The sequence below is a fragment of the Paenibacillus antibioticophila genome, assembly GCF_000455265.1.
Classification (GTDB): domain Bacteria; phylum Bacillota; class Bacilli; order Paenibacillales; family Paenibacillaceae; genus Fontibacillus; species Fontibacillus antibioticophila.
On record NZ_HG005139.1, the window covers coordinates 857,354 to 898,528 of the forward strand.

A 41,175-nucleotide genomic window follows, 5' to 3' on the forward strand; every position below is an offset into this window, starting at 1 on the left:
TCGATCCGGAGAAGACGACACCATATGAATTCTACCAATTCTGGGCGAACACCGATGACCGCGATGTCGTTAAATACTTGAAGTACTTTACGTTCCTTGGTAAAGAGGAGATCGAGGCTCTTGCAGAAAAGGTACAAACTGAGCCGCATAAACGTGAAGCTCAAATCACGCTGGCGGAAGAAATGACCAGATTCGTGCATGGCGAGGAAATGCTGGAGCAAGCGAAGAGAATTACGGCAGCCCTGTTCAGCGGTGACATCAAGTCGTTGACTGCGGATGAAATTGAACAAGGCTTCAAGGAAATGCCTACTTTTGAAGCTGGCAAAGAAGCCAAGAATATCGTTGACTGGCTTGTTGATATCGGCATTGAGCCATCGAAACGCCAAGCGCGCGAGGATATTACAAACGGCGCCATCTCATTGAATGGCGACCGCATAAGTGAGCTTGAATTCGAGGTTAGCGCGGAACAAGCGATCGAAGGGCGATTCATCATTATCCGCAAAGGCAAGAAGAAATATCATTTGGTGAAATTGGCTTAGAGGCTGAGACTGAGGCTGAGCACACCAACTACAAAGCATCAAAGTGAGCGATTAAAGGCAAAGCATACCTCCTTTTTTAGTGGGAGGAATATGCTTTGCCTTTTTTTACTTCAAATTTTGCTATTTCAAACCGAAAATTAAATAGAAGGGAATTAAATTCAGAGTAAATTGGAGGGACCATGGACAAGATGATGTCAGCCAGTCAGAAGAGGAACAAGAACATAAAGAAAAGGGGGAGAATAGCGACGGTGGTTGCAGCTGTGGTGCTAACTGCGACGGTAATCCTGCCTGGCCGGGAAGTCTATGCTAAACATGATGTACAAGGCAGTATAGAGCAGCATACGCGCGAGGCGATTGTGCAGAAGATGAGGGAATATGCACCAATACAGCCTGATGCAGAGTACTTATGGGAAGAGGCATATGAGGAACGGCCAAGCATAACGGCACCTTATACAGCGGGTAAGCTAAAGGATACATATATTTTAGAAGGAATCAAAGCGGTGAATCTAGCCCGGTACTTAGCCGGTCTTCCCGATGATGTACAGCCGGATTACACACTAAGCAAACAGCAGCAGGCGGCCGCTTTGTTAAATGCCGTAAACGGGCAGCTTAGCCATTACCCTTCCCGGCCAGGCGGAATGAACGAGGATTTATACAATCTAGGAGCAAACGCAGCTAAAAATAGCAATATCGCATATGGGGCTGATACTTTTAGAGAAGCCGTCTTTGATCTTTATATGGCGGATTCCGGCGAGAGCAACATAGATCGAGTAGGACACCGCCGCTGGATTCTGAATCCACGTATGAAGAAAACGATGTTTGGCGCCGTAGTCGGTCAGTCGGGCACGATGGAAGTGCCATACTCTAATATGTACTCATTCGATGCCTCTCGTGCGGCCGGTGAAGTGGTTTATGATCAGATTGCCTGGCCGTCGGCGGGACAGTTCCCGCTAGAAGTATGGCATGATAAGGATCCATGGTCGGTCTCGCTGAATCCGGATATTTATGATAATCAGCGGACGAGTGGAATTAAGGTAAAGATGACGCGTAAAGCAGACGGCAAGGTATGGAGCCTGGATTCAAGCGATCAGAATAAGGGTGGCAAGTATTTTAAGGTAGACACCGGATATTATGCGATCCCGTTCTGTATTATTTTCCGGCCTGATTCTAGCATTAAATATAATCCAGAGGATCAATTTCATATAGAGATTACGGGACTTTACAGCAAGGCGAATGGCCAATCGGTTTCGATCGCTTATGATACGCAGTTCTTCGCAGCCGAGCAGCAAGAATCTGAACCACAGGACAATGCGCAAACTCATCCGCAAAATGAATTCTCCGATGCAACGGTTAGCTCATGGGCGCGAGAATACTATATGAATCTGAAAAGCAATGCCCTGCTTGACGGTGTGGCAGATAGCAATCATTCCCGCCAAATCAGCCGGCAGGAGTTCACCACAATCGGTTTTAACCTGTATCAATATCTGACAAACTATGAAATGCAGGAAGTGGCAAGCCCGTTCTCCGATATCGCTCAACCGAAAATCTCCCATGCGGCCAAGCTTGGAATTATTCAAGGCACTTCAGCGGGATTATTCTCTCCTGACAAGCAGTTAACCCGGCAGGAGGCTGTAGTTGTGTTGATGAACCTGTACAAGAAGCTCGGGGGGAATACTGCGGGAGTAAACACTTCAAACGCAATCTTTGCCGATGATGCTCAAATAGCATCCTGGGCGAAAGTCGATGCCTATGCTGCATTTAACCTTGGACTTATACAGGGGACAGGCGCTAACCAATTCCAGCCTAAGGCCAATCTGACGAAGGAACAGGCTTATGTCATGCTGGCGAAGCTGATGGAGAAGTACTAGATAAGTTGAACTAAATGATCCGCCCTATGGCTCTCCAAAATATGCAGCCGCTAGGTGCGGCCCTCTGGAATGCTCTTTGCGGGATGGGCATAGAGCTTCATTCTGACCCAGACCATATTTACAAGCAGAAGGGCTCCGGCTACAATGAACAGTCCTTCGATGCCTATGAATCCGGCGAGGAATCCGCCGATCATCGCACCGAGCATATTCCCGAGCGCCATCGTGCTGCTGTTAAAGGCATAGGCGCGGCTTTCCATGCCATCCGGGGTATAGAACCGAATCAAGGCGTTCACGCTCGGAAGCAGTCCTCCCATAAAGACGCCCATCACAAAGCGAACAAGGATCAACTGCCAGACCGATTCTACAAAAGCCTGCGGAATGATACTGGCGGCGGCTCCAATCAGACAGACCGTCAGTACCCGATGAGCCCCGAATTTGTCGCTCACCCTTCCAAGCACAGGAGAGGTGACCATATTGGACATCCCTGCGACTGCAGAGACGAAGCCGGCCCAGAAAGCCACGTCTGTCGGTACGCCATGCAGCTTCTCAACGTAAATCGGCAGGAGGGACATGGGGCTGACCAGAGCAAACTGGAGCAGCAGCGTTACCATAAATAGTGCAAGTAGCTGAGGGGTTTTACTCAGCTCAGTGAAGCCTTGCAGCACAGAGACCTGCGGCATTTGCGCCGCTTCCTTCCGGTCAAAATCCTCATGCACGAAAAACAGAGTGAGCATCGAGGCCAGGAACAACAAAACTCCGGTCACAAAAAAAATAGGCCTGAAGCCGATCCATTCTGCCAATAGTCCGCCAATCAGCGGACCTAGAATTGTGCCGGCGACATTACCGGATTGCATCGTTCCCATGGCCAGGCCCATCTTTTCCTTCGGTGCGGTGCCTGAAATCAGCGACACGGCTGCAGGGTTGAAGCCGGAGATGGTTCCGTTCAGGAGCCGAAGGGCCAGCAAGTGCCAAGGATGCGTCGCAAAGCCCATAAGGGCGATGACCAGGGCCATCCCGAAGCCGGAGCGCAGCACCATAACCTTGCGGCCATATTTATCGGCAAGCTTGCCCCACAGCGGCTGGAAGATGAAGGAGGTGGCGAAATTGGCTGCGAAGATCATCCCTGCCCAGATCCCGATGGCATGCTCTCCCTGCACATTCAGATCCCTTGCAAGGAACAAGGAGAGGAAGGGGGTAACCATCGTCATTCCCGCATTGACAAAGAACAAACCGAACCAGAGCACAATGAGGTTAACCTTCCATGACTTCTTCAATGTGCTTCACTTCCTTTCTGCGTCATCCGGTTCGAAGTAAACAAGTTATTCCAGTATACCACAGTTAAACACTCTCCTCAGGCTGTCCAGCAGCATTGTCGATATGTTGTCATGGGATGGACATGAATGAAGAGTCTGTGAGAATCACGGCGCGAATGTTGAGACTTGCTCTTAAAAAGGGCATAATAAAGCTTAATGAATTAAGTGAACAGGAGGCCTGATTTAGTGGCTTATAATGACCGGTTTATCCGCGCCTGCTTCAAGCAGGAGGTGGATCGGCTCCCGGTATGGTACATGCGCCAAGCTGGGAGATACGATCCTGAATATCGGCAAATCAAGGAAAAATATACCTTGCTTGAAATTTGCCGGCAGCCAGAGCTGGCGGCCGAAGTTACCCTAATGCCGGTGCGCAAGCTTGGGGTTGATGCAGCGATTTTGTATTCTGATATCATGAATCCGGTTGCATCGATCGGTGTGGACTTTGATATTGTCAAAAATATTGGCCCGGTTATCGCCAATCCGATCTCTTCACGGCAGGACATTGAACGGCTGAAGCCCATTGATGTGCACAGGGATCTGCAGCATATTTTGGATACCATTTCCATCCTGGACCGGGAGCTTGATGTCCCGTTAATTACCTTTGCAGGCGCGCCATTTACGATAGCAAGCTATTTGATTGAGGGGCGTCCCTCCAAAAGCTATATCAAGACAAAAACCTTGATGTACAGTGATCCCGGACTTTGGGACATGCTAATGAACAAGCTGGGAGATATGGTGATCACCTATTTAAAAGCGCATGTCGATAGCGGCGGAAAGGCTATTCAACTGTTTGACAGTTGGGTTGGCGCGCTCGCGCCTAAAGATTTTGAACGATATGTGGAGCCGGTAATTACCCGTATTTTTGCCGAACTTTCCGATTTGAATGTACCGAAAATTTATTTCCCTGGTGTTAGCTCCGGAGAGCTTCTTCCGCAGCTGACCTCTCTGCAGGCAGAGGTGATTGGACTGGATTGGCGCGTGTCGATTCGGGAAGGACGCAGACGAACAGAAGGCAAATATGCCATTCAGGGTAATCTGGATCCTTACCTCCTGACGGCTCCTATGGATGTCATCAAGCAGCATGCAAAAGAAATCATCGATATGGGTCTGGAGACATCGGGATTTATTTTCAATCTCGGACACGGGTTGTTTCCTGAAGCATCGCTAGAGAAGCTGCAGGAGCTCACAGCTTATGTGCACGACTATTCCGCTGAAGTGCTTGCCAAGCGGAAAGCTTAGACGAACTTATAGAGAACTTATTAATTGAAGAGGTGAACAGAATTCGTTATGACAACAATCGGCGTATTGGTGATGTCTTACGGCACACCGGAAAGCATGGACCAAATTGAGGCTTATTACACTCACATTCGTCGGGGTCATCCCCCGACAGAGGATCAGCTCAAGGAGCTGACCGATCGCTATGAAGCGATCGTCGGAGGCGTATTTCCGCTTCGGGCCAACACAGACAATCAGGTAGCTGCACTACAGGAAACACTGAATCGAATGAATCCTTATCAGGACAAGCGTTTTGTATGCTATCAAGGGCTGAAGCACGCTTCTCCGTTCATCGAGGATGGCGTTGCTGAGATGGCGAAGGATGGAATCAAGGAGGCGGTTGGCATTGTGCTGGCTCCGCATTACTCTGTGATGAGCATCGGGGGCTACATTAAACGTGCTGAGGCTAAAGCTGGCGAACACGGAATCGCCATGAAATTTGTGAAGAGCTACCATCTTCATCCGCAGCTTATAGAGGCCTTGGCCAAGCGCGTATCGGCCAAGCTGGAGCAGTTCGTCGAAGCAGGTGCCCTGCGTGACAAGGTGCGGGTGCTGTTCAGCGCTCACAGCCTGCCGGCTGAAATTCTCGAGATGGGAGACCCCTATCAGGATCAGCTGCTGGAGACATCCAGGGCTGTTGCAGAGAAGGCTGGAGTCACGTCCTGGCAGTTCACCTGGCAAAGCGCAGGCCGGACGGCAGAGCCTTGGCTTGGGCCGGATATTCTGGATACGCTGCGGGATTTGAGTCAGGAACAGATCGAGGATGTGCTGGTCGCTCCGGTTGGCTTCGTGTCGGATCATCTGGAGGTCCTGTATGATCTGGATATCGAGGCCAAGGCCATCGCCAAGGAGCTGGATATGAGATTGGAGCGCATCGATTCGTTAAATACGGATCCGCTCTATATGGAGACGCTTAGCGATTGTATTATTTCAACATTTAAATCCTGAAGATGATTTGAATGAACCCTTTGCTTTTGGCAGAGGGTTCTATTTATTTCCGGATAGCTGATATAATAAGATCAGATTTCGAATTGTAATGATTTCATGGAGCAATTTTTTAGTTGAAGGAGTATAAGGATGTATCCACCGCGTTCTGAGAAAAACAAGAAGAAGCAAGCGAGTAAGAAAAGAAGGCAGCGACGAATATGGGTTTGGATTAATCTCGGTCTCATTTTTATGATTATTGTGCTGGCCTCTTATTTGTTTACGATGGATCGGCCTGCTGAGAATGGGGCAACACAACCGGATCATTCGGTGCAGGAGCCAGGCGAATCAGTTCCTCCGGAGCTTGTTGCGGAGCCGGATGGAGAGACCGGGGAGAAGGACGCTTCCGAGGGGAAGGAATCCGAAAATGATCTTTCCGGGGAGTCCCATCAGGAAGTCGATGCTTCGGAAGAGAATCCGGACTTGGAGTCAGGTACAAGTGAACAGGAGCGAGTGGTGATTTCCTTTGGCGGGGATACATTGTTTTCCGGGAAGGTCGAGAACAAGCTTAAGCAAGCAGGCTATGACTATCCCTACAAGCATGTCAAGGACCTGTTCCTTCAGGATGATCTGACCGTACTCAATCTGGAAACCCCGGTAACGGAGGGGGGAACTCCTGAGGAAGAGAAGACTTTTGTCTTCAAATCGTCGCCTAAGGCCCTTCCGGAAATGGTTCGGGCAGGGGTAGAGGCAGTGAATTTGGCGAACAATCACATTTTGGATCAAGGTGTGGAAGGGCTGTTGGATACGCTTGAGCATCTTTCAGAGGCTGGCGTGCTTCATGTCGGTGCTGGCAAGAACAGTAAAGAGGCATTTGCACCTGTCTATGTTGAACGAAATGGCATCCGGATTGCACTATGCGGGTTCTCGCGGGTGATTCCGAGAAAAGAATGGGCAGCGGGTAAAGGGCCTGGAGTCGCCGCTACCTACGATTCTACACAAGCGGTGAAGACGATTGAGGAAGCGCGTGATCAGGCTGACCTTGTGCTTGTGGTTGTTCATTGGGGGAAAGAGCGGACCGTTGAGCTTGAGAAGCATCAGACTGAACTGGCTCACGCGTATATTGATGCAGGTGCGGATCTGGTCATCGGGGGACACCCCCATGTTCTCCAAGGGCTGGAGTCTTATAAGGGGAAATGGATCGCCTACAGTACAGGGAATTTTATTTTTACAAAATCGAAGGATCCCAACACCTGGGAGACCGCTGTGTTTCAGGCATCCTGCAGCAAGGCTGGAGACTGTGAGCTGAAGCTGGTTCCTTACAGAACAGAGGTAGGACAGCCGGTGCCGATGAATGAAGCGGAGCGTACTCAGCTCTGGAGCGAGCTAGAAGCGATTTCTCCGGGAGTAAGAATAAAAGAATCGGGAGAGGTACACACAGGGGGCGGATAGAGATGCCGATACAATGCGTGGCACATCGGGGCTGCTCAGGAGCGGCCCCTGAGAATACGATGGCGGCGATCGAATTAGCTCTGTCGGATTCAAATGTGACCTGGATCGAGGTGGATGTCCAGTTATCCAGAGACGGGATTCCCTTTCTGATTCATGATTACACCTTGAACCGTACGACCAATGGCCGTGGGCCTGTGAAGGATTATACCTGGGAGCAATTGCTTGCGTTGGATGCGGGCAGCTGGAAATCAAAACGGTACGCGGGAGAGCGCCTGATTTCCCTGGATGACTGTCTGGAGGCTATTCAAGGCCGATTGAAGGCCAATATCGAATTGAAGACGCATGGGAATAAGTATCCCGGACTGGAAGACAAGGTTATTGAGGTTATAAAAAAGCATCGCATGGAACATGAAGTAGTGCTGACCAGCTTTGATTTGCGTTCGCTGTCCAAAGTCAAGGAGAATGCCAGGTCGCTGCGAACCGGACTGATTATTGATCAACTGCCAAAGGATTTGTTTTTGCGGCTGCAAATGCTGCAGTGCTCCTTTCTTTCGATCAATTACAAAAGGCTCACCGCGGAGCTGGCAGCCAAAGCGGCAAGACGCGGCCTGGATGTGATGGCATGGACGGTGGATCAGGTGAAGGTTATGCGCCGTCTTGCAGGTCTGCATCCGGACTTGCTCATTTGTACGAATCGTCCGGAGCTATGGCCATCGGCATTTAAAGCTCCGAATTTAGTTAACGGGAGGAACAGATAATGGGCAACAAGATGATCTCGAATATATATTGTGTGGGGCGGAATTACCGTGCGCACGCGGAGGAGCTCGGCAATGCAGTGCCTAAGGAGCCGATGATCTTTATGAAGCCGACCCATGCTGCCGTGTCGATGCATGAGGGTGGATTAGAGCTTCCCGGAAACCGGGGAGAGATTCACTTTGAGACTGAGCTTGTGCTGCGGATTGCCCGGGATTATAAACCGGGTATGAACGTGGACGAGCTCGTCGATGTGATGGCATTCGGAATTGACTTTACACTTCGGGATGTGCAGAGCGAGCTCAAGAAGCAGGGGCATCCCTGGACGGCGGCCAAGGGCTTTCGGAATTCGGCGCCCTTAACGCCATATGTTGCGTTCCCCGGTACGGAGGAGCTTGCCGAGAAGGATTTTACCTTGACCAAGAATGGTGAGCTTGTGCAGCAAGGGAATGTGAGAAATATGATTTTCCCGCTTCAGCAGATCGTTGATTATATAGCGGAGCGCTACGGATTGGGCGAAGGGGATCTGATCTTTACCGGTACGCCGGAAGGAGTGGGGCCGGTCTTCGCCGGAGACAAGCTGGAAATTGCCTATGGCGGCGAGGTACTGGGTCGCTGTGAAGTGTTGTCCGGTCCATCCCGTTCATGATTTATTGGGGAATTGGCGCGCTGGGTGCCGCTTTGGTTGCAGGAATGGCTAATCGGAAGCAATCGCTATCTCTATCCGGTATGGCGGCAGCCATATTGATGGGAACCGTCTATTTCGGTGCTGCACAGGGAACCTGGTTCTGGTTTGGACTGTTGTTGTTATTCTTTATAAGCTCATCTATATTGTCCAAGGTAAAGGCCGAGCGCAAGCATGAGCTGGAGAAGTCCTACGCCAAGACAGGAAGCCGTGATGCGGGACAAGTATTCGCAAACGGCGGAGCAGGAATGGCAGCGTGTCTTGGCTATGCCTTATGGCCGGATCCATTTTGGGCCTATTTCGTACTGGGTACGCTAGCTGCGGTGACGGCGGATACCTGGGCGACGGAGCTGGGAGGGCTCAGCCGCCGTCAGCCGAGATCGCTGCTTACCTGGAGGCCGGTGCCCGCAGGAACTTCAGGCGGGGTATCCTTGCTTGGCAGCGGGGCCGCACTTCTTGGAGCGCTGATGATAGGCGGAGCAGGCTGGCTGCTGCTGGCATGGCCCGAATGGGAAAGCTGGGCGGCCTGGCTTGGGCTGGGAGAAACAGTGTCCGGCTGGGTCGGCTCGCTCGGTCAGTTTGCCGGGGGGAGCCGGGAGGGTTCCATAGCTCTTCCTATGGGGCTTTCGCTTGGAAAATGGTTGTTGATCGGCGGGACATCGGGATTTGCCGGAGCCTATGTCGATTCATTGCTTGGAGCTACCGTCCAGCGGATGTATCGCTGCCAGGTCTGTGACAAGCTGGTGGAGGTCGAGGTGCATTGCGGCAAGCCTACGTTGCCGGATCGGGGCCTGGTCTGGATGAACAATGATGCTGTGAATATTCTCAGTGCGTTGACTGCGGGCTTGATTGCCGCCGGCCTGGGATTATCGCTTGGCTAAGCCGGTCTTGGGTTGGCTTGCTTGGCGCAGAGTGATATAAGATCAATTTGGTGGAAGTGGAAAGCAGGTTAATCATATGAACATAATGACAGCTGAACAATTAAGCAAGAGCTACGGGGAGAAAAACCTGTTTCAGGAGGCCTCCTTCGGGATGGACGAATACGATAAGATCGGCGTGGTCGGGGTAAACGGGACGGGTAAGTCGACCTTTCTGCGGGTGCTTGCCGGCCTGGAGCAGGCTGATGCGGGCAAGGTTACGATTAATCGGGGAGTTCGGATTTCTTTTTTAGCACAAAATCCGGAATTTGATCCTGATACGACGGTTCTGAGAGGGGTATTTCAAAACGGCGGACCAGAACATCAACTCGTCTCGCAATATATGGAGGCGGTCGAGGAGCTGGAGCTTCTGCCGACAGATGAAAGCTTGCAGACACGGGTCAGCCGGTTAAGCCAGGAGATGGACCGTCTTGATGCATGGGGGCTGGAGAATGAAGCAAAGAGCGTACTGACACGTCTGGGGATTGCTGATTTTTCCCGGAAAATGGGGGTGCTCTCCGGGGGGCAGCGCAAGCGTGTTGCCCTGGCGTCGGCATTGATTCTGCCATCCGAGCTGCTCATCATGGACGAGCCAACGAACCACATCGACAATGATTCGGTGGCCTGGCTGGAGAGCTACCTTCAGAAGCGCCGCGGTGCGCTGCTGATTATTACGCATGACCGTTACTTCCTGGACCGGGTATGCAATGTCATGCTGGAGCTGGATCAGGGGCGTCTGTTCCGCTATGAAGCCAATTATAGCCGTTTTCTTGAATTGAAAAGCGAACGGGAGGAACGGGAGGCAGCCAGCGAGCAGAAGCGGCAGAATCTGTTGCGGGGCGAGCTGGCCTGGATTCGTCGCGGCGCTCAGGCGCGCTCGACCAAGCAGAAGGCCCGAATCGAACGGTTCGAGAAGCTGCAAGGGATGAAGCCGGAGTATAAGAACGAGTCGCTGGATATTTCCGTAGCTTCCACCCGGCTGGGGCGCAAGATTGTAGAAATTGAGGGCATCCGTAAATCCGCCGGTGATCGGCTGCTGATCGACGGCTTAACCTATACAGCTGTGCCGGGAGACCGCGTTGGAATCGTAGGGCCGAACGGATACGGCAAATCGACCCTGCTCAATATGATCGCAGGACGAATTCAGCCTGAGGAAGGCGAGGTCGTGCTTGGTCAGACCGTCAAGCTGGGATATTTTACCCAGGAGCATCAGGAGATGGACCCGAATCAGCGGGCCATTGAATATATCAAGGACGCCGCGGAGGTCGTTGAGACGGCGGATGGTTCAAGAATCACGGCAGCGCAGATGCTGGAGCGCTTCCTGTTCCCGCCCGCCTCGCAATGGACACCGATTTCCAAGCTCTCCGGAGGCGAGAAACGGCGCCTTTATCTGCTTCGGATATTGATGGAAGCCCCGAATGTGCTCCTGCTCGACGAACCTACCAATGATCTCGATATCCAGACGCTGACGGTGCTGGAATCCTATCTCGATGAGTTCCCCGGTGCAGTCTTCGTCGTATCCCATGATCGGTATTTCCTGGACCGGACCGTGGACAAGCTGATGGTATTCGAGGGCAATGGCGTTGTCGCCGTACATGCGGGAGACTACAGCGATTACGAGGAACGGATGAATGCAGCGGGCTCGGCGGCGAAGGATGGTGCCGGAAGTAGTGCGGGCTCAGCGGAGAGAGCAAAAGGCAGCTCGGGCAATGGAACCGGGACCGGAAATGCTTCCGGCAGCACGAAGGATCCTGAAAGAGCGGAGAAGCTGAAGTTCTCCTACAAGGAGCAAAGGGAATATGAGACCATCGACGCGGATGTGGAAGCCGCTGAGCAGCGGATTACCGACATCACGGAGCAAATGGCGCATGCTGCAAGCGATGCGATGCGGCTGCAGGAACTGATGGCTGAACAGCAGCAGGCCGAGGCCGAGCTGGAACGCCTGATGGAGCGCTGGACATACCTCAGCGAACTGGCCGAGCGAATCGAGGCACAGAAGAACGGGTAAGGTGAAGAGGGGTTGAAGATAAATCTTAGGGGTTGAAGATACATCTTCAGCCCCTTTTTTCATGCAGATTTTTTGACACGGCTTGGGTTCTTACCCCCAGCTTCTTTCCCGGTGACGGCATATGATTCAAGATTTTCACCAACTGCTCTTGCATGTAAGCAGGAGGATGGGCATATCCGCTTTCGATCCAATAAAAGATTAGGCCCAATAAGGCGTTCAAGGAATAGATGAACATCAATTCCTGATCCACATCTCCTTCCTCGAAACTCAATTCCTCTGTAAGAATATTCTTCAGCGAAGCAAACATTTTCTTTCGCAGTGCAGGCAGCACGTCGCTTTTCGTTAAAATGGTATAGAAATCGGCATTTCGGGCAATATGATTGAAGATCATGACGGAATTGGCGTGCAGCTCATGCGGACTGAACTCACTGACCTGGGCGTAAGGGGCTCGGAAGGATTGCAGCAGGTCGTTGATCTTTTCGCCGATCATGTCCTCCAGCAAATCTTCCTTAGTCGTGTAATTGGCATAGAACGTTCCCCGGTTATATCCGGCTAGACCTACAATCTCAGTGATCGTAATGGCTGCAAACGGCTTGCGGGACATCAACTGGAGAAGTGCGCTGCGCATGGCCGTCATACTGCGAACAATTCTTGGATCCCGCTTCACCTCGGCTTGCGGCATATCAGATCCCCCTAACTACAAGATAATATACAGTTTCACTGTATTTGTTGGTTAATGAACAATTCTGGAAAGTTTCATGATTGTTAGGTGTTCGTGTGACTTTTATACTTGAGTTATGCAATTAATTATCGAACACATGTTGATTTTATCATAATAGGAGGTTATAGAACATGAAGCTATCAGGAAAAGTAGCTGTTGTCACAGGAGCTGCCTCGGGGATGGGAAAAGCGATTGCAGAGCTCTATGCGGCGGAAGGGGCCAAGGTTGTCGTTGCTGATCTAAGTTTGGAAAATGCCGGAAAGGTCGTTGAGGGTATTGAAGCCAAAGGAGGTACGGCCTTCGCAATAGCTTCCAATGTGGCTAAAGAGGAGGATGTTCAACGCCTGATTGATGAGACGGTGAGCCGTTATGGAACCGTAGATATATTGGTGAACAACGCAGGAATTATGGATAATTTTGTCCCTGCAGGGGACTTAACAGATGAGCTGTGGGAGAAGGTATTCGCGGTGAATACGACTGGCCCGATGCGCACCATCCGGAAAGTGCTGCCGCTCTTTACCGAGAAGAAGGCAGGCGTGATTGTGAATATCGCTTCGGCCGGAGGATTGTTCGGCTCCCGTGCGGGTGCTGCATATACGGCTTCCAAGCATGCGGTGATCGGATTAACCAAGAACGTTGGCTTTCAGTATGCCCAGTTGGGCATTCGCTGTAATGCGATTGCTCCTGGTGCGGTGCAGACAAATATTGGGGCTTCACTGACGGCGGTTAATCCGTTTGGTGCAGAACGAGCACAAATTGGAATGGGGATCAATCCGGGGATGGGGCAGCCTGAGGATATTGCCAACATTGCCTTGTTCCTGGCTTCGGATGATTCAAGCTTTGTCAACGGGACTACGATTACGGCAGATGCCGGCTGGACCGCTTATTAATTTCAAAAAATAAAATGCCGGCCATCTACAGCTTGAATGCCTGTAGGTGGCCGGCGTTTTTTTGTCTAGCACAGAACTCCGCTTGCGATCGACATCATGAGCTTGATCCGGTTGATCTGATTGACTTCACTGGCACCGGCGTCATAGTCAATTGCGGCGATGTTGGCACGGGGATAAAGCTCCTTGAGCCCCTTGACCATGCCGCGTCCGGTGATATGGTTCGGGAGACAGGCGAACGGCTGGATGCATACGATGTTGTCGACGCCGTGATCCAGCAGCTCCATCATTTCGGCGGTAAGGAACCAGCCTTCTCCCATCTGATTACCGACCGAGAGCAGCCGGCTGGCCTTGTCGGCGAGTGTATAAATGCTTTCCGGCGGTGTCAGGTACCGGCTCTGTTCAAGCACCTTCTTCACTGGTTTGCGGTACATTTCCAGATAGCTGATAATCATCGGATTCAGCAATCCGAGCATTTTGCTCTTGCCGAGCTGATCCGCTTTATAGATCGGGTTGTATAGACAATAAAACATGAAGTCCAGGAAGTCAGGCACGACAGCTTCGCCGCCCTCCGCTTCAATAATCTCGACCAGCTTGTTGTTAGCGTCCGGATGGAACTTGATCAGAATTTCTCCGACAATACCGACCCGGGGCTTGATGGCGCCGGTAAGCGGGAGTGATTCGAACTCGGCAACCATAGCCTGAATGTATTCCTTGTATTGTCCGAAGGAGAATTTCTCCAGCGACAGCTTGCAGCGGTCCATCCATTTGCGAAACAGAGCCAGGGTTGAACCGGCTTGCTGTTCATAGGGACGGAAGCGGTATAGGAGCCGCATCAGCAGGTCCCCATAACAGGAGGCGGCAATCAGGCGGTTAATCATACGCAGATTCAGCTTGAACCCCGGTTGATTTTCCAGCCCGGAGACATTGAGCGAAATGACCGGGATCTGCTCCAGCTTCGACTCCTTCAAAGCTTTTCGGAGCAAACCAATGTAGTTGGTTGCTCTGCAGCCGCCGCCCGTTTGGGTCAAGATGACGGCTGTGCGGTTCGGATCGTACTCTCCGCTCTTCAGGGCGGTCATGATCTGCCCGATCGTTACGATAGCCGGGTAGCAGGCATCATTGTTGACGAGCTTCAGCCCCTCCTCGGTGGTCTCGCGGGTTGCCGCCTTCAGCACCTTCAGCCGGTATCCGCCATCCCGGAATACGGTCTCGAACAGCTCGAAGTGAATCGGAGAGAGCTGCGGGGCAAGAATGGTGTAGCTCTCTCTCATTTCCCGCTTAAATACAGCCGGGGAAGGCGGAAGAATGACAGAGTCCTGCGGCAGCTCGCTTCTGCGGCCGGCTTCTCTGTCCCGCATTGCGGCGAGCAGTGAACGAAGCCGGATTCTTGCTGATCCCAGATTGCTGATCTCATCGACCTTAATCAGCGTAAAGGTCTTGCCGCGGCTCTCGAGAATTTCCTGGACGGCATCGGCAGTAATAGCATCAATACCGCAGCCGAAAGAGGTCAATTGGACAAGCTCCAGCTGCTTCAGCTTGGAGACGGCATAGGCGGCTCGGTACATCCGGCCATGGTACGTCCATTGATTGACGACCGGCAACGGATGCTCTACATCGCCCAGATGACAAATGGCGTCCTCCGTCAGTACGGCGAGCCCCATGCCGGTGACAAGCTCTGCAATCCCGTGATTGATCTCTGGATCGACATGATAGGGATGGCCGCATAGAACGATGCCTTTACCGCCGGTCTGATTCAGATATGCCAGCGTATTCTCACCTTGACGGTACAATTCCTCCCTCACTAGCTCAGCTTCCTGCCAGGCTGCATCAAAGGCTTGATTCAATTCCTCCTTGGCAATCCCGTCGAATGTCTCCTGGAGTCGCTTGCGAAGCACGGCAGGGGAATCAAAGTTTAGAAAAGGACTGATCAAGGGGATGCCCAATTGCTTCAATGCGTCAACATTCGTCCGGATGACCTCGGGATAGGAGGCAACGACCGGACAATTAAAATGATTGTCAGCCGCTTCGTCCTCCTTTTTTTCATAAATCACTGCAGGATAGAATATCATATCAACCTTGCTGTTGATGAGACTCTGTACATGGCCGTGCGCAAGCTTGGCGGGATAGCAGACGGATTCCGAAGGAATCGTCTCCATGCCGCTCTCGTAGAGCTTCTTGGAGGACTTGGGAGACAACACGACCCGGTAGCCCAACTTGGTGAAAAACGTATGCCAGAACGGATAGTTCTCGAACATATTCAGTACCCGGGGAATGCCGACTGTTCCGCGATGAGCTTGTTCCGGCTCCAGGGAGCGGTAGCGGAACATCCGTTCATATTTGTAGGCGACCAGATTGGGCAGCGTGTTCTTCTCTTTCTTCTGGGTGGCTCCACGCTCACAGCGATTGCCGGTGACATGGAAGCTCTTGTCCGGGAACCGGCTGATCGTCAAAGCGCAGTGATTGCTGCAAATCCCGCAGCGAGCGTGCGATACCTCGCAGGTGAAGCTGTCCAGCTCTGACTCCGGCAGCAGGGTGCTTGCTTCTGTGCCCGAATAACTGCTTCTGGCGATCAATGCACAGCCGTAAGCGCCCATCATACCTGCGATATCGGGGCGAATGACCTCGCGTCCGGTTAATTGCTCGAAGGCGCGGAGGACGGCGTCATTCAGGAAGGTGCCGCCCTGGACGATGATCCGTTTGCCCATTTCCTCGGGGTTGCGGATTTTAATGACCTTTTGCAGCGCATTTTTTACCACAGAGTAGGCGAGGCCTGCAGACAGATCGGGCAGGGAGGCGCCTTCCTTTTGTACCTGCTTGACCTTGGAATTCATGAACACTGTGCAGCGCGATCCCAGATCGACAGGTTGCCTGGACTCCAGGGCCTGAGCAGCGAACTCTGTAATGGGAAGCCCCAGTGCCGCCGCAAAGCTCTCCAGAAAGGAGCCGCAGCCTGCCGAGCAGGCTTCATTCAGCATCAGGCTGTCAATGATGCCGCCGCGGATTTTGATGCATTTCATGTCCTGTCCGCCGATATCCAGAATGAAGTCGACATCTGGCAGAAAGGAAGCGGCCGCCTTGTAGTGGGCAACCGTCTCTACCTCTCCGCCATCGACACGGAACGCGGCTTTGACAAGCCCCTCGCCATAGCCGGTCACAACCGATCTGGCGATGTAGCAATCCGGCGGCAGCAACGCATAAATCTGCTTCAGCGCTTCACGCACAGAACCAAGCGGGTTGCCTTTGTTACTGGCGTAATAGACATACAGGATTTGATCCTCTTGCCCGGTGAGCACCAGCTTGGTCGTAGTCGAACCTGCATCGATACCGACATAGCAAGGGCCTGAATAATGCGATAAGCTCATCACCTTTGCCGAGGCCCTGCCATGGCGTGCACGAAATGCTGCAAGCTCCTCTGAATCCTTGAACAGGGGAGGGAGCTGCTGGCTTTCATCCTGCTTGCGCAAGCGTTCAAAGGATACGCCGAGCAGTGACTGAAGCCAATCGTCCAGTCTGCGCGGCTCACCGTCTGCTCCATGCAGCGCCGAGCCCAGCGCCACGAAATACTGGCTTCGCTCAGGGAAGATGATTTCGTCCGCACGGAGATTCAGCGTTATGGCGAAACGTTCCCTCAGCTCGGACAGATAGGTCAGCGGTCCGCCGAGAAAGGCGACCTTCCCCTTGATGGGACGGCCGCAGGCCAGACCGCTGATCGTCTGGTTTACGATGCTCTGGAAGATCGAAGCGGCAATGTCCTCACGCCGTGCGCCTTCATTTAGAAGCGGCTGGACGTCGGTCTTCGCGAACACGCCGCAGCGCGAAGCGATCGGATAAATTGTGGTATGTTGGCTGGACAGCTCGTTCAGGCCAGCCGGATCCGTCTCTAGCAGCGAGGCCATCTGATCGATAAAAGCGCCCGTTCCTCCCGCGCAGGCATTGTTCATGCGCTGTTCCATGCCGCCGCTGAAATAGATGATTTTTGCATCCTCACCGCCAAGCTCGATGGCCGTATCCGTCTCCGGAGCATATTGTTTGATGGCCTTGGTACAGGCAACCACCTCTTGCAGGAAGGGGATGCCTGCAAGGTCAGACAGGGCCAGCCCGGAGGAACCGCTGATGCATACTGTAGCTTTGGTGTTAGGATCGGGGAAGAGAGCGATGAATTGCTCCCAAAGCGTGAGTACGGAGCGGTGGACATCGGAATAGTGACGGATATAGTTCTCATGAACGATGGCTCCATCCTGTATGGCGACCAGCTTCGCAGTTGTAGAACCGATGTCAAGACCTATACGTAATAACTGCATATGTTCACCTGCTTCTTTTTCCGTCTGAAGGAAATGCGGGCAGCTCTACCGGCTCTCCTGAGGGAGATAATTTATGCTGAATAAACTCGAGAGATTGCAGGAACATATTTAAATGCGATTCCGGAAAATCCGCAAGCACCATGCGGAATACGTGATTTCGCTTGTCGATCATCGCATCCAGTGCCGCTTGACCTGCCGGAGTGATCCGCATCCAGCACACCCTCTTGTCTTGCTTATCCTTGACCCGCATTAACAGACCTTCCTTAACAAGCTTGTTCACTGCAATCGTATTGGCTCCCGGAGAGAGTCCAACCTCTTCGGCAATAGCCGAGATCGTACAGGAACCGGCACGGGAGACCGTCAGCAGGATAAAAAAACGGCTCGGGACAATCGGCTCCCCATCGTTGAAAAAAAGCTTGCCCAGCTGATAAGCCATCGTCAGGGTAGATTCACAGATATCCTCGACAATGTTCAAATGTTCTTCCTGCTCCACGGAAGACACCACCTTCCTTAAAGCCTAGAAATTAAGTTTTATACTAAAACCATATCAATGGGCAAGCTGAGAGTGCTGTGTCATTTATTACATTCGCTTAGAACATAATCAAAAAAAATGAGCGGAACAAAATAGAGCCATCTCAGGAGTTAATGGCCAATGCTCCATTTTTTCGTAGTTTCCTGTAAGTGCGCAGCAATATAAAACCGTCTAAAGATTGATTCTGCGTTCCGGGAGGTAACGTGTGAAGGTTGCTTTTGATCGCTGTTGCTCGCTGATTCCTTGATTTACTAAGCCATAACAAGGGAGAAATCCACTTGCAAAGGCGAACGCTTTCGCTTCTGCAGCAACCTTCACACTTATACTCTTATTACGCAGGCTCTGGATCGGCTTTATAGTGCTGATTGCACCGCACTCCCTCTAAGACACAAATACATTCAAACAGTAAGTAGACAACACCGTATCATTATTGGGGATAGCCCCATTTCAATAAGCCCGCAGAGCAAGGCTATTCCAGCAGATTCTGGAAAATATCGACCAAGTACGCATGACAGTGATCGGTTTACCGCATGAAAATATCGATCTTACGTATGTAGTGAAAAAAGTTACCTTAAATTCAGTGGAAATGCTAGAAATGCGGATATAATGAAATTTTTGTACTTAAAGTGGACTAAAACACGGGTTTGGCTAGTTACTGGCGATCTAAGGTAAGTTTTTTCACTAAATGTGGATTCGAGCGTCGAATGAAGATTTTAAGGGAAGTAATTTCATTAAATCGCGACCGGATGAGCATGAGCAGAATGAGGTGCTCATATCGTCTGTAAGGTGATAGAAGGTTCGGAGCAAGACCTAGAGAGTGCCATGTGGAGAAGTAAAGTTCGGAGAAAAGCTTCCGTACTGGCAGAACAGACGAAGTTTCGGTGCAAGGCCGGAGCATCGTGAGGCGGAGGTGCAACTTTAGGCGCGGCAGGTCATTGGCGTCGTGCATAAACCATCGCGCAAGCTGCCGTTCGCGCTTAGCCCATGGCTGTGCTTAAGCTCCTGCTTGTATGCCGCAGGGAGACAAGTTAATAGCAGTGCAGTTATTGCTATGCTGCTTAGGAATAGCCATGTGGAACTGCATATCAGTTAAACGGCAAAGGCAAAGTGACCAGGACATAAGTGTGAAGGGTTGTGAAGAAGCATCAGCGATCGTAGCAACCCTTCACACGTTGCCCCTCTAACGTGCCTCTTTTATTTAGCTGCAATTTCCCTGCTGACATGCCGTTACATGCTATCTGTGGTCCAGCCTGATTAGTGAATAACGATAATCTGCCTAAGCTCGCGGGCGTCGCCATAAAGAAAAATCTCAGCGGAATTCAGTTGAGAGGAGCCGTCACCGTCAAGGAAGATCCCTTCCTTCGCTCGATCCGGTGCAATGCCCTCTACAATAGCGGCCCTGAATTCCTTGGCTGTACAGCGATCCGGCGTAGCAATCAACCACAACAGGCCGGAATCGTCATAGACTAATCCGGAGCGCAGGCGTTTCTCGTCCGGATAAGGCAGATGCTCTAGCTCCATGGCTGCTTCCCAACCGTCTTCATCGCCCAGATTCATGCTGATCCCGCCCTGGGCGAAGTAGCGGTTCCGGTCTGTAACCTCCAGCTCAGTGGCAGAAGAGACCACTTGGACCGAAAATCGCTCTGTTACGGCATCCCAAACCAGGGTACCCCGCGCATATTTGGCGTTGAACCAGCCCGTTCCGTAGCCGCCCGGCTGCCCTTGGACTGGAACATCGCCGTTGACGGCAATCGACAGAACGCCGTCCTGATAGAAGAAGCCGCCGTTCATGCCATAGACCCGATAATCACGCAAAGGACGATCCGCGGAGCGCAGTTCAATTTGCTCCGGTTGGACAGCCAGAGCATGAAGCGTGATTCCGGTTTCCTTCGAATGATGAGCAAGATATGCGTAATTATGCGGGAGCAGGCTGTCCTTGGCCCAGAACAGCATGGCAAGCACGGCACAGGCTAGCAGAATAGCGGCTGCGAGTGCAGCCGCTATTCTATGTCTAACGGTTCGATGAAGCCAATTATTCCGCGACATAAGCGGCAAGCAAACGGGTCGTGTTAAAGATAGCCTGCTTATGCGTCCGTTCCATGGCATGTGAGGCGTGAACGCCCGGGCCGATTAATGCAGCCCGAATGTTATGTCCTGCCTGCAGGGCCGCAGAGGCGTCAGAGCCATAGTGCGGATAGATATCCACAGCATGAGGGATGTCCAAAGCCTTGGCAAGCTCAATGAGTCTCCCTGTCATCTCGTAATCATAGGGGCCGCTGGAATCCTTCGCACAGATGGACACATCGGTTTCCTTGCAGCTCAAATTATCGCCCATTGCGCCCATATCGACGGCGATCATTTCATTGACCCCTTCAGGAATCCATGCGGCGCCGTGGCCGACCTCTTCAAAGTTGGAGATCAAGAATACAAGATCATGACGCGGAAGCCAGCCTTCGCGGCGGCTTGATTCCAGCAATCCAAACAATGCGGCGACACTGGCTTTGTCATCCAGATGGCGGGATTTTACTAATCCGCTGCTTGTAACGACAGGCCGAGCGTCAAAGGAAATGAAGTCGCCAACAGAGATGCCGAGCTTCAGCACATCCTCTTTATTTTCAACCAGTTCATCAATCCGGACTTCCATATTGCGTTCTTCACGCTTGAACTCCCGGGCATCGCTGTACACATGAACGGAAGGATGCGAAGACAGGATGGTTCCTGTATAAACCTTCCCGCTGCGAGTATGAATCTGACAGTATTCATTCTCAATACTGTTCATCATGAACCCGCCGACCGAAGTGATTGCCAGCGTGCCGTTGCTATTGACTGCACGAACCATGGCTCCAAGTGTGTCCACATGGGCACTGATGGCAATCCGGCGTGAGGAATCCTTGCCCTTCAGGGTAAGGATGGCTCCGCCTTTTTCATTTTGGGAAAAAGGGATGCTGAGCGCCTCGGCTTCCTCGCGGACGATTTGAATGACCTCCCGGGTAAAGCCGCTGGGACTGGGCGTATCGAGCAGCTTGACGAGCAGATCAAGGATATAGGATTCATTGGGTTGGATTTTCATTAGTTTAGTCCTCCTGCAACTGCATGGATTTATTGTTCTTGCGGATTTGACGGCTGTTTTTCAACAGCCTCTGCCGGCTCGCTCTTAGGAGCATCGGACACATTCTCGGCAGGCCAGACATAGCCTGTGGCATCCTGGATATGTACAAGCTTTGCATTCAGCTGCTTCACTTCCCGCTGCAGACGATATCCGCGGTAGATGCCGAAAGAACCGACGATCAGGCCGCCCAGCAGTGTGGAGCCAAGGATGAGCAGGATTAACGGCAGGCTAACTGAACCGAATAGCAGATTTACTTGAACAGGATCGACATTGATAACGGCAAACACCGCAGTAATCAGGGCGAAGATCAGTGCAAGAATCAAGGACCATTGCATTTTCATATGAGGTAACACCTCCTTCTATCGACAGTATAAAATCCCTTGCCCATCTGGGCAAGGGATAGATTAGGCGGAACGAATAGCTCCGGCTGATTTATTGGGTTAACTGCTCCATTTGCTCGATAATCTGCTCGAATACGCTCATCGCTTCGCGGATTGGCTGTGGAGAGGACATATCCACTCCAGCCTTGCTAAGAATATTGATCGAGTAATCGCTGCCCCCGCTCTTCAGGAAGCCGAGGTAACGGTCAACAGCCGGTTGGCCCTCCTCGAGAATCTGCTTCGAGAAGCTGGTTGCTGCCGAGAAGCCTGTAGCGTATTTGTAAACATAGAAGCTGGTGTAAAAGTGAGGGATTCGCGCCCATTCCATTTCAATATCCTGATCCACATGCATGCCCTCGCCATGATACTTCACGTTCAGATCATAGTAGATTTTGGACAAATCTTGCGGTGTCAGCGATTCGCCGCTTTCGGCGCGCTCATGCACAATTTTCTCGAACTCGGCAAACATGGTCTGCCGGAACACCGTGGTGCGGAATTGATCGGCATAATAGGTGAGCAGATACATTTTTTGCTTCGGATCGGTAGATTTCTTAAGGAGATAATCCATCAGCAAGGCTTCGTTTGTGGTCGAAGCCACCTCAGCCAGAAAAATCGTGTACTGCGCATCCCGGTAAGCTAATGCCTCGTCAGAGAAGTAGGAGTGCAGCGCATGACCCATCTCATGGGCAAGGGTGAACATGCTGTTCAGGTTATCCTTATGATTAAGCAGAACAAACGGGTGTGTGCCGTAAGCCCCCCAGCTGTAAGCGCCGGTCCGTTTGCCTTCATTTTCGTAAACATCAATCCAGCGGTTCTCGAAGCTGCCCTTCAGGACACCCAGGTAGTTGTCGCCAAGCGGTTTAAGACCATCCAGCACCATTTGCTTGGCCTCATCATAGGTGATATCCCACTTGTACTCCTCAACGAGCGGCGCAAACAGGTCATACATATGCAGCTCGTCAACGCCAAGCAGCTTCTTGCGGAGATTCATATACCGGTGAAGCAGCGGCAGACTCTCGTGAATCGTGTCGATCAGATTGGTGTAGACATCCTTAGGAATGTTATCCCCATAGAGGTACATTTCCAGGACAGAAGGGTATTTGCGGACTTTGGAGTAGAACATATTTTTGTTCACATTCGCATTCAGCGTTGCCGCGATCGTGTTCTTTTGCTTGGCATAGGTCTCATAGACGGCCTTGAAGGCACGGCGCCGCACTTCGCGGTTCGGGTTCTCAAGGAATTGAATGTAGCTGCCGTGGGTCAGCTCGACTTCATTGCCGTTCTCATCCTGAATTTTCGGAAATTTAATGTCAGCATTGTTGATCATGCCGAAAATATGCTGTGGCGCCTGTGATAGATTGCCGACCTGGGCGAGCAGCGCCTCTTCGGTTTTGCTCAGCACATGGGCTTTTTCCCGTTTGATTTCCTGAAGGGTGAATTTATATCCGGCGAGGGTCGGGGATTCGATCAAAGCATCCAGTTCCTGCTCCGGCAGTGTCAAAATTTCCGGGGTAATAAAAGAGAGCGCTTCTCCGATTTCGACGTTAAGTTTCTTTGCCTTTTGCGATAAAGCTTGATATGTAGGGTTCGTGGTGTCCTGATCATGGCTCAGGTGAGCATAAACGTACAGGCGTTCCAGCTTCTCGGAGATCGTGTCCTCGAGCTCGAATACAGACTTGATCTTGTCCGCATCGGTCAGCTTGCCTTCGTAGTCAGCTACCTTTTTCTTGAGTTCCTTAATTTCATCGTAGGCTTGATCCCATGCTTTCTGATCGGGATAAATATCCTCCAGCTTCCAGGTGTTCTCCGTTTTCGCTTCAGAACGTTTAATTAATGTACTCATGGGGCTGATCCTCCTTTGGATTAAATCATGGCTTGGCGGTTGGTTAGTAGTCGATAACCCGTGTGACGCTGCAGAGCTGGGGATTGAAGATACCAGCAGACTTAGCGCCAGCGGCAGGTGGCATAGACGCTGCAAAGGCATCAAGTTTGGAAAGCTCCCTTCTCAACATGGCTGGAAACATTTCCTTATGATGCCCTGAGGCGGCTGATTTTATTTTACTTCGTGATCAAAAGGCGCGACTATTTTGAACAACCACTAACCGAGGGTGAAGAAGCTGTAAATCATGAGGATAAATGCGGCCGAGATCATGACGATCGCGGCGATAGCGGATCCGCGCCTTAGCTTTGGCGGAATATTGTCCTTGGTCAGGATCAGGACGATTCCGAGCGCGAATGCGGAAATGATAAATACTAACAGGCTGGAACTCTGGTCCATTGAATTCGGCTCCATTCTCTATGGCTTTAGGGCTTCATTGCTTATACTTGCTTAAAGGCTGCGATAATACTGTGCCATTCTTCTTCCTTGCCTGCATACTCTTCCTTAGGAAAACGCTGCTGCACCCAATGCATCAATGCGGGTCTGCTGAGAAAGGTATGGCTCTCCTCGCCCCATTGGTCGGAAATTTCGCGCAGAACGATATATTTTCCCTGCACCTCGACCGTCATCATGTTCCACTTGTCTTTTTTGTATATTTCGTGTTTCTTGATCATGTTCAACGACTCCGATCTGTACCATTCATATATGAAATATTATGTAAAATGATAACTCAGCGCCTGAAGAAAGGCAAATCAAAGTCGTGCTTAAAGGGGAGCGAATCCGGGGCAAAATGACTATAGGCATTTTTTACGATAAATGTCACGTTGCAATGTTAAAAGGCATAGAGTATAATATGGTTATTCGTCAATGATGGCGATTATTTTTAGGAGGTTGTTCATTTGAAAGGTACAGTTAAATGGTTTAACGCAGAAAAAGGCTATGGCTTTATCCAAGTTGAAGGCGGCGAAGACGTATTCGTGCATTTCTCCGCGATTCAAGGCGACGGTTTCAAAACTCTAGAAGAAGGCCAAGCTGTTGAGTTCGAAATCACTGACGGCAACCGTGGTCCTCAAGCTGCTAACGTAATCAAATTATAAGATCACTTCCGGGTTACCGGATCACTTATAAAGTTTGGTTCCAGGCACATATTGAAAGACACAGCTCCTAGGAGCTGTGTTTTTTTGTGCGTAATAGTAACTCTGGCTCCCTCCAGGATTCTCTAATCTTACGTTACGGACATTTCGTCCTCTTAAAGTGGAATTTTTAAGGAGTCAACCATGTAACGGACATTTTGTCGGCTTAGCGAGCAAATTGATGGGACGAGAGTCGGGCTAAGCATCCTAAGTGCACAAAATGTCCGTTACCGCTCCATAGATCCGGAAAAAGCCGGCTAACCGTCCGGAATGTCCGTTAGAGAGCAGTTAGGCCGTTAGTGAGCCAGGCAGGATGTAAGCTGACAAGATCCAAGCCCCCTTGTTTTCGATCTAAACAAGCAGTTCCCAGAGAAGCAGTGTGGTCCGGAGGAATGTTACTACATTTGGAGCATGATGGATGGGAAGGTGTCTAATGGGCGAATGGGTATGGAATGCGATTATTAATGAAAATGATTACACCCACTGGACGATCTCTTCAATAGACTGTCTGGTCTTCGCTGGAGCTGTCTCCGCACGATACCCGAAGCCGGCCATGACGGATACTCCGAAGTGCTCAAGATCCAGCAACCCGAGCTCAGAAAGCTTTTGCTCCACGCCTGCCCGGTTGAACCCTTCGATCGGACAAGAGTCGATTCCCATGGAGGCGGCAATGGTTAACATGTTCGCGAGGGCGATGTAGGTCTGTTTGCTGGCCCAATCGAACATGGCCCGATCACTTTCCAGGAGCTTGAAGCTCTCACGCTGGAAATTCTCAAAGCTGCTTCGCTTCATAGCTGCTGTCGCTTCAGGCAATCCTTGAACTTCGTGCAGCATATGGCTTATGTATTCTGAATCGTACCGCATATCAGCCGATTTTCTTGCAAGCAAAATGACGAAGTGGCTGGCTCCGTTGAAGCTGTTATGAGCTCCGCCCGCATGCGGGCGAAGTGCCTCGCGCAGCTCTGGATTTTGCACAACTAACAGCTTCCATGGTTCGAAGCCATAAGAGCTTGGCGACAGACGAGCAGCTTCAAGAATGGACAAAAAGTCATTGTCAGAGACCCTCTTTGAAGGATCAAACTTTTTGCAGGCATAGCGGAATTTTAAGGCATCAAGAATGGAACTCAAGTTGGATTGGGTCATGAAGCATCCTCCTAAAACTAATTTTATTATTTTAGCTTGTCCAATTAACAAAGCAACGACATGGGCATATGATATATAAAATTTCAAGCGGAAGGAAGTCGCCAATGAGCTATCAACAAGGAATGCATCAGCAGAAAGTTCTATATCGAGCAGATGAAAGCTCAATCCAAAAGCTAAGGTCTATGCGAGAACATTTCCATCATATTTGCAGACATTATACGAATCAATTTGTCAGAATTGAAACGATGGATGGGCATGTCATTACAGGCAGGATTGTAAACTGCGATCGGGGTTTATTACACTTGGCAGTGCCCAATCAAGGAACCCCGCGTGCTTTCTTTAATCCATACAATCAAGACGAATTAATTCTCACACTTGTTCTTTACGAATTGCTGGTTATTACTTTGTTATACACATAGCAAGCGTAAGAGCCTACTTTTGTAGGCTCCTTTTCATTTTAATCCAGTTATCTCAGAAGGTTCTCAAAACAATGACCAACAGAATGTAAAGTACCAAGATTACTGTAGTTGATGTGTAAAAAGCGCCGCCAACATTACATTCGCCCATTCGTATCCCTCCTTCCGGACTCATAACTAATATATTTCCAATCCCGAAAGGAGTGAGTGCAGGTGCCTAGGCTAAGCCAGAATAATTCTCTACACTCATTCCGGCAAATCCTTGCGTGGTGCCTCCTGAACAGCAGGGGCCGGGGCGATTGTCGGCCGTGGCCCGCGAATCATATATCTGCTGGCGAAGCCTATGCAGGCAAGCAAGGCGAAACCTACGGCGATCATATAGAATCGCTCGCGTCCGAATTGCTCGAAGGCCATCCCGCCGAATGTGCCGCTCAGCAGACCTGAGGCGCTGGACCAGGCGATGGTGAACAATGCCATGCCGGTTGCCCGATATTCATCCGGAACCAGGCGGGTGAGCATGCGAATGGACGTTACATAGAAGACACCGAAGGACAGGCTGTGCAGAGTCTGTACAAGGATGATATCCAAGGCAGAATCAGCCTGACTGACGAGCAGGAAGCGTGTGGCGAACATGAGACTGGCAAAGATCAGCAGCGGCAGTTCCTTAATTTTCTCGCCGTATATACTCAGCAGCAAAAAGATCGGAACCTCTGAAAGGGACGAAGCGAGTTGAGACCAGCCGATCATATCTTCACTCGCGCCAAGGTCATTCAGGGTCACCGTCAGAAAAGCATCATTCATCCGGACGGCAATGGCTAGGGAGAATACGCAGCCGAAAAACCAGAGCAGCTCCTTCTGCTTCAGAATTCTCCAGATTCCGGACATGTCCATCTTGGCAACGGGAGCGCTCTGATCCTTCATAAACAGGGTAATCAGGAGCGCGATGCCTGCAATGCCGATCGTGACCCACATCGTACGTGAGGAGCCGAGAAAGGATAGTAAATATCCGATAAACAGCGCAAAAAAGGCATAACCGATCGAACCGAATATCCGGATCGTGATAAAGCTTTTATTTGCTCTCTTGGCCGCATTGATGGCAAGTGTGTCAGACAACGGGAAGACGGGGTAGAAAAAGAAATAAAATATCGTAATCATCAAAACGATGACCGAGAAGGACGTAGAGAGAGATAACACAGCACTCATTATAATTTCGCCCAATAGTAAAATAAGCATGATCTTCTTGATCGTACGGAACTTATCGCTTGCAATGCTCCAGAGCAGGTTCGCGACAATCGATATCATCGGGCCGAGTGCATATAGCAAGCCAATCTGACTCTTGGAAAAGCCCAGTCCGGCATAAAAAAGCGGGAAGTAAGATGCCACAAGCACGCTTGTTCCGAAAATAGTAAAGTTAAAGGCTCTAAGCCTCGGAATTTCGGATGGGTTGGAATTGTTCATGTTCGGTTTGGAGCTCCATTCTCATCTAATGATAGGACATCTAAGAATCACGAAGACAAATCATTTAGAGTATAGCATAATAGTGCTTGAATGAGCTGACAAAGTTATGGCTAATATGGGGCCTGGCAAAGACCCGAAACCGGTTGAGCTTGTGACTTTGTTTATTTGTGCAATTTGTGGGATCATATTATAATATAGAATGATTTTTTAACAAATGGCGATTACGATTAGAATCAATCAGCGGAGGCAGGACATTGATACAACTTGAGCAGCGGCGCAACCAGTTCCCGAGAGAACCTCTCTCCATGATGAACCGGGTATACAGGTATATACTGCCTGAGGTTCGCCATGAATTGAACAGATGGAGACGTTCAGCAGAGGGGATTCCTGACCCCGAGCTTAAGCGTCAGGCATTGGCCAGCATCGACACCAAGGAGTTCCACTGTCAAGGCGGAGCGGTGTATGCTGCAGCCAATCTGGAGAGACGAGATGCGCTAATCCCGTTAATTGTCGCGTTTCAGACAATTAGTGATTATCTGGACAATCTATGTGACCGAAGCACTTCGATGGATCAGAACGACTTTCGTCTTCTGCATCGGAGTATGCTGGATGCCGTCCAGCCTGATGCCGAGCTTGTTGATTACTATGCGCTTCGCGAAGAACAGGATGATGGCGGGTATCTGAGAGACCTGGTTATGACGTGCCGGAATAACATTGCGAAGTTGCCTGGATTTGCGGCTGCACAGCCCTACATCATCGATTTAGTCAGTTTGTACAGCGATCTTCAAGTGTACAAGCATATCGATCCCAAGCTCCGCGAGGAGGCGCTTCTGAACTGGTGGGAGCAGCATAAGCTTCGTACCCCTGAGCTGCGCTGGAATGAATTTGCGGCAGCGACAGGCTCGACGCTGGGCGTATTCATGTTATTTCTTGCGGCTGGCAACGACAAGCTGGATGACAGCAGTGCCCGGACGATTCATCATGCCTATTTCCCGAATGTGTGCGGTTTACATATTATGCTTGACTATCTCATTGACCAGGCAGAGGATGAAATAGGCGGGGATTTGAATTTTTGCAGCTATTACGAGAATAGAGAAACAATGCTGGAACGGATTTCCCTTATAGTGGAAGGGGCCCGCCGGGATATCAAGAAGCTGCCGGCTTCTTCGTTTCACCGGATGATCATAGAAGGATTGCTGGCATTATATTTATCGGATCCGAAGGTCAGCGAACAGCCTGAAATTCGCAATGCGTCCAAGCGGCTGATGCGGCGAAGTCCTCTCATGCGGATCTTCTTCTTCGTCAATAGCGTCTGGATTCGAAAACACCTTTAAAGATAGTTCGAAAAGTCATCTTTGGCAACCTTCCCGGTGCTGAAAAGCCGGCTTTTTGAGCTCGTACTTTATTAATCATTAGGAGGAATTATCATGTCAGCAGTGAAAAAGATTGCAGTTCTTACCAGTGGAGGAGATTCGCAGGGCATGAACGCAGCGGTTCGCGCTGTTGTTCGCAGCGGCTTGTTCTATGGGCTGGAGGTTTACGGAATTCAACGCGGTTACCAAGGTCTCCTGAACAACGATATCTTCTCCATGGATATTCGCAGCGTAGGAGATATCATTCAACGGGGCGGTACGATTCTCCAATCCGCACGCTGTCTGGAGTTCAAGACCCCGGAAGGTCAACAGAAGGGAGCGGAGATTCTGCGTGCCCGCGGGATTGACGGACTGGTCGTAATCGGCGGCGACGGATCTTACCATGGGGCCGAGAAGCTGAGTAAGCTGGGGATCAAGACAATGGGTCTGCCTGGAACGATTGATAATGATATTTCCTTTACCGACTACACCATCGGGTTTGATACCGCGGTAAGCATCGTTGTCGATGCTGTTAATAAGCTTCGGGATACCATGTCTTCCCATGAACGGGCTTCCGTGGTTGAGGTCATGGGACGTCATGCCGGAGATATTGCTCTCCATGCAGGACTGGCTTCCGGTGCGGAGACCATTCTTATTCCTGAAATGCCGTTTGATCTGGATGAAGTTGCAGACCGGATGAGACAGAACTTCGATAATGGCAAGAGACACAGCATCGTTATCGTTGCCGAAGGGGTTGGCAAGGGCGATGACGTGGTGGAAGCGATCAAGAAGCGCCAGCCTTCGCTGGAGCCGCGCGCAACGGTACTCGGCCACATTCAACGCGGGGGATCGCCTACACCGTTCGACCGTAACCTGGCAAGCCGCTTGGGTGACTTTGCAGTACGCAGCCTAATTGCGGGAGAGTCCAACAAGGCGTGCGGTATGATCGGCGGAGAGATGATTCTGACGGATATCGAGAAGGTTGTCACAACCAAGAAAAAGTTCGATAAGGACTTGTACGAGCTGGCAGCCCGTTTGTCGCAATAATCCTAAATTTAAAAAGACTGTGCCCGCCGGTATGCAGATGCATGCCTGAGGCACAGTCTTTTTTAGTGTCTGAAGATTGTTCTGTAATCAGATTGGATTCGCCTGCATTTTCTTATCCATTCTGCGCTGGATCAAGACAAGACGCTGCAGAAGAAGAATAGCTGCAACAGCTAGGCCGGAAATCAGACCGATCCAGTAACCATAAGGACCAAGGGCCGTCCATACGGACAGGGCATGACCAAGCGGCAAGCCAATGATCCAGTAAGCAAGCAGTGTAATCCAGAATGCGGGGTTCACATCTTTATAGCCGCGAAGCACGCCCTGAATCGGAGTTGCGATGGCATCGGAGATTTGGAAGAAGATCGCATAGACCAAAAAGTGGGTGGTCAAATAAATGACTTCCGGCTTGTCCGAATACAGTCCGGACACCTGCTCGCGTACGAGCATAAGAATTATGGCAGTAGCCAGAGAAAGGCCGATGGCGATCCCGATCCCTAGCCGTGCGTACTGTCTGGCATCCTTTAGGCGCGAAGCGCCTGTCTCATAACCGACAAGGATCGTCAGTGCCATGCAGATGCTAAGCGGAATCATATACAACGTCGACGCAAAGTTATTGGCGGCTTGATGGGCGGCGATCGTCAAGGTGTCATAGCGGCTCATGAATAATGTCACCGCTGCAAAGACTGCAGTCTCAAAGAAGATGGCAAATCCCATCGGCACTCCGATTCGAAGGAGCTCCGTCCATTTGCTCAAGGAAATTCCATGGAATTTGCGGAAGATCCCATACTCGGAAAAGGGCTGTACTTTATGGGCAATCCTTGCGGCAATCAGGAAGATGCACCAGTATGTAAAGGCGGTAGCAATTCCCGAGCCGATTCCTCCTAGGCGGGGAAAGCCGAGCCGGCCAAAGATCAGAACATATCCTGCTCCGACATTTATCGGGAGTGAAACGAGCATGACAAGCATCGATATCCGCGTCTGTCCCAGCGAATCAAAGAATGAACGAATGACGATGTAGCCGAACAGGGGGATCGTCCCGGTAGATATAGCCATTAAGAAATAAAAAGCAACATGGTGAACCTTCGGCTCCAGGTTCATGCTATTGAGCAGCGGTGTGACCGCAAAGCTTCCTGCAAGGATGACCAAGACACTTACGCCAAGAGCCAGCCAAAGTGCTTGAAGGACGTGGTAGCCCACCTTGTCCTTCTGACCTGCTCCAATCAGCTGGGCGACGATGGGCGTGATTCCCATCAGGATGCCGCTTAGCCCGGTCTGGACAGGAACCCAGATGCTGGAGCCGATGGCGGCACCGGCAAGATCCTCCGGGCTTGCATGCCCGGACATCATCGTATCGAAGAAGGTCATGAGCGACAGGGTCACCTGGGTGATTAGAATTGGAATGAGAACAATAAGGAACTGGTTTAGCTTTTGACGTAAGGAATAGGTTTGTTTCATGAATCGCTGTCTCCGTTTCTTCGTGTGAAAACCCGGGCAGGGGCCCGGGTTGGGTGGAAAAGTGTATATAAGTTGAGCTATAAATCTACGTCGAAAGGGCAAAAGTGTGAAGTGTGCTGAAGAAGCGAAAGCGTTCGCCTTTGTGAGTGGAATTCTACCTTATAATATCTTAGTTCAATTAGAGAAATCCGCGAACAACAGCGATCGTAAGCACACTTCACACGTTGCCTCCGGAACGTATTATTCAATAGTTCAACTTATATAGATTTAATTAAAGTATAAGTGCTGGAAGCAGATCTTATTCGTATGCAACATCAGCGGTGTAACGATTATTGGCGTTCCATAACAGATATTCATCAATGTTTAAATCCTTGAGGGCGCGAATTTGTTCTTCTACTTCAAATTTGCCGTATTTCGTATAATGTCCTTTGCCTAACCAACTGGCGGTGAAGTCCTGGATCCATGGCCTGATGATCGGCCTTTCCTCTCCAAGCGGCTCAAGCTTCTTAATCGTGTCTTCAGACGCGCCTTTGATCGTCTGGTAAGGTGCGAGATCCGGTTCCTTGGCTCCAAACCATCCGGTTGTGTAATGACTTGGATAAATCATTGGACAGATAATATCGACATGCTGGGATATCTTTACAAAATCCTGTCCGATCCCTTCGGCAGCCGGTACGGATGCGGCATAGCCGAAAATATCGACCGATACCTTCACACCAAGCGGTTCCAGCTGTTCACGGGCATATTTCACGAACTCGGATACCGTATCAATCCGGCTCAGCTCATTTTTATCATACTTCAGACTGTCGGCCCGCTTCTCGAAGCCTTCCGGGAACCGGACATGGTCGAACTGGATTTCTTTGAAACCGTGCTTGGCGGCTTCCTTGGCAACCTCGATATTATATTCCCATACATCCTTGTTGTAAGGATTGACGAAGCTGTCGCCCTTACTGTTCTCCCAAACGGTTCCGTCCTTGTTCAGGAAGGATAGCTCGGGATTCTTCTTCGCAAGTATCGTATCCTTGAAGACGACGATCCGGGCGATTGGATAAATGTCATGTTCATTAAGCTTGGTCATTAAGGCATCTATATCTCCGATAAAGGGCTGAGGCTTGCCTAGTTCCTGAAGTGTGGCGTTGTCGGTCTTATAGGTGATGTAGCCTGCGTCATCCTTGATGTCGATGACCATGGAATTCAGCTCGGTTGAATCGACCAAATCCAGCAGTGTGCTGAGACGGGCTCCGCCTGCACTGTATGCAGTGACATAAATGCCCTTCACTTGGGGTGCTTCGGCCTGAACAATTACGGGATTCAATTCCGCGGGTGTCAGCGGATCATTCAGCTTGCCTTGTGCATAGTTTGCTTTGATCGTCTGCACAGATGTTTGCAGAATAGCCGGAAGTCTAGCGGCATTTGGAGCCTCAGCCTGATCACTCGGTGCGGCGCCTCCAGAGCCTGTCCCCAAGGCCAGAAGTAAAAGTGTCCATAGGATGTTCATCGTCTTCTCTCCCTTGTGTACGCTGACTTGATTATAGCTGATGCGTTATTTTCATAAAGAACATCTTTGTTACCATTGCTGACCAGATCTTTATCTTGTAATAATAAACCGATTGCGCTTTGAATAAACGGATTTTCGAGGGTAAATGCCCGCAGCCGATGCAGGCCATAATAAAAAGCCGTCTCTTCCGCAAAGCGGAAAAAACGGCTTGATGCAGACAAAAGGTTAATGAAGCAGCGCTGAGTTCTGATGCTCGCAAATGCTGAACTGGATAATCTCCATCGCATCTTCCGGTTCCAAAATGGTCAAACCATCCCGCAGGATGATCATGGAGTTGAGCTCCCGTTCGTTAAGGCATGCCAGCATATCCGGAAACCACTTCATGACGATACGTTCCAGCTTTACCGTTTCCATTTCCACATCCATCACCCTTTCCTCCAAGAATCATTCTTTACCGGAATCATTCCTAAAACAGAAAAAGCATTGAGCCTGTGAAAAAAGGCAATCGGATCGAAAATATGAAATTGACGAAGGAACCGATTACTGTCAGTATACCACATCCGGAGCTAAAAAGAATCATCCATCCTCGCCCAAAAGCAACGCTACTGTCTACGGAAGGAGCCCATTACGCCGACCGTCTGAACGATATTGACGAATGCGGAGGGATCGGCGGCCTTGATGATTTCCTTGAGTTCAATCAGCTCATATCGGGTAGTAACTGTCATAAGCATATCCTTCTCTTTGTGAGAAAAAGCCCCTTGCGTCTTCATTAGAGTTACGCCTCTTGGCAGCTTAAGCAGTTGCTCGAGCATAGCCTCTGTGTGATCGGTGATGATGTAGAGAGTTACCTTCACATGATTGATGTAGACGTAGTCGAGCACCTTGCCCGTGATGTAGATCGAGATCATGGAGGCGAGCGCAAGGTTCCAGTCCCCATCCAGATAGCCCATGGCCAGAATGACCAAGCCATTCATGGCAACCATAATCTGGCCGATCGGGTAGTCCCGGAAGCGCGTGACGATGGAGCCAATAATATCAAAGCCCCCGGAGGAGCCGCCTACGCGAAAGGAAATACCGCTGCCGAAGCCGACAAGCACGCCGCCAAAGGCGGCGGATAGCAAGGTGTCGGAGGTGACCATTCTTTCGGGAATAACGGCCATCAGCAGGGTCACAGAGACCACGGACAGGATGCTGAGCCCGATGAACCGCTTGCCCAGCATGAACCAGCCTGCGATCAGCAGCGGCACATTATAGGCAAGGTACATGGCATTAATATTGAAGGGGGTAAAGTAGCCAGTCAGCATGGCCAGACCGGAGACGCCGCCGCTGAGCAGATGATTCGGAACAAGGAACAAGTTGAATCCGGAGGCGATGCAAGCAGCTCCGATCATGACGATTACGCAGTTCCTGATTTCCTTTAACACAAATGGTCACCTCATTTAAATAAGAGTATCCCAACCTGCTTGCTAGTATTCTGGAATTGTTTTGTGCTATAATGTTTTAGATATTCTTGAGTAGGGATCTATTTCCTAAACGGATTTACCTTCAGAAGTATTTATCGCACGCCAATCCATATGTAACATTTAGGATGCGGTTGGACAGCCTAATTAACGTTTGAATGCTACTTAAGAATACAGTCAAGATGGTGGAAATGTCCACTATATAGAAGGAGTATGAACCTATTGAACACATTTACAGAATTCGGCCTAGAGCCTAAAGTGCTGCAAGCCATTACCGAACTTGGCTTTGAAGAAGCAACCCCGATTCAATCGAAGTCCATTCCGATCGCACTGACAGGCCGCGACCTGATCGGACAAGCTCAGACAGGTACAGGAAAGACCGCGGCATTCGGCCTGCCGCTGATCAACAAAATCCCTAAGGATGAAGATCGCATCGTTGCTCTGATTATGACTCCGACCCGCGAGCTTGCTATCCAGGTTGCCGAAGAAATCGGTAAGCTGGCCCGGTTTAAAGGAACCCGCTCCCTTCCGATCTACGGCGGTCAAGATATCGTTCGTCAGATCCGCGCCTTGAAGAAGAAGCCTCAGATTATTATCGGTACTCCGGGCCGTTTGCTGGACCACATTAACCGGAAGACGATCAAGCTTGATGATGTTCAGACCGTGGTTCTTGATGAAGCGGATGAAATGCTCGATATGGGCTTCATGGAGGATATTCAATCCATCCTGAAGCTGGTGCCGGAAGAGCGTCAGACGATGCTATTTTCTGCTACAATGCCTTCGAATATCCAGCGTCTTGCCCAGCAGTTCCTGAAGAATCCCGAGCATGTGTCTGTTATTCCTAAGCAAGTTAGCGCGCCGTTGATCGATCAGGCTTACATTGAAGTACAAGAACGCCAGAAATTTGACGCCCTGTCCCGTCTGCTTGATATGGAATCGCCTGAGCTTGCGATCGTATTTGGCCGGACAAAGCGCCGGGTGGATGAGCTGTCTGAAGCGCTGCAAAAGCGCGGCTATTCCGCGGACGGTCTTCATGGCGACTTGTCACAGAACCAGCGTGACAATGTTATGCGCAAATTCCGTGACGGCAGCATTGATGTTCTCGTCGCAACAGATGTCGCTGCGCGCGGTCTCGATGTCTCCGGCGTAACCCACGTCGTGAACTTCGACCTGCCGCAGGATCCGGAGAGCTATGTTCACCGGATCGGCCGTACAGGACGTGCCGGTAAAGAGGGTGTGGCCTGGTCGTTCGTTACGCCTCGTGAAATTGATCATCTGCATTTTATTGAACGTATTACCAGACATAAAATTGCCCGCAAGCCTTTGCCAAGCATCGCTGAAGCGATTGAAGGCAAGCAGCGCATTACGGCAGAGCGCCTGATCGAGCTTGTAGAAGGCGGAGAGCTTAACGAGTATAAAGGGATTGCGATCCAGCTTCTGGAGCAGTACGATTCGGTCAACCTGCTTGCAGCAGCCTTCAAGCTGATTACCGGCGAGAAGAATGAGAAGACCAATATTGAATTGACGCCAGAAGAGCCGATTCGTGTGAAGCGCCGGAATCCGGATATTCGCTCGAGCGGACGCAAGCCCTCTGGCTATGGCAACCGCAATAGCGGTGGCGGCGGATATCGCCGGGACAACCGTGAAGGCGGCAACCGTGGCGGATACGGCAATAAAGGCGGTTACAGCAACAACAGAGAAGGTTACAACCGGGATGGAGGCCGTGATTCCTACCGTTCATCGGATCGGAAGCCGCGTACTTCGAACTATAACGGAGGAGATCGCCGCCCGGCAAAACGCGACGATCATTCCCACGAATAAAGCAGATGAAAAGGCTGTTTCCGGCATGAGCTTCATGTCCGGAAGCAGCCTTTGCTGCGTTAAGGAAGACTTGTTGAAATACCTTACCGCAGATGCCACATTGTGCGCTGGATTGCACTTATATAATCGTGATATAGTTAGAGTAGGATTTGGACAAACTTTTAACTTGCGGAAGGAGATTTATACTTGGAACCAAGAGGTATGATGGGCGGGTTTTATAAAGTCACAGAATGGATTATGAGAATTTCGGGCAGCAACCTGTTATGGATGCTATGCTCGCTGCCATTCTTTTTCTTTCTTGTAGTCAGAATGCAGGTTCTGCAAATTCCGGAGCTGGAAGGAGAAACTGCAACCTTATATGCCATGGGAATTCTTGCGCCTTTCACTATTTTTCCCGCAACGGCCGCTTTGTTCACTGTCGTCCGTAAATGGGTGATGGGAGAGACGGACCTTGGTATAATCAAGCTATTCTTTAGAGGCTACAAAGAGAATTACAAGCAAAGCATGCTTGGGGGTATTTTCTACACTGCTCTGATTGTGATTATGTACTTTGCGTATTTCTTCTACATGAATGAAATGCAGAATCTCCAGGTCATAGGTATTATTATGCTGGTGCTTCTGGTTCTTCTTTTACTGTCGCTGTTCAACTTCTTCTCGATCATGACACATCTCTATATGTCTACGAAGGAAATTATCAAGAATGCGGTGCTGCTCAGCATTATCAAGCCGTTTCGTCTATTGTCGACGGCCCTCTGCGTAGTCTTTCTAGGACTGATCACGCTTAGATTCACTTGGTTGATCATGTTCGGCTTTGCCTCGCTGAGCGCGCTTGTAGCTTTTTTTAATTTTTATAACGGGTATGCCAAGATTCAAGAGAAGGCCGAGAAGATGAGAGCCGCGGAAGAAGAAGGGCAAGAAGCCGAGGAGCCTGAGGACGAGAACGCGGAAGCGGCTTCGGAAGCAGCGGATGAACATGGCGAGGTCAAGGAATTAACCGAAGGTGACGAGCGTAAGGATCGGAATTAAGCATTGTTTTGAAAATGGTTACATTTTCCTTGTTCGCTAAGTTTACTTTTAGGAATGAAGGTTCTATAATGGATTTACGTCCTGCGATGTGCGTTTCGGTTCCAAGTTGTTTTGAACCAATGACGGTTGTCTCGGGAGACCAACATTGCTGCATGGCTGAAATGCCCTATCCATGTTGATGAGGGGACTTCAAAAGTGAAGTTGCGGTCACCCACCTGCGGGTGCAGGTTCGAGACAGTGAAACCGGACGGCATAGGCGGGTCTCAATCTTTATTGAAGAAAGCGCTGTAGTTGTCGTGAACAACGGCATCTGTCGCGCTTTTTTTGTTTTTTCGCCTCATGACTTGGCTTTTGTTTGCGTCCCAACAATGTTACACTATAAACAGGATGTACGTGCAGTTTTGAGGCGCTATACATAAAGGAGGAAGAGCAGGTTGTCATTTAAGAGAACATTAGCAGGGATTTTCCGTAGCCAGGATGGAACGAGTGACCGGGCTAAATCACCTGAATTGAAGACCAGATATTATCAGATGTCCAAAGACAAGTTGTTTGATGAAGTGTCTGCGACCCTGAAGAAGATTCCGGGATACAAGGTGCTGCATGAGGTACCGTCAGTCGGGGAGATTACACTGGAGAAACGGACAAAATTCGGCCGGATCATGGATATCACCATTTCCATCGTTGCGACCGGGCCTATGCGTTGCGGTGTTGATATCTACTCGGCAACCCGCGGTTCTTTCGGGGATTTGGGGGCCAATTACCGCAATATCCTGCATTTGTTTGCCATGCTGGATAAGAAGCTGTCTTCCTATAAGGTTTCTTAATCAGAAAATCGAATATTAGTCTGAGATATACCAAAAAAGCGAGAAGGAGATGACTCCTTGCTCGCTTTTTCATGTACAGGTTTCTTACGAGAGCAATTCTTTAACAGCAGCGATTGGCTGCTCATAATCCGGATGCTCGCCCATTTCACTCAGGACTTGCACGTAGCGGATCGTATTGTCGCGGTCCAAGACGAAGACTGCACGATGATCCAGTGCAAATTCCTTGATCAGAACGCCGTACGATTTGCCGAAGGAATTATCTTTGTAGTCGGATAAAGTAATGACCCGGTCTACGCCGGCCGCTCCGCACCAGCGGGCTTGCGCAAAGGGAAGGTCTGCACTGACAGTGAGAATGACCACATCTTCGCCGAGTGCTGCAGCTTCCTGATTGAAGCGGCGAGTCTGAGCATCACATACGCCGGTATCCAAAGAAGGAACGACGCTGATCAGCTTGATTTTGCCGGCAAAATCCTGGAGGGTCACTTCCTCAAGGAGATTCTTATTCAGTCTGAAGTCTGGCGCCTGATCGCCAACCTTTAATTCAGGACCAACAAGGGTAATCGGATTGCCTTTAAATGTTGCCACGCTACCGCGTTCTTGAGTCATTTGATTCTCCTCCTAAACATGAGATAATGGATTCAGCCTTCATTATAATCGTTTTAAATTGGGATTGTCCAATTTGAGGGAAATTGAGGAGTTTACACAGTAAAGGAAGGATTGTATGATTTTTATTCGCTATGAGAACTGGAAGAGCTATTTGCGTTATTACCCGGTAACCTGCCTGATCCTTGCGGCCAATATCGTGATGTTTTTCATCACCGTATTCAGCGGCGGATCTACGGACTCCTATGTACAGCTGAGATTCGGGGCTTTAACCAATGTAGAGCCCTTCGCCAGCGAATACTGGAGACTCTTCTCTTCCATGTTTCTGCATCTGGGCTTCACTCACCTGCTCTCCAACAGCTTTGCGATTCTGGTGTTTGCTCCGCCGCTGGAGAGGCTTCTCGGACACTGGAGATATGCGTTGTTATATTTAGGCAGCGGTGTTATTGCTAATGTGATTAGTCTTGAAGTCTATCGGCAAACTCTGGAGCCCCATCTGTCTGTAGGCGCATCTGGCGCCATCTACGGGGTTTACGGCGCCTTTTTGTATATTGCCCTGTTCCAACGGAATATGATGGATGAGAGCTCCAGGAAGACCCTTTACAGCATCTTAATGATCGGTATTGTCTTCAGTGTCATGGTAGCACAAATTAACTGGATGGCGCATTTTGGCGGTCTGGTTGCCGGCTTTTTCCTGTACGGACTTATTATAAGACTGTTAAAACGGCGTTGAATGACCGGCTAAGCCATGGTAAATTAGAATTAATATGATTTGTAAGCCCTTACTCTGCCATTTCATGAGCTAATTCTGATGTTACGAACAGATGCGAATGGAGCGATCGGACTCGTGGAATTAAGACAATTGCAGTATTTTCTGAAGGTTGCCAGGAAGGAACATGTTACTCAAGCGGCAGAAGAGCTTCATGTGGCACAATCTGCTGTGAGCCGCCAGATTCATCAGCTGGAGCAGGAGCTTGGTGTGGATTTGTTCATGCAAAAGGGACGAAATTTATACCTGACTGCTGTAGGACAGCTATTTTGCAGCAGGGTTGAAGCGATTCTGAAGGATTTGGAGCGAGCGGTTAACGAGGTGCACGAATTTCTGGACCCGGAGCAGGGAGAGATCAGGCTTGGCTTTCCCAATAGCTTGGGCATTCACATGATTCCAAGTGTCGTAGCCGAGTTCAGGAAGCTGTATCCCAATGTGAAGTTTCGATTCCGTCAGGGGACCTATCCGACCTTGATTCGGGATGTGGTGTCCGGAGAGGTGGATTTGGCGTTCATATCGCCGTTTCCGGAGAATCATGACCAGGTGGTCGGCAATGTGGTGCTGACAGAGGATCTGGTAGCCATTCTGCCGAATAATCATTCTTTGGCAGAGGAGCAGAGTATCAAGCTGAGTCAATTAAAGGATGAGAAATTTATTCTGTTCAGTAAAGGCTACTCGCTCAGGCCGATTGTATGGCAGGCTTGCCAGGAGGCGGGCTTCACGCCCAAGATAGCCTTTGAAGGAGAGGAGACGGATACGATTCGCGGCTTGGTAGCCGCGGGTATGGGAGTCAGCTTGCTGCCGGAGATGGCGCTTTTTCAGAGCTTCTCACTGCAGCCCAGCCGTGTGAGAATCTCAGAACCGAAGGTGACACGAACCATCGGACTTATCCACCGGGCAGACGAAAAGCTTCCGCTCGTCGCGCAATCCTTCAGAGCCTTTTTGCTCGAATATTTTGGACTTCAAATCGATACTCCGCCGAGTCAATGACCGGCGGCTTTTTTTATTGCTGTAAGTACGCAGCAAAATAAATGCAGGCTAAAATGATGCTGCGCGCAGGGGGGCAACGTGTGAAGGGTGCTTACGATCGCTGTTGCTCGCTGATTTCTTTGATTGGACTAAGATCTAGCAAGGTAGAAATCCGCTCGCAAAGGCGAACACTAACAAGCATATGCTCCCGAAGCAGCTTTCTTGCAGAAAGCTTTCACTTCAGTACCTTCATACTTTTGCCCTTTCTACGCAGTCTCTTTAAGTGCAGCCTTATCGTGCCGAATGCACTTATAATAGCAAAGGCCGCTCGAATCGCTCGATATGTGCCTAGCACTCCGTTCATCCAGCATATGGGTTCCGGATGAAGTACCCCGGAGAAGTACGCCTCACGCACACCAATACGGTCATACATACCTAATGGGATCACACGTATTTAGTGAAAAAAGTTACGTTAAATTCAGGAAAACTGATCAAGAGGAGGATATAGTGAAATTTTTGCGCTTAAAGTTGGCTAAAACGCGGATTTAACAAGTTACTGGAGATCTAAGGTAAGTTTTTTCACTAAAAGTGGGTTCGTGCGTCGAATGAAGCTTTTAAGGTAAGTAATTTCACTGGAGCGTGGCCGAATTGTTCG

The 41,175-nt window shown here is 50.3% G+C and carries 39 protein-coding genes and 1 other RNA gene; 21 read left to right on the plus strand and 19 right to left on the minus strand.

Annotated features, from left to right (window positions below):
• Both tyrS and TX85_RS03790 read left to right on the plus strand, forming a co-directional pair.
• Positions 1-539, plus strand: a 539-nt coding sequence (gene tyrS / locus TX85_RS27260; protein ID WP_044477793.1) for a tyrosine--tRNA ligase, incomplete at its 5' end; no start/stop codon positions are given.
• Between the two features lie 179 nt (positions 540-718).
• Complete coding sequence (locus TX85_RS03790) at positions 719-2,407, plus strand: S-layer homology domain-containing protein (protein WP_049894779.1); 1,689 nt, start codon at positions 719-721, stop codon at positions 2,405-2,407.
• Positions 2,408-2,457: 50 nt separating this feature from the next.
• Here TX85_RS03790 and TX85_RS03795 read toward each other — a convergent pair whose 3' ends face one another.
• Positions 2,458-3,681, minus strand: a complete 1,224-nt coding sequence (locus tag TX85_RS03795; protein WP_044477794.1) for an MFS transporter — start codon at positions 3,679-3,681, stop codon at positions 2,458-2,460.
• Between the two features lie 225 nt (positions 3,682-3,906).
• Here TX85_RS03795 and hemE point away from each other — a divergent pair, with 225 nt between their 5' ends.
• The 7 genes from hemE to TX85_RS03830 all read left to right on the plus strand — a co-directional run bounded on the left by hemE (position 3,907) and on the right by TX85_RS03830 (position 11,734).
• On the plus strand, positions 3,907-4,959 hold the full coding sequence (hemE, locus tag TX85_RS03800; RefSeq protein ID WP_044477795.1) for a uroporphyrinogen decarboxylase: 1,053 nt from the start codon (positions 3,907-3,909) through the stop codon (positions 4,957-4,959).
• A 48-nt stretch (positions 4,960-5,007) separates the two neighbouring features.
• Positions 5,008-5,943, plus strand: coding sequence for a ferrochelatase (gene hemH / locus TX85_RS03805; protein WP_044477796.1), 936 nt, complete (start codon positions 5,008-5,010; stop codon positions 5,941-5,943).
• 129 nt (positions 5,944-6,072) lie between these two features.
• Complete coding sequence (locus TX85_RS03810; RefSeq protein WP_044477797.1) at positions 6,073-7,371, plus strand: CapA family protein; 1,299 nt, start codon at positions 6,073-6,075, stop codon at positions 7,369-7,371.
• 2 nt (positions 7,372-7,373) lie between these two features.
• A complete protein-coding gene (locus TX85_RS03815; RefSeq protein WP_044477799.1) occupies positions 7,374-8,129 on the plus strand; it encodes a glycerophosphodiester phosphodiesterase in 756 nt (251 codons plus the stop codon).
• Positions 8,129-8,773 (plus strand): fumarylacetoacetate hydrolase family protein, encoded by a 645-nt coding sequence (locus TX85_RS03820; protein ID WP_081671626.1) that lies wholly within the window; start codon positions 8,129-8,131, stop codon positions 8,771-8,773. Before TX85_RS03815 ends, TX85_RS03820 begins: the two co-directional genes overlap by 1 nt.
• Positions 8,773-9,690 (plus strand): DUF92 domain-containing protein, encoded by a 918-nt coding sequence (locus tag TX85_RS03825; RefSeq protein ID WP_044479780.1) that lies wholly within the window; start codon positions 8,773-8,775, stop codon positions 9,688-9,690. Before TX85_RS03820 ends, TX85_RS03825 begins: the two co-directional genes overlap by 1 nt.
• Positions 9,691-9,766: 76 nt before the next feature.
• Positions 9,767-11,734 (plus strand): ABC-F family ATP-binding cassette domain-containing protein, encoded by a 1,968-nt coding sequence (locus TX85_RS03830; RefSeq protein WP_044477801.1) that lies wholly within the window; start codon positions 9,767-9,769, stop codon positions 11,732-11,734.
• Between the two features lie 46 nt (positions 11,735-11,780).
• Here TX85_RS03830 and TX85_RS03835 read toward each other — a convergent pair whose 3' ends face one another.
• Positions 11,781-12,416 carry a TetR/AcrR family transcriptional regulator gene (locus tag TX85_RS03835; RefSeq protein WP_071784156.1) on the minus strand — a complete coding sequence of 212 codons (636 nt, stop codon included), beginning with the start codon at positions 12,414-12,416 and terminating at the stop codon, positions 11,781-11,783.
• 170 nt (positions 12,417-12,586) lie between these two features.
• Between TX85_RS03835 and TX85_RS03840 the strand changes: the two genes are divergently transcribed.
• Entirely contained in the window at positions 12,587-13,345 is a 759-nt protein-coding gene (locus tag TX85_RS03840; protein ID WP_044477802.1) for an SDR family oxidoreductase, read from the plus strand.
• Between the two features lie 65 nt (positions 13,346-13,410).
• Here the strand turns inward: TX85_RS03840 and TX85_RS03845 are convergent, their stop codons facing one another.
• The gene (locus tag TX85_RS03845; protein ID WP_044477804.1) at positions 13,411-17,646 is read right to left on the minus strand and encodes a 2-hydroxyacyl-CoA dehydratase; all 4,236 of its coding nucleotides are present in this window, start codon (positions 17,644-17,646) and stop codon (positions 13,411-13,413) included.
• 4 nt (positions 17,647-17,650) lie between these two features.
• The gene (locus TX85_RS25220; protein ID WP_049894780.1) at positions 17,651-18,139 is read right to left on the minus strand and encodes a MarR family winged helix-turn-helix transcriptional regulator; all 489 of its coding nucleotides are present in this window, start codon (positions 18,137-18,139) and stop codon (positions 17,651-17,653) included.
• A gap of 982 nt (positions 18,140-19,121) precedes the next feature.
• On the opposite strand from TX85_RS25220, the gene TX85_RS26680 reads away from it, so the two are divergent.
• A complete protein-coding gene (locus TX85_RS26680; RefSeq protein WP_158297297.1) occupies positions 19,122-19,271 on the plus strand; it encodes a hypothetical protein in 150 nt (49 codons plus the stop codon).
• Between the two features lie 161 nt (positions 19,272-19,432).
• On the opposite strand, the gene TX85_RS03855 is transcribed toward TX85_RS26680, so the two are convergent.
• The 6 genes from TX85_RS03855 to TX85_RS03880 all read right to left on the minus strand — a co-directional run bounded on the left by TX85_RS03855 (position 19,433) and on the right by TX85_RS03880 (position 24,220).
• Positions 19,433-20,224: a hypothetical protein gene (locus tag TX85_RS03855; protein WP_049894781.1), complete on the minus strand. Its 792-nt coding sequence runs from the start codon at positions 20,222-20,224 to the stop codon at positions 19,433-19,435.
• A complete protein-coding gene (locus TX85_RS03860; protein WP_044477805.1) occupies positions 20,211-21,248 on the minus strand; it encodes a M42 family metallopeptidase in 1,038 nt (345 codons plus the stop codon). The genes TX85_RS03855 and TX85_RS03860 overlap by 14 nt, the downstream gene beginning before the upstream one ends.
• A gap of 29 nt (positions 21,249-21,277) precedes the next feature.
• Positions 21,278-21,628 (minus strand): LapA family protein, encoded by a 351-nt coding sequence (locus TX85_RS03865; RefSeq protein WP_081671627.1) that lies wholly within the window; start codon positions 21,626-21,628, stop codon positions 21,278-21,280.
• Positions 21,629-21,719: 91 nt separating this feature from the next.
• The gene (pepF, locus tag TX85_RS03870) at positions 21,720-23,510 is read right to left on the minus strand and encodes an oligoendopeptidase F (protein WP_044477806.1); all 1,791 of its coding nucleotides are present in this window, start codon (positions 23,508-23,510) and stop codon (positions 21,720-21,722) included.
• 255 nt (positions 23,511-23,765) lie between these two features.
• Positions 23,766-23,945 (minus strand): hypothetical protein, encoded by a 180-nt coding sequence (locus tag TX85_RS03875; protein ID WP_044477807.1) that lies wholly within the window; start codon positions 23,943-23,945, stop codon positions 23,766-23,768.
• Between the two features lie 41 nt (positions 23,946-23,986).
• The gene (locus TX85_RS03880; protein WP_044477808.1) at positions 23,987-24,220 is read right to left on the minus strand and encodes a hypothetical protein; all 234 of its coding nucleotides are present in this window, start codon (positions 24,218-24,220) and stop codon (positions 23,987-23,989) included.
• A gap of 225 nt (positions 24,221-24,445) precedes the next feature.
• Between TX85_RS03880 and TX85_RS03885 the strand changes: the two genes are divergently transcribed.
• Complete coding sequence (locus TX85_RS03885; RefSeq protein WP_018750471.1) at positions 24,446-24,643, plus strand: cold shock domain-containing protein; 198 nt, start codon at positions 24,446-24,448, stop codon at positions 24,641-24,643.
• Between the two features lie 510 nt (positions 24,644-25,153).
• On the opposite strand, the gene TX85_RS03890 is transcribed toward TX85_RS03885, so the two are convergent.
• On the minus strand, positions 25,154-25,822 hold the full coding sequence (locus TX85_RS03890) for an NAD(P)H-dependent oxidoreductase (RefSeq protein ID WP_044477809.1): 669 nt from the start codon (positions 25,820-25,822) through the stop codon (positions 25,154-25,156).
• Positions 25,823-25,926: 104 nt separating this feature from the next.
• Here TX85_RS03890 and TX85_RS03895 point away from each other — a divergent pair, with 104 nt between their 5' ends.
• Positions 25,927-26,241 (plus strand): hypothetical protein, encoded by a 315-nt coding sequence (locus TX85_RS03895; protein WP_044477810.1) that lies wholly within the window; start codon positions 25,927-25,929, stop codon positions 26,239-26,241.
• 52 nt (positions 26,242-26,293) lie between these two features.
• Here TX85_RS03895 and TX85_RS27265 read toward each other — a convergent pair whose 3' ends face one another.
• Both TX85_RS27265 and TX85_RS03900 read right to left on the minus strand, forming a co-directional pair.
• Positions 26,294-26,389, minus strand: coding sequence for a YjcZ family sporulation protein (locus TX85_RS27265; RefSeq protein WP_233500597.1), 96 nt, complete (start codon positions 26,387-26,389; stop codon positions 26,294-26,296).
• Positions 26,390-26,484: 95 nt separating this feature from the next.
• A complete protein-coding gene (locus tag TX85_RS03900; RefSeq protein ID WP_044477811.1) occupies positions 26,485-27,696 on the minus strand; it encodes an MFS transporter in 1,212 nt (403 codons plus the stop codon).
• A gap of 254 nt (positions 27,697-27,950) precedes the next feature.
• On the opposite strand from TX85_RS03900, the gene TX85_RS03905 reads away from it, so the two are divergent.
• Together TX85_RS03905 and pfkA are read left to right on the plus strand one after the other, a co-directional pair.
• Complete coding sequence (locus tag TX85_RS03905) at positions 27,951-29,030, plus strand: tetraprenyl-beta-curcumene synthase family protein (protein ID WP_081671628.1); 1,080 nt, start codon at positions 27,951-27,953, stop codon at positions 29,028-29,030.
• 93 nt (positions 29,031-29,123) lie between these two features.
• The gene (gene pfkA, locus TX85_RS03910; protein WP_044477812.1) at positions 29,124-30,095 is read left to right on the plus strand and encodes a 6-phosphofructokinase; all 972 of its coding nucleotides are present in this window, start codon (positions 29,124-29,126) and stop codon (positions 30,093-30,095) included.
• Positions 30,096-30,182: 87 nt separating this feature from the next.
• Here the strand turns inward: pfkA and TX85_RS03915 are convergent, their stop codons facing one another.
• The 5 genes from TX85_RS03915 to TX85_RS03930 all read right to left on the minus strand — a co-directional run bounded on the left by TX85_RS03915 (position 30,183) and on the right by TX85_RS03930 (position 34,472).
• Complete coding sequence (locus TX85_RS03915) at positions 30,183-31,550, minus strand: MATE family efflux transporter (RefSeq protein WP_044477813.1); 1,368 nt, start codon at positions 31,548-31,550, stop codon at positions 30,183-30,185.
• Between the two features lie 298 nt (positions 31,551-31,848).
• Positions 31,849-33,048: a putative glycoside hydrolase gene (locus TX85_RS03920; RefSeq protein ID WP_044477814.1), complete on the minus strand. Its 1,200-nt coding sequence runs from the start codon at positions 33,046-33,048 to the stop codon at positions 31,849-31,851.
• On the minus strand, positions 33,045-33,269 hold the full coding sequence (locus tag TX85_RS26685) for a hypothetical protein (protein WP_148444319.1): 225 nt from the start codon (positions 33,267-33,269) through the stop codon (positions 33,045-33,047). The genes TX85_RS03920 and TX85_RS26685 overlap by 4 nt, the downstream gene beginning before the upstream one ends.
• 4 nt (positions 33,270-33,273) lie before the next feature.
• A complete protein-coding gene (locus tag TX85_RS03925; RefSeq protein WP_187375129.1) occupies positions 33,274-33,474 on the minus strand; it encodes a hypothetical protein in 201 nt (66 codons plus the stop codon).
• 176 nt (positions 33,475-33,650) lie between these two features.
• Positions 33,651-34,472, minus strand: a complete 822-nt coding sequence (locus TX85_RS03930) for a YitT family protein (RefSeq protein WP_044477815.1) — start codon at positions 34,470-34,472, stop codon at positions 33,651-33,653.
• A 258-nt stretch (positions 34,473-34,730) separates the two neighbouring features.
• Between TX85_RS03930 and TX85_RS03935 the strand changes: the two genes are divergently transcribed.
• The 4 genes from TX85_RS03935 to TX85_RS03945 all read left to right on the plus strand — a co-directional run bounded on the left by TX85_RS03935 (position 34,731) and on the right by TX85_RS03945 (position 38,179).
• A complete protein-coding gene (locus TX85_RS03935; RefSeq protein ID WP_044477816.1) occupies positions 34,731-36,329 on the plus strand; it encodes a DEAD/DEAH box helicase in 1,599 nt (532 codons plus the stop codon).
• A gap of 186 nt (positions 36,330-36,515) precedes the next feature.
• Positions 36,516-37,355, plus strand: a complete 840-nt coding sequence (locus tag TX85_RS03940; RefSeq protein WP_044477817.1) for a YesL family protein — start codon at positions 36,516-36,518, stop codon at positions 37,353-37,355.
• A 75-nt stretch (positions 37,356-37,430) separates the two neighbouring features.
• A non-coding RNA gene (gene ssrS / locus TX85_RS25715) (6S RNA) lies at positions 37,431-37,622 on the plus strand.
• Between the two features lie 167 nt (positions 37,623-37,789).
• The gene (locus TX85_RS03945) at positions 37,790-38,179 is read left to right on the plus strand and encodes a DUF1499 domain-containing protein (RefSeq protein WP_044477818.1); all 390 of its coding nucleotides are present in this window, start codon (positions 37,790-37,792) and stop codon (positions 38,177-38,179) included.
• A gap of 84 nt (positions 38,180-38,263) precedes the next feature.
• On the opposite strand, the gene tpx is transcribed toward TX85_RS03945, so the two are convergent.
• Positions 38,264-38,785, minus strand: coding sequence for a thiol peroxidase (gene tpx, locus TX85_RS03950; protein ID WP_044477819.1), 522 nt, complete (start codon positions 38,783-38,785; stop codon positions 38,264-38,266).
• 115 nt (positions 38,786-38,900) lie between these two features.
• Here tpx and TX85_RS03955 point away from each other — a divergent pair, with 115 nt between their 5' ends.
• Entirely contained in the window at positions 38,901-39,515 is a 615-nt protein-coding gene (locus TX85_RS03955) for a rhomboid family intramembrane serine protease (RefSeq protein ID WP_044477820.1), read from the plus strand.
• A 114-nt stretch (positions 39,516-39,629) separates the two neighbouring features.
• Entirely contained in the window at positions 39,630-40,541 is a 912-nt protein-coding gene (locus tag TX85_RS03960; protein WP_044479787.1) for a LysR family transcriptional regulator, read from the plus strand.
• Positions 40,542-41,175 lie beyond the last annotated feature (634 nt).

Bases quoted from the DNA above. Each gene is read 5' to 3' on its own strand.
- tpx (WP_044477819.1), bottom strand. From the start codon at position 38,785: ATGACTCAAGAACGCGGTAGCGTGGCAACATTTAAAGGCAATCCGATT.
- TX85_RS03875 (WP_044477807.1), bottom strand. From the start codon at position 23,945: ATGGACCAGAGTTCCAGCCTGTTAGTATTTATCATTTCCGCATTCGCG.
- TX85_RS03925 (WP_187375129.1), bottom strand. From the start codon at position 33,474: ATGGATGTGGAAATGGAAACGGTAAAGCTGGAACGTATCGTCATGAAG.
- pepF (WP_044477806.1), bottom strand. From the start codon at position 23,510: ATGAGTACATTAATTAAACGTTCTGAAGCGAAAACGGAGAACACCTGG.
- TX85_RS03815 (WP_044477799.1), top strand. From the start codon at position 7,374: ATGCCGATACAATGCGTGGCACATCGGGGCTGCTCAGGAGCGGCCCCT.
- TX85_RS03890 (WP_044477809.1), bottom strand. From the start codon at position 25,822: ATGACCCAATCCAACTTGAGTTCCATTCTTGATGCCTTAAAATTCCGC.
- TX85_RS27265 (WP_233500597.1), bottom strand. From the start codon at position 26,389: ATGGGCGAATGTAATGTTGGCGGCGCTTTTTACACATCAACTACAGTA.
- TX85_RS03855 (WP_049894781.1), bottom strand. From the start codon at position 20,224: ATGTCGCGGAATAATTGGCTTCATCGAACCGTTAGACATAGAATAGCG.
- TX85_RS03915 (WP_044477813.1), bottom strand. From the start codon at position 31,550: ATGAAACAAACCTATTCCTTACGTCAAAAGCTAAACCAGTTCCTTATT.
- TX85_RS03880 (WP_044477808.1), bottom strand. From the start codon at position 24,220: ATGATCAAGAAACACGAAATATACAAAAAAGACAAGTGGAACATGATG.
- TX85_RS03920 (WP_044477814.1), bottom strand. From the start codon at position 33,048: ATGAACATCCTATGGACACTTTTACTTCTGGCCTTGGGGACAGGCTCT.
- TX85_RS03845 (WP_044477804.1), bottom strand. From the start codon at position 17,646: ATGCAGTTATTACGTATAGGTCTTGACATCGGTTCTACAACTGCGAAG.
- TX85_RS03865 (WP_081671627.1), bottom strand. From the start codon at position 21,628: ATGAAAATGCAATGGTCCTTGATTCTTGCACTGATCTTCGCCCTGATT.
- TX85_RS03955 (WP_044477820.1), top strand. From the start codon at position 38,901: ATGATTTTTATTCGCTATGAGAACTGGAAGAGCTATTTGCGTTATTAC.
- hemH (WP_044477796.1), top strand. From the start codon at position 5,008: ATGACAACAATCGGCGTATTGGTGATGTCTTACGGCACACCGGAAAGC.
- TX85_RS03830 (WP_044477801.1), top strand. From the start codon at position 9,767: ATGAACATAATGACAGCTGAACAATTAAGCAAGAGCTACGGGGAGAAA.
- TX85_RS03895 (WP_044477810.1), top strand. From the start codon at position 25,927: ATGAGCTATCAACAAGGAATGCATCAGCAGAAAGTTCTATATCGAGCA.
- TX85_RS03860 (WP_044477805.1), bottom strand. From the start codon at position 21,248: ATGAAAATCCAACCCAATGAATCCTATATCCTTGATCTGCTCGTCAAG.
- TX85_RS03900 (WP_044477811.1), bottom strand. From the start codon at position 27,696: ATGAACAATTCCAACCCATCCGAAATTCCGAGGCTTAGAGCCTTTAAC.
- TX85_RS03820 (WP_081671626.1), top strand. From the start codon at position 8,129: ATGGGCAACAAGATGATCTCGAATATATATTGTGTGGGGCGGAATTAC.
- TX85_RS03790 (WP_049894779.1), top strand. From the start codon at position 719: ATGGACAAGATGATGTCAGCCAGTCAGAAGAGGAACAAGAACATAAAG.
- TX85_RS03835 (WP_071784156.1), bottom strand. From the start codon at position 12,416: ATGCCGCAAGCCGAGGTGAAGCGGGATCCAAGAATTGTTCGCAGTATG.
- TX85_RS03840 (WP_044477802.1), top strand. From the start codon at position 12,587: ATGAAGCTATCAGGAAAAGTAGCTGTTGTCACAGGAGCTGCCTCGGGG.
- pfkA (WP_044477812.1), top strand. From the start codon at position 29,124: ATGTCAGCAGTGAAAAAGATTGCAGTTCTTACCAGTGGAGGAGATTCG.
- TX85_RS03810 (WP_044477797.1), top strand. From the start codon at position 6,073: ATGTATCCACCGCGTTCTGAGAAAAACAAGAAGAAGCAAGCGAGTAAG.